48 protein-coding genes, 3 pseudogenes and 1 riboswitch (1 of these 52 cut by a window edge) are annotated in these 57,014 nt (G+C 73.9%); of the genes and pseudogenes, 27 read left to right on the forward strand and 24 right to left on the reverse strand.

The features are described from left to right. From ABZZ79_RS10760 to lanKC, 3 genes are all read right to left on the reverse strand, one after another. Positions 1–1,365, reverse strand: partial view of an ABC transporter ATP-binding protein gene (locus tag ABZZ79_RS10760; RefSeq protein WP_356688560.1) — the 5' portion only. Its footprint begins 315 nt before the window's first position; only the first 1,365 of its 1,680 coding nucleotides appear in the window; its start codon is at positions 1,363–1,365; its stop codon lies off the left edge, out of view. Positions 1,366–2,313: 948 nt separating this feature from the next. Then, positions 2,314–2,427, reverse strand: a complete 114-nt coding sequence (locus ABZZ79_RS10765) for a SapB/AmfS family lanthipeptide (protein WP_356688561.1) — start codon at positions 2,425–2,427, stop codon at positions 2,314–2,316. Between the two features lie 88 nt (positions 2,428–2,515). After that, entirely contained in the window at positions 2,516–5,089 is a 2,574-nt protein-coding gene (lanKC, locus tag ABZZ79_RS10770) for a class III lanthionine synthetase LanKC (protein WP_356688562.1), read from the reverse strand. Between the two features lie 246 nt (positions 5,090–5,335). Between lanKC and ABZZ79_RS10775 the strand changes: the two genes are divergently transcribed. The 8 genes from ABZZ79_RS10775 (at position 5,336) to ABZZ79_RS10810 (ending at position 17,188) form a co-directional block, all read left to right on the forward strand. Further along, positions 5,336–7,714 carry a SpoIIE family protein phosphatase gene (locus ABZZ79_RS10775; RefSeq protein ID WP_356688563.1) on the forward strand — a complete coding sequence of 793 codons (2,379 nt, stop codon included), beginning with the start codon at positions 5,336–5,338 and terminating at the stop codon, positions 7,712–7,714. Positions 7,715–7,884: 170 nt separating this feature from the next. Continuing rightward, positions 7,885–8,259: a hypothetical protein gene (locus ABZZ79_RS10780; protein WP_356688564.1), complete on the forward strand. Its 375-nt coding sequence runs from the start codon at positions 7,885–7,887 to the stop codon at positions 8,257–8,259. A 181-nt stretch (positions 8,260–8,440) separates the two neighbouring features. Further along, positions 8,441–12,322, forward strand: a complete 3,882-nt coding sequence (locus tag ABZZ79_RS10785) for a helix-turn-helix domain-containing protein (RefSeq protein ID WP_356688565.1) — start codon at positions 8,441–8,443, stop codon at positions 12,320–12,322. 152 nt (positions 12,323–12,474) lie between these two features. Next, positions 12,475–13,317 carry an NlpC/P60 family protein gene (locus ABZZ79_RS10790; protein WP_356688566.1) on the forward strand — a complete coding sequence of 281 codons (843 nt, stop codon included), beginning with the start codon at positions 12,475–12,477 and terminating at the stop codon, positions 13,315–13,317. A 103-nt stretch (positions 13,318–13,420) separates the two neighbouring features. Continuing rightward, positions 13,421–14,488: a glucose-1-phosphate thymidylyltransferase gene (locus ABZZ79_RS10795; protein WP_356688567.1), complete on the forward strand. Its 1,068-nt coding sequence runs from the start codon at positions 13,421–13,423 to the stop codon at positions 14,486–14,488. A 62-nt stretch (positions 14,489–14,550) separates the two neighbouring features. Beyond that, complete coding sequence (gene rfbB / locus ABZZ79_RS10800; protein WP_356688568.1) at positions 14,551–15,516, forward strand: dTDP-glucose 4,6-dehydratase; 966 nt, start codon at positions 14,551–14,553, stop codon at positions 15,514–15,516. Then, a complete protein-coding gene (gene rfbD, locus ABZZ79_RS10805) occupies positions 15,513–16,388 on the forward strand; it encodes a dTDP-4-dehydrorhamnose reductase (protein WP_356688569.1) in 876 nt (291 codons plus the stop codon). The genes rfbB and rfbD overlap by 4 nt, the downstream gene beginning before the upstream one ends. Then, positions 16,385–17,188 carry a class I SAM-dependent methyltransferase gene (locus ABZZ79_RS10810; protein WP_356688570.1) on the forward strand — a complete coding sequence of 268 codons (804 nt, stop codon included), beginning with the start codon at positions 16,385–16,387 and terminating at the stop codon, positions 17,186–17,188. The genes rfbD and ABZZ79_RS10810 overlap by 4 nt, the downstream gene beginning before the upstream one ends. A 97-nt stretch (positions 17,189–17,285) precedes the next feature. On the opposite strand, the gene rfbC is transcribed toward ABZZ79_RS10810, so the two are convergent. Continuing rightward, on the reverse strand, positions 17,286–17,900 hold the full coding sequence (gene rfbC, locus ABZZ79_RS10815; RefSeq protein WP_356688571.1) for a dTDP-4-dehydrorhamnose 3,5-epimerase: 615 nt from the start codon (positions 17,898–17,900) through the stop codon (positions 17,286–17,288). Positions 17,901–17,902: 2 nt separating this feature from the next. Then, positions 17,903–19,819: a glycosyltransferase family 2 protein gene (locus tag ABZZ79_RS10820; protein WP_356688572.1), complete on the reverse strand. Its 1,917-nt coding sequence runs from the start codon at positions 19,817–19,819 to the stop codon at positions 17,903–17,905. A gap of 110 nt (positions 19,820–19,929) precedes the next feature. Here ABZZ79_RS10820 and ABZZ79_RS10825 point away from each other — a divergent pair, with 110 nt between their 5' ends. Next, positions 19,930–20,430, forward strand: a complete 501-nt coding sequence (locus ABZZ79_RS10825) for a metallophosphoesterase (protein WP_356688573.1) — start codon at positions 19,930–19,932, stop codon at positions 20,428–20,430. Positions 20,431–20,589: 159 nt separating this feature from the next. Here ABZZ79_RS10825 and ABZZ79_RS10830 read toward each other — a convergent pair whose 3' ends face one another. Next, positions 20,590–21,720, reverse strand: a complete 1,131-nt coding sequence (locus ABZZ79_RS10830) for an XdhC family protein (protein ID WP_356688574.1) — start codon at positions 21,718–21,720, stop codon at positions 20,590–20,592. A 147-nt stretch (positions 21,721–21,867) separates the two neighbouring features. Here ABZZ79_RS10830 and ABZZ79_RS10835 point away from each other — a divergent pair. Further along, positions 21,868–22,459 (forward strand): annotated as a pseudogene (locus tag ABZZ79_RS10835) (GTP-binding protein); the annotation flags it as partial. Positions 22,460–22,469: 10 nt separating this feature from the next. Next, complete coding sequence (locus ABZZ79_RS10840) at positions 22,470–23,015, forward strand: TetR family transcriptional regulator (protein ID WP_356688575.1); 546 nt, start codon at positions 22,470–22,472, stop codon at positions 23,013–23,015. A 73-nt stretch (positions 23,016–23,088) separates the two neighbouring features. Here the strand turns inward: ABZZ79_RS10840 and ABZZ79_RS10845 are convergent. The 4 genes and pseudogenes from ABZZ79_RS10845 to ABZZ79_RS10860 all read right to left on the reverse strand — a co-directional run bounded on the left by ABZZ79_RS10845 (position 23,089) and on the right by ABZZ79_RS10860 (position 25,906). Next, positions 23,089–24,223 (reverse strand): annotated as a pseudogene (locus tag ABZZ79_RS10845) (glycosyltransferase). 88 nt (positions 24,224–24,311) lie between these two features. Beyond that, the gene (locus ABZZ79_RS10850) at positions 24,312–25,166 is read right to left on the reverse strand and encodes a bifunctional 5,10-methylenetetrahydrofolate dehydrogenase/5,10-methenyltetrahydrofolate cyclohydrolase (RefSeq protein ID WP_356688576.1); all 855 of its coding nucleotides are present in this window, start codon (positions 25,164–25,166) and stop codon (positions 24,312–24,314) included. A gap of 22 nt (positions 25,167–25,188) precedes the next feature. After that, positions 25,189–25,274: riboswitch (ZMP/ZTP riboswitch) on the reverse strand. 42 nt (positions 25,275–25,316) lie between these two features. Beyond that, entirely contained in the window at positions 25,317–25,553 is a 237-nt protein-coding gene (locus ABZZ79_RS10855) for a hypothetical protein (RefSeq protein WP_356688577.1), read from the reverse strand. Continuing rightward, positions 25,541–25,906: a nuclear transport factor 2 family protein gene (locus ABZZ79_RS10860; RefSeq protein WP_356688578.1), complete on the reverse strand. Its 366-nt coding sequence runs from the start codon at positions 25,904–25,906 to the stop codon at positions 25,541–25,543. The genes ABZZ79_RS10855 and ABZZ79_RS10860 overlap by 13 nt, the downstream gene beginning before the upstream one ends. A gap of 208 nt (positions 25,907–26,114) precedes the next feature. Between ABZZ79_RS10860 and ABZZ79_RS10865 the strand changes: the two genes are divergently transcribed. The 7 genes from ABZZ79_RS10865 to ABZZ79_RS10895 all read left to right on the forward strand — a co-directional run bounded on the left by ABZZ79_RS10865 (position 26,115) and on the right by ABZZ79_RS10895 (position 32,484). Next, a complete protein-coding gene (locus tag ABZZ79_RS10865) occupies positions 26,115–26,411 on the forward strand; it encodes a hypothetical protein (protein WP_356688579.1) in 297 nt (98 codons plus the stop codon). A gap of 185 nt (positions 26,412–26,596) precedes the next feature. After that, positions 26,597–27,682, forward strand: a complete 1,086-nt coding sequence (locus ABZZ79_RS10870; protein ID WP_356688580.1) for an S-(hydroxymethyl)mycothiol dehydrogenase — start codon at positions 26,597–26,599, stop codon at positions 27,680–27,682. Then, entirely contained in the window at positions 27,679–28,311 is a 633-nt protein-coding gene (locus tag ABZZ79_RS10875) for an MBL fold metallo-hydrolase (RefSeq protein WP_356688581.1), read from the forward strand. The genes ABZZ79_RS10870 and ABZZ79_RS10875 overlap by 4 nt, the downstream gene beginning before the upstream one ends. A gap of 161 nt (positions 28,312–28,472) precedes the next feature. Then, a complete protein-coding gene (locus ABZZ79_RS10880) occupies positions 28,473–29,387 on the forward strand; it encodes an SDR family oxidoreductase (protein ID WP_356688652.1) in 915 nt (304 codons plus the stop codon). A gap of 513 nt (positions 29,388–29,900) precedes the next feature. After that, entirely contained in the window at positions 29,901–31,202 is a 1,302-nt protein-coding gene (locus ABZZ79_RS10885; protein WP_356688582.1) for an MFS transporter, read from the forward strand. A gap of 168 nt (positions 31,203–31,370) precedes the next feature. Continuing rightward, on the forward strand, positions 31,371–32,066 hold the full coding sequence (locus ABZZ79_RS10890; protein WP_356688583.1) for a L,D-transpeptidase: 696 nt from the start codon (positions 31,371–31,373) through the stop codon (positions 32,064–32,066). A gap of 232 nt (positions 32,067–32,298) precedes the next feature. Next, positions 32,299–32,484: a hypothetical protein gene (locus tag ABZZ79_RS10895; protein ID WP_356688584.1), complete on the forward strand. Its 186-nt coding sequence runs from the start codon at positions 32,299–32,301 to the stop codon at positions 32,482–32,484. Between the two features lie 7 nt (positions 32,485–32,491). On the opposite strand, the gene ABZZ79_RS10900 is transcribed toward ABZZ79_RS10895, so the two are convergent. The 3 genes from ABZZ79_RS10900 to ABZZ79_RS10910 form a co-directional block, all read right to left on the reverse strand. After that, positions 32,492–33,847 (reverse strand): S1 family peptidase, encoded by a 1,356-nt coding sequence (locus tag ABZZ79_RS10900; RefSeq protein WP_356688585.1) that lies wholly within the window; start codon positions 33,845–33,847, stop codon positions 32,492–32,494. A 103-nt stretch (positions 33,848–33,950) separates the two neighbouring features. Beyond that, a complete protein-coding gene (locus tag ABZZ79_RS10905; protein WP_356688653.1) occupies positions 33,951–34,748 on the reverse strand; it encodes an SAM-dependent methyltransferase in 798 nt (265 codons plus the stop codon). Between the two features lie 91 nt (positions 34,749–34,839). Continuing rightward, positions 34,840–35,916: a DUF3800 domain-containing protein gene (locus ABZZ79_RS10910; protein WP_356688586.1), complete on the reverse strand. Its 1,077-nt coding sequence runs from the start codon at positions 35,914–35,916 to the stop codon at positions 34,840–34,842. A gap of 89 nt (positions 35,917–36,005) precedes the next feature. Here ABZZ79_RS10910 and ABZZ79_RS10915 point away from each other — a divergent pair, with 89 nt between their 5' ends. Then, positions 36,006–36,395, forward strand: coding sequence for a PPOX class F420-dependent oxidoreductase (locus ABZZ79_RS10915; protein WP_356688587.1), 390 nt, complete (start codon positions 36,006–36,008; stop codon positions 36,393–36,395). A gap of 14 nt (positions 36,396–36,409) precedes the next feature. Here the strand turns inward: ABZZ79_RS10915 and ABZZ79_RS10920 are convergent, their stop codons facing one another. Together ABZZ79_RS10920 and ABZZ79_RS10925 are read right to left on the reverse strand one after the other, a co-directional pair. After that, on the reverse strand, positions 36,410–36,841 hold the full coding sequence (locus tag ABZZ79_RS10920) for a zinc ribbon domain-containing protein (protein WP_356688588.1): 432 nt from the start codon (positions 36,839–36,841) through the stop codon (positions 36,410–36,412). A 173-nt stretch (positions 36,842–37,014) separates the two neighbouring features. After that, positions 37,015–37,752, reverse strand: a complete 738-nt coding sequence (locus ABZZ79_RS10925; protein ID WP_356688589.1) for a TetR family transcriptional regulator — start codon at positions 37,750–37,752, stop codon at positions 37,015–37,017. Positions 37,753–37,929: 177 nt separating this feature from the next. Between ABZZ79_RS10925 and ABZZ79_RS10930 the strand changes: the two genes are divergently transcribed. Then, positions 37,930–38,760, forward strand: a complete 831-nt coding sequence (locus tag ABZZ79_RS10930) for a hypothetical protein (protein WP_356688590.1) — start codon at positions 37,930–37,932, stop codon at positions 38,758–38,760. Between the two features lie 260 nt (positions 38,761–39,020). Here the strand turns inward: ABZZ79_RS10930 and ABZZ79_RS10935 are convergent, their stop codons facing one another. The 4 genes from ABZZ79_RS10935 to ABZZ79_RS10950 all read right to left on the reverse strand — a co-directional run bounded on the left by ABZZ79_RS10935 (position 39,021) and on the right by ABZZ79_RS10950 (position 43,210). Then, entirely contained in the window at positions 39,021–39,404 is a 384-nt protein-coding gene (locus ABZZ79_RS10935) for a hypothetical protein (protein ID WP_356688591.1), read from the reverse strand. A gap of 257 nt (positions 39,405–39,661) precedes the next feature. Beyond that, positions 39,662–40,588 (reverse strand): MurR/RpiR family transcriptional regulator, encoded by a 927-nt coding sequence (locus ABZZ79_RS10940; RefSeq protein ID WP_356688592.1) that lies wholly within the window; start codon positions 40,586–40,588, stop codon positions 39,662–39,664. A gap of 238 nt (positions 40,589–40,826) precedes the next feature. Beyond that, positions 40,827–42,443 (reverse strand): glycosyltransferase family 39 protein, encoded by a 1,617-nt coding sequence (locus ABZZ79_RS10945; RefSeq protein ID WP_356688593.1) that lies wholly within the window; start codon positions 42,441–42,443, stop codon positions 40,827–40,829. Positions 42,444–42,556: 113 nt separating this feature from the next. Next, a complete protein-coding gene (locus ABZZ79_RS10950; protein ID WP_356688594.1) occupies positions 42,557–43,210 on the reverse strand; it encodes a nucleoside/nucleotide kinase family protein in 654 nt (217 codons plus the stop codon). Between the two features lie 100 nt (positions 43,211–43,310). Here ABZZ79_RS10950 and ABZZ79_RS10955 point away from each other — a divergent pair, with 100 nt between their 5' ends. The 4 genes from ABZZ79_RS10955 to ABZZ79_RS10970 all read left to right on the forward strand — a co-directional run bounded on the left by ABZZ79_RS10955 (position 43,311) and on the right by ABZZ79_RS10970 (position 49,102). Continuing rightward, a complete protein-coding gene (locus ABZZ79_RS10955) occupies positions 43,311–44,051 on the forward strand; it encodes a beta-phosphoglucomutase family hydrolase (RefSeq protein ID WP_356688595.1) in 741 nt (246 codons plus the stop codon). After that, a complete protein-coding gene (locus tag ABZZ79_RS10960; RefSeq protein ID WP_356688596.1) occupies positions 44,048–46,390 on the forward strand; it encodes a glycosyl hydrolase family 65 protein in 2,343 nt (780 codons plus the stop codon). The genes ABZZ79_RS10955 and ABZZ79_RS10960 overlap by 4 nt, the downstream gene beginning before the upstream one ends. Positions 46,391–46,609: 219 nt before the next feature. Continuing rightward, positions 46,610–48,070 carry a hypothetical protein gene (locus ABZZ79_RS10965; RefSeq protein ID WP_356688597.1) on the forward strand — a complete coding sequence of 487 codons (1,461 nt, stop codon included), beginning with the start codon at positions 46,610–46,612 and terminating at the stop codon, positions 48,068–48,070. A gap of 84 nt (positions 48,071–48,154) precedes the next feature. Further along, positions 48,155–49,102 (forward strand): lysylphosphatidylglycerol synthase domain-containing protein, encoded by a 948-nt coding sequence (locus tag ABZZ79_RS10970; protein ID WP_356688598.1) that lies wholly within the window; start codon positions 48,155–48,157, stop codon positions 49,100–49,102. A 70-nt stretch (positions 49,103–49,172) separates the two neighbouring features. On the opposite strand, the gene ABZZ79_RS10975 is transcribed toward ABZZ79_RS10970, so the two are convergent. The 3 genes from ABZZ79_RS10975 to ABZZ79_RS10985 form a co-directional block, all read right to left on the reverse strand. Then, a complete protein-coding gene (locus ABZZ79_RS10975; RefSeq protein ID WP_356688599.1) occupies positions 49,173–50,126 on the reverse strand; it encodes a hypothetical protein in 954 nt (317 codons plus the stop codon). A gap of 11 nt (positions 50,127–50,137) precedes the next feature. Beyond that, entirely contained in the window at positions 50,138–51,610 is a 1,473-nt protein-coding gene (locus tag ABZZ79_RS10980) for an APC family permease (RefSeq protein WP_356688600.1), read from the reverse strand. A 363-nt stretch (positions 51,611–51,973) separates the two neighbouring features. Beyond that, complete coding sequence (locus ABZZ79_RS10985; protein ID WP_356688601.1) at positions 51,974–52,192, reverse strand: hypothetical protein; 219 nt, start codon at positions 52,190–52,192, stop codon at positions 51,974–51,976. Between the two features lie 149 nt (positions 52,193–52,341). On the opposite strand from ABZZ79_RS10985, the gene ABZZ79_RS10990 reads away from it, so the two are divergent. Then, positions 52,342–52,671, forward strand: coding sequence for a hypothetical protein (locus ABZZ79_RS10990; RefSeq protein ID WP_356688602.1), 330 nt, complete (start codon positions 52,342–52,344; stop codon positions 52,669–52,671). 88 nt (positions 52,672–52,759) lie between these two features. Here the strand turns inward: ABZZ79_RS10990 and cpt are convergent, their stop codons facing one another. Both cpt and ABZZ79_RS11000 read right to left on the reverse strand, forming a co-directional pair. Next, positions 52,760–53,293, reverse strand: coding sequence for a chloramphenicol phosphotransferase CPT (cpt, locus tag ABZZ79_RS10995; RefSeq protein ID WP_356688603.1), 534 nt, complete (start codon positions 53,291–53,293; stop codon positions 52,760–52,762). Between the two features lie 290 nt (positions 53,294–53,583). Next, entirely contained in the window at positions 53,584–54,474 is an 891-nt protein-coding gene (locus ABZZ79_RS11000; protein WP_356688604.1) for a Gfo/Idh/MocA family oxidoreductase, read from the reverse strand. Between the two features lie 231 nt (positions 54,475–54,705). On the opposite strand from ABZZ79_RS11000, the pseudogene ABZZ79_RS11005 reads away from it, so the two are divergent. Both ABZZ79_RS11005 and ABZZ79_RS11010 read left to right on the forward strand, forming a co-directional pair. Beyond that, positions 54,706–54,873 (forward strand): annotated as a pseudogene (locus tag ABZZ79_RS11005) (helix-turn-helix transcriptional regulator); the annotation flags it as partial. A 368-nt stretch (positions 54,874–55,241) separates the two neighbouring features. Continuing rightward, entirely contained in the window at positions 55,242–56,510 is a 1,269-nt protein-coding gene (locus ABZZ79_RS11010; protein WP_356688605.1) for a helix-turn-helix domain-containing protein, read from the forward strand. Positions 56,511–57,014 lie beyond the last annotated feature (504 nt).

The following is a 57,014-nucleotide window of genomic DNA, read 5'->3' on the forward strand; positions in this document are numbered from 1 at the left end:
GAGAGCGGTGGCGTAGCCGAGGGGGAGCCGGCGGACGAAGGCGTCGGCCTGCGCGGTGCGGGCCGCCTGCCGCAGCCGGGCGGGGGAGGGGCCGGGCAAGCCGAGGCCGATCGTGTCCTCGACGGTCGTGCCGAGGAGCGCGGGCCGGTCGAAGGCGTGCGCGACGGCGCCGCGCAGCTCGTCGTGCGTGAGCTCGCGCAGCGGTACGCCGTCCAGGAGCACTTCCCCGGCGTCCGGTTCGGCCAGTCGCCCGGCGAGCGCGGCCAGCAGCGACTTGCCCGCGCCCGAGCGGCCCACGACGGCGAGCGTCGTCCCGCCGGGCACGTCGAGGTCCACGCCGTCGAGGACCACCCGCTCGCCCCGCCGGGCGGTCACCCCGCGCAGCTCCAGCCTGCCCGGCCCGGCCGGCAGCCGGCGCGTGCCGTGCACGGGGGCCGGCTGGGCGAGCACCTCGTCGAGACGCCCGGCGGACGCACGGGCGCGAGCCAGCGCGGACAGCTGCCCGACCAGGACACCCACACCGGTCGCGAGGACCGCGTACCGGGCCGCGGCGAGTACGTCCCCCACCGACAGCCGGTGCCGGGCGAGCAGCGCCCCGGCCGTGGCGAGGACGCCCAGGTGCAGCAGCGGGGCCACGGTGACCGCCTGGGCGGCGGCCCGGCCCTGCACCCGCCACATCCGGTGGCCCGCGCGGGACAGCTCGGGTAGCGGCCGCAGGATCCGCGCCGCCTCCGCCCGCTCGACGCCCGCCGCGCGGATGGTGCGATGCCCGCCCACGGCCTCGGCCAGGGCCGTCGCGATCCGCCCCTGCACCCGCTGGTAGTCCGTCACGCACGCCGAGGTGTCCCGGGCGAGGACGCGCAGCAGCAGCACCAGCACGGGCATCCCGGCGAGGAACACGGCCGCGAGCCGGAGGTCGAGCAGGGCGAGGGCCACTACCGCGCCGACGGGTCCGGCGAGCGCGGCGAGCAGCGCGGCGCGGGCGGCGGGCGCGGTCCCGGCCTGGGCCGCGTTGCCCACCAGCCGCGCGACGAGGTCGCCGGAGCCGAGGCGCGCGGCGGCCCGCGGGCCCACGGCCAGCACATGTCCCAGCGTTCTGTGTCGCAGCGAGGCCGCCGCGCGGGCGTCGACGGTACCGGTGAGCACGCTCTGCGCGGCGTCGAGCACCGCCAGCAGCGCGATCAGCCCCGCGCAGGCCGGCACCCACCGGCTCGCGGAGCCGTGCGCCAGCAGCGCGTCCAGTGCCCGCCCCAGTACGGCGGGGAGCACCAGCCCGGCCCCGGCGGCGGCGACACTCACCAGACAGAGCGCGACCGCCCGGACCCCGCCGACCCGGCTCGCGCTCCCCGGCGAAGCCGATTTCACGAGGCACCGCCGATGCGTGGTGCGTCCGCCTCCCGGACTCGCACGGGACGCCCGCCGCGCGGCGCACCCGCCCGGCCCGGCGCCGCGCCTTCGGTTGCGCCTGCGCCTGCGGCGGCGGCGACGGGAGGCTCGATCCGTGCCGAGTCCGCGTCTCGGTGCCGGGTGGCTCGTGCGTCTGGCGGGTCGGCCGAGGGCGCCGCGCTGTCCCGGTGCCGGGTGGGTTGTGGCGGGTGTGCCGCGCTGGCTCTGTGCCGGGTGGGGGTGGGTTGTGGGGCGTGTGGTGGGTCCGTGGGGGGTGGCGCGCTGTCCGGATGTCCGGTGGGTTTTGCGCCGTGTGGTGGGTCGGCCGAGGGTGCCGCGCTGTCCCGGTGCCGGGTGGGCTGCGGCGGGTGTGCCGCGCTGTCCCGGCGTCCGGTGGGTTGCGGCGGGTGTGCCGCGCTGGCTCTGTGCCGGGTGGGGGTGGGTTGTGGGGCGTGTGGTGGGTCCGTGGGGGGTGGCGCGCTGTCCCGGAGTCCGGAGGGTTGTGCGGCGCGTGACGCATCCGCCGAGGACCGCGCGCTGTCCAGGAGCCCCGTCCGAAGCCCTGCGCGCAGCGCGTCCCTCCGGGGCGACGCCCCGTCCCGGACGTCGGCCGGACGCCCGGCTCGCAGCGCCTCCGCCCAGGCCGGCGCACCGCGCCCGACCCCGGTGGGACGCCCGGCTCGCAGCGCCTCCGCCCGGGTCGGCGCACCGCGCCCGACCCCGGTGGGACGCCCGGGCCGGGTCGCGTCCGCGCAGGGCTGTCGGGACGGTTCCCGCCCCGGTCGTCCGCCCCCGGTCGCCCGTGCACGTCCCGCACCCGCCCGTGACCTCATCCCGCCCGCCTCGCCTTCTCACCGCCGGAAAAGGACCCCGGGCGGCCCCTCCCCTGGGGGAGCCGGCCGCCCGGAGCCATGCGTGCCTCGTCGGTCAGAGACAGAGCAGGATGCTCGCGGCGCTGACGCAGGACAGCAGGCTGAGCGTGCTCGCGTCGCCGGTGGTGCGCTCCTCGGATTCCATCGTCTGCAGGTCCAGAAGTGCCATGTCGGTTCTTCCCTCCGTGTCGTGTCCCGTGTCGTGCCGGTGGGGACGGGGTGGTGGTGTCACGGCTCCGTCGTCGCGGAGCCGCGTCTCAGTGGGTCCGCCGCAGCGGCGGCAGGAACGGCAGGTGGGCGTCGGGCAGCCCGCCGAGGGCGGCGCCGAGCGCGAGCAGGCACCCTGCCGTTCCGGTGGCCAGGTCCATGGACAGGCGCATCATCTGGTGTCCGGGGAAGGCCAGTTGGCCCTGGTAGGACATCGCCGACCAGCCGAGCCCCGCGACCTGCGCGCCGAGCGTCTCTCCGGTCGCCTCGGGGGCGTTGGTGCGGGCGAGGTGCAGGATCATGCCGGCGCGCCCCTGGAACAGGCCGGGCTGGGCGTAGAAGCGACAGGTGGCCGCCGTGACGATCCCGGCGCGGACCGGGCCCAACTCCTCGGCGGCACCCGGCACATGGGTCAGGTAGTCGTCCAGGACGAGCCCGATGCCCGCGCTGCCGTCGCCGACGTACGGCATGGTGCGCCAGCCCTCGTCCACCTCCAGGGCGCCGCCCTCGCGCACGGTGCAGCACTCCAGGTCCCGGCGTAAGGCCGCGCCGGCGGCCGCCATCAGCGCCGGGTCGCCGGTCTTCTCGTGGTGCCGCAGGAGGAACAGGGCCGCACCGCTCGCGCCGCGCAGCAGTCCGGCACGCGGCCGCGGCGTGGCCGGCCGGGGCTCGGCCAGCCGCCGTACGAGGAGGGCGGCGGCCTCGTCGGCCCGCTCGTGCAGTTCCTTCTCGCCGGTCGCCTCGGCCAACTGCCCCAGGACCAGGCCGAGTCCGGCCAGGCCGCCGTACAGGTCGGACGACAGGTTCTGCCAGCGCTCGCGCAGGATGCCGCAGACCAGGTCCAGGGCCCGCTGCCGGTGGCCCAGCCGGTCGAGGACCAGGGCGACGCCCGCGAGGCCGTCGTACAGCCCGAGCGGTGTGCCCGCGGGCGGCGGCGCGGTCCGGGCCAGCAGCCAGCGCTCGCCCTCCTCGTATCGCTCGGCGCCCACACGGTCCAGCGCGTCGAGCACACCGGCCGCGCCATGGGCGAGGCCGAGGCCGCCGCCGTCGGAGAACTGGGCTATGTCGCCCGGAAAGAGGCGGTCGGCGCGGTCGGGGGTGGCCGAGGCGAGGATCGCCTTGACCATCGAGTCACGGCTGTGCGGCCAGTCTGCGGGGTCGACGAGCGGCGCGGGGGCGCGTCCAGCCGGCTCCCGGGTGATCTCCGCGACCGCCTCGGCGAGGAACTCATCCGGGACGTCGGGGAACTGGCGGGATATCACCTGAGCCAGGTGGGCCGCCTTGCCGCGGTCGATCACGAACAGCGTGGTGACCGGCAGGAACAGGGCCAGCCGCAGACAGGCCAGCGCGTAGCGGTCCACGTCGGCGCCCCGCCGGTCCGGCGGCGCGAAGAACCCGGGGTGGGCCACGACCTGCCGCCCGTGCTCGGCCGCCGGGGCGGCCGCCTCGAAGTCGACGAGGCACACCGACTGCTCGTCCGGGGCGACCAGGATGTTGAACACGTGCAGGTCGTTGAAGACGATCCCGCGTGCGTGCACCCGCCCGACGGCGTCCTCCACCGCCGCGTGGATGCGCAGCGCCCACCGTGTGTACGCCGCGACGGCCTCCGGGTCGGGGTCCGCGGTGAGCAGCGGATGCCGCTGGGCGAAGAAGGAGTTCAGCGGGCGTCCCTCGACGAAGTCCATGACCAGGAACCGGTGGTCGCCCAGGGCGAACCAGTCACGGACCCCGGGCGCCGCGCCCGTGCCCGCGACCTGCTCCAGTGCCTGCCGCTCGCGTTCCAGCCGGGCGACCGCGTCCGCGCCGTCCGAGGCCAGCCCCGCGTACGGACGGGCCTCCTTGAGCACCACCCGGCGCCCGTCACGTGTGTCGGTGCCCGAGTAGACCCCGCCGCCGTTGGAGAAGTGCAGCGCCTTGTCGATGCGGTACGGCAGCTCGCCCACGGTCGTGGTGTTCCGGGCGTCGAGGTGCGGCTGGAGGAAGGCCGGCAGCGTCACCCACTCCGGCACCCGGAAGGACGGCGTGCGCACGTCGGGCACCAGCCGGCCCGACCCGTCGCGCACCGCGGGCACCAGCGTGCCGCGCTCGTCCACCGTGAAGGTGCGCGCGAACGCGCCGTAGCGGACGTAGAGCGGACCCTCGTGCCAGCGCAGATCGGTGAGGATGTACGGCCCCTCGAAGCCCTCCAGGAGCCTGCCCAGCTCGCGCAGCACCTCGTGCAGCCGGGCCTCGCCGTCCGGGTAGACGGTGACGAACTTGCCGCTGCCGTCGCGGGCCGCGTACTTGGCGTTGCGCAGGTGCAGCAGGTGCGGGCCGGGCACGAACTTGAACGGGATGCGCCGGGGCACGCAGTAGTCCCACACGATCGCCGCGATCCGCTCGGCGTTCTCCCGCGTGGCCGAGGCGTGGATCTTCCAGCCCTGAGAAGGCCCGGCCGCCGGGCGGCCGGCGTCGTCCAGCGGCGTCAGGGTCAGCCAGTCGCCGATCCGCGCCGCGTCCCAGCCGTCCGGGACCTCCCGGCGCGCCGCCTCGTACACCGGTGCCGGCCCGCTCGCCGACAGTCGGTCGGGCGTGTCGTAGAAATGGCCGTCTGCCAGCGCGTACACCTCGTACCGCTTGTCCATGCGCCCCCCTCGGTCGCCGCACTCCGAACCCTTCCAGCCGGGTCACGGGCCCGGACAGTCGCACCTGTCACGAGACCGCCGTGCGGAACGCACGAGTCAAGATCTGTTCGGCTGTTTTCGAGCCGCTGCCGGGTGAGGCTCCCTGGAACGCCCGCAGGGGCTGCGCGGGCGCGTCATCCGCGCTGTAATACGGACGTGGTCAGTGCGGGCGCCGAGGGACGGGGAGGCAGGGCTCAGCGTGTCGAGATGGCGCTGAAAGCGGTGACCGCCGACCCGGATTCGCCCGAACGACTCCGCCGTGTGCTCGAACAGGCACTCGTTTTCACCGCCGCCACGTTCGCCGCCGTCTACGCCACCTCCGCGGACGCGCTGCGGCTCGTCGACTCCGTCGGCGTCCCCCGCACGCTGTACGGGCTGCGCGACGCCTACCCGCTCGCCGGCCACTTCCCGGCGGCGGACGCCCACCGCATCGCCCGCCCCGTGTGGTGCGGCCCGGAGGAGACCGCCGACGGCGCGGCGGCCCCCAGCACCCCCGAGGGCGGCTTCTGGACGGCGGCGCTGCCCACCGAGCGGGACCGTGCGGGCGGCTGCCTGGTCGCGGTCACCGAGCACCCCGGCGGCTTCGGCGCCGACGACCGCGCCTGCCTGGAACTGATCGCCGACGCCGTCGCCTGCCCCGTGCCCGCCGAGGCCGGGGCACCCGGTCCCGCGGGCTTCGTCCTCGCCGTGGACACCGGACGGGTCGAGGTCGGCGACGAACTCCTGGAGCTGTTCGGCTTCGGCCGCGAGCAGTTCGACGGCAACGTCGAGACGCTGCTGCGCCGCACCGTCCCCGAGGACCTGCCGGCACTGATGAGCGTCACCGAGGCCGACCACATGTCCATCGGCGAGCGCGAACTGGAGTTCCGGGTGCTCCAGCCCACCGGCCCGCCCCGCTGGCTGCGGCTGCGCGGCCGGCTGCTGCCCGCCGGGGAGGACCGCCCCGCCCGGCTCGTCGGCACCGTCGCCGACGCCTCCACGCTGCGGGCCGACGTCACGGACGTCGCCCGCGTCCAGCGGCTGGCCGCGGCCCTCGCCACCGCCGGCACCGTCCGTGACGTCAGCCAGGCCGTCGTCACCGCGCTGCGCGCCCCGCTGCGCGCCGACCGCCTCGCCCTCGCCGAGCTGGAGGGCGACCGGCTCGTGGTCACCGTCCTCGACCCGCCCGACCCGGAGATCTGGCCCGAGCTGTGGCGCCTGGAGTGGCGCACCGAGTGGCCCGACGCACCCGTACGGGCGATGCCCAGTCTGGCCGCCGCCCTCGACGACGGCCGGGCCCGCATCTGGCCCGCCGGCACCGACCTGGAACCGGCCCTCGCCGACGTCGGCCCCGGCGGCCTGGCCGTGCTCCCGCTGCCCGCGGGCAACCGCATGGCCGGTGCCTGTCTGATCGGCTGGGACAGCCCGCACGAGTTCGGCCCCGACGAACGCGCCCTGCTCACCGCCTCGGCCGGTCTCGCCGGACAGGCCCTGATGCGGGCCCGCGCCTTCGACGCCGAGCACGAACTCGTCGGTATGCTCCAGCGCCAGCTACTGCCCCGCCGCCTGCCCAAGCTGCCCGGCGCCGAGGCGGTCGCCCGCTATCTGCCCACCACCGCCGGACTGGAGGTCGGCGGCGACTGGTACGACGTGATCCCGCTGCCCGACAACCACGTCGCCCTCGTCATCGGCGACGTCCAGGGCCACAGCGCGGCCGCCGCCACCCTGATGGGCCAGATGCGCACCGCCCTGCGGGCCTACGCCGCCGAGGGCCATCCGCCCGACGTCGTCGTCTCGCACGCCAACCGCCTCCTCGTCGACCTGGAGACCGAGCTCTTCGTCACCTGCTGCTACGTGGACGTCGACATGGAGGAGGGTTCCGCCTGGAGCGTGCGTGCCGGACACGTGCCGCCGGTGCTGCGCCACCCGGACGGCCGTACCGAGATCGCCGAGGCGGAGGGCGGCCTTCCGCTCGGCGTGGAACGCCAGGCCGACTTCCCCATGAGCCCGCTGCGCCTCCAGCCCGGCACCGTGCTCGCCCTGACCACCGACGGCCTGGTGGAGTCCACCGAGGCCGACATCGACGCCGGCATCGCCCGGTTCGCCGCCGAGCTCGGCGCGGGCGATCCCGCCCACCTCGGCCTCGTGGCCGACACCCTGCTCGGCAGCGCCCAGCGCAGCGACGACGTGGCCCTGCTGCTGATGCGCTACGACGGCATGGCCGTACGGCCGCGCCGCGAGAGCTGGACGGTGTGGCGGGTGCCCGAGGCGGTCCGGCAGGCCCGCCGCTTCACCCGGCGCACCCTGCGCTTCTGGGACGTGACCGAGGAGATCGACGCCGTCCTGCTGATCGTCTCCGAGCTGGTCACCAACGCCCTCGTCCACACCGACGGCCGGGTCCGCCTCGACCTCACCCTCGTCAACAGCCGGCTGCGCATCGCCGTCGCCGACTCCTCGCCGCGTACGCCCGTGAAGCCGACCAGCATCGGCTGGGAAGCCACCGGCGGGCGGGGCCTGCTGCTGGTGGAGGCATCCTCGGCGGCCTGGGGGACCTTGCCGGTCAGCGGCGGGAAGCAGGTCTGGAGCGAGATCACCCTCCACCTGTGACCGGCCCGCGTTGCCTACGTCTCGCGGAAGTCCCAGGTCAGCGGGGGTTTCCCGGACGTCCCGCAGGCGGGCGACGGGCAACCCGTCGACCCCGAGCCGCCGCCGGGACAGGCTGTTGCCGACCGAGAAGCACGGCCTGCGACCCAGCAGGCGACCCGCAAGGGGGAAACATGCGCAAGAAGATCCGCGGCGCCGCCGCGCTCGCCACCGCCGCGGCGGCCGTCCTCACCCTCGCCGGCGCGGCCGAGGCCCGGCCCGCCGACTGGGACCGCTGCCCGGACGGCGCCGTCTGCATCTATCCCGAGGGCCAGGACCCCGAGACCAACCCCAGCGTCAACCCCACGCACGTCTTCTGGAGCTACGGCTCCCACAACCTGAGCAACCAGTTCGGATGGCACTGGGTCTACAACAACCAGACCGGCGGAGCCGGCGCCAACCTCTGCACCCAGTCCAACGGCGGCGGCTGCGGCGACGAGCTCGCCGCCGGCACGGCCGTCTACGCCGACCTCACGCCCATCAACTCGGTGCGGCTGAACCGTCCCTGACCCCTTCGGCACGGGGGAGCAGGGCGTGCGCGGCCGTCACTGACGGCCGCGCACGCCCGCCCGCGTGCTTCCGCGTCTTTTCGCCACTACGGGTGAAAGACATGTCGGTCCGTCAGGTCCCCGCAGTAGCCTGGCCGTCCACCGTCTCACGATGTGGGCGCGCCATGCCATGGGGGACGTCTTGGGGGACCAGCAGCACCACCCGGCGGACGGGGAGCACGGCACGTGCGAGCCCTCCGCGCAGACCACCGCCTCCTTCCCCGCACAGCTCAGACGACTGCGCCGGGAACGCGGCCTGTCCCTCGCGGACCTGGCCCGCCACACGCACTACAGCAAGGGCTACCTCAGCAAGATCGAGACCGGGGCCAAGCCCGCCACCGTCGACGTGGCCCGGCGCTGCGACCAGATCCTGCGCGCGCGGGGCGAGCTGCTCCGCCTCGTGACCCGGCCGCGCCCGGCCGGCGACAGCGAGGAACCCGCCTGCCCCTACCGGGGCCTCACCGCGTTCACCCAGGACGACACGGACCGCTTCTTCGGCCGTGACCGGGCCACGGCCGCCCTCGTCGAGCGGGCCTTCCAACGCGTGGGCACCGGCCCGCTGATGCTTCTCGCCCCGTCCGGCGCGGGCAAGTCCTCCCTGCTCAACGCCGGTCTGGCGGCCGCCCTCGCGCGGCCCGGAGGATTCCCCATGCCGGGCGCGGACCGCTGGCCGCAGGTGACGCTCACCCCGACCGCCCACCCGGTGCAGGAGCTGCTCGAACGCACCGCCAAGGCCCTCGGCGCCGATCTCGACCTCACCCCCGGGGAGCTGACCCGGCACCCCCACCGGCTGCTCGCCGCCGTACGGGCCGCCGCGCCTCCCGCACCGCGCGGCGAGCGCGAACCGCCGCCCGTGCGGCCGGTGCTGATCGTCGACCAGTTCGAGGAACTCTTCACCCTGTGCGCCCGTGAGCCGGAGCGCCGCGCCTTCGTCCGGCTCCTCACGGCGCTCGCCGCGCCGCCCGACGAGGGGGCGCTCGTGGTGCTCGGCGTACGCGCCGACTTCTCCGGCAACTGCCTCGAACTGCCCGAACTGGCGGAGGTGTTCACCGACGGCCTGTTCGTCCTGCCCCCGATGACCCCCGACGAGCTGCGCGCGTCGATCACCCGCCCGGCGGAACTGGCGGGCCTCCCCCTCGAACCCGGCCTCGTCCCCCTGCTGCTGCGCGACGCCGGCCGGCCCGCGCACATCCCCGCCGCCCTGCCCCTCGTCTCGCACGCCCTGCTCGCCACCTGGCAGCAGCGCGAGGGGGACGCCCTCACCGTCGCCGGGTACGAGCGCACGGGCGGCATTCAGGGCGCGGTCGCCCGCACCGCCGAGAGCGTGTTCGCCCGGCTCTACCCGGCCGAGCAGCGCACGGTACGCCGACTGCTGTCCCGTCTCGTGCAGGTCTCCGACGAGGCCGCGCCGACCCGCCGCAGGGCCCGGCGCGCCGATCTGACGGCCCACCTGGCCGACGCGGAGGGCGCCGACAGCGCCCTGGACGCGTTCGTCCGGGCCCGGCTGATCACCGTCGGCCACGACACGGTCGAGATCGCCCACGAGGCCCTGCTGCACGCCTGGCCCCGGCTGCGCGAATGGATCGACGCCGACCGGGCAGGGCTCCTCGTCCACCAGCAGTTCGCCCACGCCGCCGCCGAGTGGGAGCGCGAGGGCCGCGACCCGTCCGCCCTGTACCGCGGCAGCCGCCTGGAGACGGCCCGCGCCTGGGCCGAGGACGCCGAAGGACTCAGCCCGCTGGAGGAGGCGTTCCTGGCGGCGGCGCTCGCCGAGGAGGACGCCGGGAAACGGCTCGCCCGGCGGCGCACCCGGTTGCGGCAGGCCACGCTGGCCACCCTCGCGGTGCTTCTCGGCCTCGCACTGACCGCCGGCGCCCTCGCCGCGCACCAGCGCTCCGCCGCGCTCTCGGAGGAACGCACCGCCCGCTCCCAGGCCCTCGCCGTACGGTCCACCTCCCTGGCCGGGGGCCGCCCCGAGGCGTCGATGCTGCTCGCCGAGGAGGCCTACCGCGCCGACGCCACCGCCGAGGCGCGCGGCGCCCTGCTCAGCACCCAGGCCCAGCCGTTCTCCGCCCGCGTCACCGGGCATCGCGGCCCCGTCAACACGGTCGCCTTCGCCCCCGACGGCCGCCTCCTGGCCACCGGCAGCTCCGACGGCACGGTCCGGCTCCGCCGCACGGCCGACCGCGCCCCCGTCGCCACCCTGCGGCTTCCCGGCCGGGTCCGCGCCATCGCGTTCTCACCGGACGGATCGACCCTCGCGGCCACGTCGACCGAGGGCCCGGTGCGGCTGTTCGGGGTCGAGGGGTACGCGCGGGCCGCGACCGCGGGCGACGCCTCGCACACCCCCTCGGCCGGCGCCGCGCGGCCGGGTGCCGCGCACCCGTCCCGTCCCCTGTCCGCCGCCACCACCGGCGCCCGCGCCCTCGCCTTCCACCCCCGCGGCACGCGCCTGGCGGTGGCCGCCGCCGACGGGACCGTCCAGGTGTGGAGCACCGGCCGGCACAACCGCCCGGACGCAGTCCTCACCGGCCACTCGGGCACGGTCGACGCGCTCGCCTACACCCCCGACGGACACCGGCTGCTCTCCGGCGGCGCCGACGGCACGGTGCGCGTCTGGGACCCCGACCCGGACGCAGACACCCCCGCCGACTCCCGGGACCGGTCGCCGGGCGTCCTGCGCGGGCACAGCGGCGAGGTGCTCGGCCTCGCCGTCGCACCGGACGGGCGCGCGGTCGCCTCGGGCGGCACCGACCGCACGGTACGGCTGTGGGACCTGGAGTCGGGACGGGTCACGGCGACCCTGTCCGGGCACGGCGACGACGTCAACGCCGTGGCCTACACCCCCGACGGCACCACCGTGGTAAGTGCGGGCGGGGACGGCACGACCCGGCTGTGGGACGTGCGCGGCGCCCGGCCCGTGGCCACCCTCGCCGGACACACCGACTATGTGCTCGCGGTGGCCGTGGACCCCGCCGGGCGCACCCTGGCCACCGCCGGGTTCGACCAGAGCGCGGTGCTGTGGGACCTGCGCGGCCGGGCGCTCACCGCGCGCCCGTTCACCGAGTTGGCCCACGTCGTGCACAGCCCCGACGGACGGCTGCTGGCGGCGGCCGGGACCGATCACACCGTACGGCTGTGGGACGTCACCACCCGCCGTCCGGCGGGGACGCTGCGCGGGCACCGGCGCAGCGTGCTCGCGGTCGCCTTCGCCCCCGGCGGCCGCTCCCTCGCCTCGGCGGGCGCCGACGGCGACATCCGGCTGTGGGACGCGCCCACCGGGCGCCCCGTGGCCGCACTGCGCGGCCACCGTCAGAGCGTGTTCGCGGTGGCCTTCGCCCCCGACGGCCGCACCCTCGCCTCGGCCTCCGCCGACCGCACCGTCCGGCTCTGGGACCTCGCCGGACACCGCCCGCCCGCCGTGCTGCGCGGGCACACCGACTTCGTCAACGACCTCGCCTTCAGCCCCGACGGCCGCACCCTGGCCAGCGCGGGCGACGACCTCGCCGTACGGCTCTGGGACACCGCCTCGCACCGCCCACGCGAGACCCTCACCGGCCACACCGGGGCCGTACGCGCAATCGCCTTCGGCCCCGGCGGACGCACGCTCGCCAGCGGCGGGAACGACGGCACCGTCCGCCTGTGGGACCTGCGACGGCACCGCCGTACGGCATCGCTCACCGGGCACGCGGGATCCGTCCGGGGCGTCGCCTTCGCACCGGACGGCCGCACGCTCGCCAGCAGTGGCGGCGACGGCACGGTCCGGCTGTGGGACATGACGGCCCGGCGGCTGTGGGCCACGCTCACCGGACACACGGGCGCGGTGTGGGGCATCGACTTCGCACCCGGGGGCCGGACGGTGGCCAGCGCCGGCAACGACGGCACCGTACGCCTGTGGGAACTCGACCCTGCGGCCCGGCTCGCACAGGTCTGCCGGCTGCGCCGCACGCTCGACGCGCACGCCCACGGACCGCTGCTGTCGCAGGTCCCGGCCGCTCGGGACCACCCCTGCGCCCGCCCCTGACACCCGGCATTCACCCTCCCGGGCGAGGGTTTCCCGACCGTTTCCCGTTGCCTCTTTCGAGTGGGCCGCGCGCCGGGCGGGACGGGCCGGGAGCCGGCTCGGCAGGCTGGCCGCGACCAGTCGCCCCACCTCGACGAAACGGGGACCCGCCCATGCTCCGCCGCATCCTCGCCGGCAGCCTGCTCGCCGCCCTGCTCGCCCTCCTCCCGGGCACCCCGGCGCCCGCCGCGGCCGCCCCCGCGGACGACTGCCGCCCCCTCGCCGCTGGGGCCTCCCCGGCCGCCGAGCGGGCCGTCGCGGCCGCCTGCGAGCAGGTCGCCGCGGGCACCTGGTACACGTGGGGCGGTGGCCACGGCGCCACACCCGGCCCGACGTACGGGCAGGTCGACCCCGACGACCCGGCCAGCGAGCACGACCCCGAACGGCTCGGCTTCGACTGCTCGGGACTGGTCCGCCACGCCTACGCCCGCGCCACCGGCGAGGACATCCTGAACGGCCTGGCGAGCGCCCAGTACTACACGCACCGGGCCGCCGAGCGCTTCACCCCGGACCAGGGCCTCGCCCCGCTGCTCCCCGGCGACCTGCTGGCCTGGGGCACCGCCGACCACCTCAAGCACATCGCGATCTACCTCGGCGCGGGCCGGATGGTCGAGGCCCGGCAGTCCGGCACCCGGCTGACGGTCAGTGACGTCCGCCTGACCGGCGCCTACTTCGGCGCCCTGCGCGTGCAGACGGGCCCGGTGGCCGGCCCCGTCTTCCACACCTGGGGCAGCGGCGTGTGGACCAAGGCGGAGCCGTCCACCGCGGCCGCCCGCGTGTACGCCTTCCCCGGACCGACCACCGTCCGGATCCGCTGCCAGAAGCACGCCGAGCGTGTCACCTCCGAGGGCTACACCAACGACGTGTGGTCCCACCTGCCCGACTACCGCGCCTGGATGACCAACATCTACCTCCAGGGACCCGCCTGGCTGGAGGGGGTCCCCGCCTGCCCGTGACACCTGGGGCGGCCGAAAGGCGAACAACCGGGTGGACGGGGGAGTACGGGGGAAGTACGGCAAGCGACAGCCGCTCCGGAAGATCCCCGCTAAGGTGAAGCAGATGAAGGCACTCGTGCTGTCCGGAGGCGCCGGAACAAGGTTGAGGCCGATCACGCACACCTCGGCCAAGCAACTCGTTCCGGTGGCGAACAAAGCCGTGCTGTTCTACGGCCTGGAGTCGATCGCCGCGGCGGGGATCACCGAAGTGGGAGTCGTCGTGGGCGACACCGCCGAGGAGATCCAGGAGGCGGTGGGTGACGGCTCCAAGTTCGGCCTCGACATCACCTACATCCCCCAGGAACGCCCCCTCGGTCTCGCCCACGCGGTGCTGATCGCCCGCGACTACCTCGGCGACGACGACTTCGTGATGTACCTCGGCGACAACTTCATCGTCGGCGGCATCACGGACCTCGTCGACGAGTTCCGGCGCAGCCGGCCCGACGCGCAGATCCTGCTCACCCACGTCCCCGACCCGCGCGCCTTCGGCGTCGCCGAGCTCGGCGACGACGGGCACGTCGTCGGACTGGAGGAGAAGCCGGAGAAACCCAAGAGCGATCTCGCCCTGGTCGGCGTGTACCTGTTCACCCCGGCCATCCACGAGGCCGTGCGCGCCATCGGCCCGTCCTGGCGCGGCGAACTGGAGATCACCCACGCCATCCAGCACCTGCTCGACGACGGCGCCGACGTCCGTTCCACCGTGATCCACGGCTACTGGAAGGACACCGGCAACGTCGTCGACATGCTGGAGGTCAACCGCACGGTCCTGGAAGGCATGGAGCGGCGGATCGACGGCGAGGTCGACGACACCTCCGAGACCATCGGCCGGGTCGTGATCGAGGAGGGCGCCCGCGTGGTCGGCTCCCGCATCGTCGGCCCCGTCGTGATCGGCGCTGGCACGGTCGTCACCGACTCCTACGTCGGCCCGTTCACCTCCGTCGCCGAGAACTGCCGCATCACGGACAGCGAGCTGGAGTTCTCGATCGTGCTGCGCGAGTCCTCCATCGACGGCGTCGGCCGCATCGAGAACTCCCTGATCGGGCGCCATGTAGAGGTCACACCGGCGCCCAGCGTGCCCAGCGCCCACCGCCTCGTCCTGGGCGACCACAGCAAGGTCCAGATCCATACCTGAGCAGGTGCGCCACGCCGTACCGAGCAAGGTGCACACCCCTTGAGCAAGGTGCAGATCCGTTCATGAACCTCCTTGTCACCGGCGCCGCCGGGTTCATCGGCTCGACGTACGTCCGCACGCTCCTGGCGGACGACGGGCCGGACGCCCCGCACATCACGGTGCTGGACAAACTCACCTACGCGGGCACACTCACCAACCTGCCGCCCGAACACCCCCGGCTCAGGTTCGTGCGCGGCGACATCTGCGACGCCGCGCTCGTCGACAAGCTGGTCGGCGAGAGCGACCAGGTCGTGCACTTCGCGGCCGAGTCCCATGTGGACCGCTCCATCGACGGCGCCGCCGAGTTCGTGCGTACCAACGTGCTGGGCACCCAGACCCTGCTGGACGCGGCCCTGCGGCACGGCGTCGGCCCGTTCGTGCACGTCTCCACCGACGAGGTGTACGGCTCCATCGACACGGGTTCCTGGCCCGAGACCCACCCGCTGAGCCCCAACTCCCCGTACTCCGCCTCCAAGGCATCCTCCGACCTGCTCGCCCTGGCCTACCACCGCACCCACGGCCTGGACGTGCGCGTGACCCGGTGCTCCAACAACTACGGCCCGCACCAGTTCCCCGAGAAGGTCGTCCCGCTGTTCGTCACCAACCTGCTCGACGGCAGGAAGGTGCCGCTGTACGGCGAGGGCCTCAACGTCCGCGACTGGCTGCACGTCGAGGACCACTGCCTCGGCGTGGACCTCGTGCGCACGGCCGGCCGCCCCGGCGAGGTCTACAACATCGGCGGCGGCACCGAGCTCACCAACAAGCAGCTCACCGGCCTGCTCCTTCAGGCCTGCGGGGCCGACTGGGACATGGTCGAGCACGTCACCGACCGCAAGGGCCACGACCTGCGCTACTCGGTCGACTGGACCAAGGCCCGCACCGAACTCGGCTACCGCCCCCGCCACGACTTCACCAGCGGCCTCGCCGCCACCGTCGACTGGTACCGCGACCACCGCGCCTGGTGGGAGCCGCTCAAGGAGCGCCGATGAACTGGCTGGTCACCGGCGCGAGCGGGATGCTCGGCAGGGACACCGTCGCCGCCCTCACCCGGCGTGGCGAAGAGGTCACCGGCCTCGACCACACCGCCCTCGACATCACCCGCCCCGAGTCGGTCGAGGAGGCGTTCGCCGCCCACCGCCCCGACCTGGTGGTCAACTGCGCCGCCTACACCGCCGTCGACGACGCCGAGAGCCACGAGGCACAGGCCCTGCGCGTCAACGGCGACGGCCCGCGCCACCTGGCCCGCGCCTGCGCGGCCACCGGCGCCCGGCTGCTGCACGTCTCCACCGACTACGTCTTCTCCGGCGATGCCCGTACCGCCCCGTACACGGAGGACCACCCGCCCGCCCCGCGCACGGCGTACGGCCGCACCAAGCTCGCGGGCGAGGAGGCCGTCCTCGCCGAACTGCCCGAGGCCTCAGCGATCGTGCGCACCGCCTGGCTGTACGGCGTCCACGGCCGCAGCTTCGTGCGGACGATGCTCGGCCTGGAGGCATCCCGCGACACCGTCGACGTCGTCGACGACCAGCGCGGCCAGCCCACCTGGAGCGCCGACGTGGCCGAGAGCCTCGCCGCGCTCGGCCCCCTGATCGGCCCCGGCCTGCACGGCGTCTTCCACGCCACCTCGGCCGGCGAGGCCACCTGGTACGACCTGGCCCGCGCGGTCTTCGACGGCGTCGGTGCCGACCCCGACCGGGTGCGCCCCACCAGCAGCGCGACCTACCCCCGGCCCGCGCCGCGCCCCGCGTACAGCGTCCTCGCGCACGACAGATGGCAGGAGGCAGGCCTGCCCCCGCCGCGTGCCTGGCGCGACGCCCTGCACGAGGCACTACCCCTCATCCGCAAGGAGTCCCCTTCGTGAAACGCCATGAGTTCCTGCGCGACCTGCACAAGGTCACCGCGAACCGCAACTACCTGGAGATCGGCGTCAACGACGGCCGAAGCCTGAAGCTGTCGCGCGTGCCCAGCATCGCGATCGACCCCGCCTTCAAGGTCGTCACGGAAATCAAGTGCGACGTCCACCTGGTGAAGGCCACCAGCGACGACTTCTTCGCCCGCGAGAACCCCCTCGCGCACCTCAGGGGCGGACGCCATCCGCTGCGCAACCTCGCCCGCGGCCGCAGCCCCATCGGCTACTGGAAGCGCACCACGCTCGACCTGTCCTTCATCGACGGCATGCACCTGTTCGAGTACGCCCTGCGCGACTTCATCAACGTCGAGAAGCACTCGGACTGGGCGAGCGTCATCGTCTTCGACGACATGCTGCCCCGCAGCATCGACGAGGCCGCCCGCGACCGGCACACCAACGCCTGGACCGGGGACGTCTACAAGCTGGTCGAGATCCTCAACCGGCACCGGCCCGACCTGGTGACCGTCCTGGTCGACACCGAGCCGACCGGACAGCTGGTCGTCTTCGGCGCGGACCCGTCGAACACCGTCCTGAAGGACAAGTACGACGAGATCATCGCCGAGTTCGAGGTGCCCGACCCGCAGAAGGTGCCCGAGGCGATCCTGGAGCGGGTGCCGGCGGTACGGCCCGAGACGCTGCTGTCGGCCGGCTTCTGGCGCCCGCTGGTGCGGGCCCGCAACATCGGCGCGGGACGCTCGCGGGGCCTGCCTCCGCTGCGCCGCGCGCTGGCGGAGTTCGCGGTCGGCGGCTGAGGCGGACACGACGGAACGGGCCGTCAGCCCCAGGGCTGACGGCCCGTTCCGCTGCGCGGACGGCCGTCCGTCCGTCGAGCGTCCGGCCGGCGGTCGGTCAGTCGCCGAGCGGGCGGCCGCCCGCTCGCAGCCGCTCGTAGTGGGCGCGGCAGGCCTCATACTCCGGGAGGAGCCCGGTCCGCCGCGCCTCGGCCAGGGACGGCGCCTCCGCGTCCTTCGGCGACAGCAGCGGCTCGATGCCCTGCGGCCACTCGATGGCCAGGTCGGCGTCCAGCGGGTGCACCCCGTGCTCGCGCTCCGGGGCGTAGCCCGTCGAGCACAGGTAGATGACCGTCGCGTCGTCGGTGAGCGCCATGAAGGCGTGCCCGAGGCCCTCGGAGAGATACAGCGCGTGCCGGGTGTCCTCGTCCAGCCGTGCCGCCTCCCAGCGCCCGAACGAGGGTGAGCCGACCCGCAGGTCGACGACCACGTCCAGTACCGCGCCGCGCACACACGTGACGTACTTGGCCTGGCCGGGCGGCGTGTCGGCGAAGTGCACACCGCGCAGGACGCCCCGCCGCGAGACCGAGCAGTTGGCCTGGGCGAGGGACATCTCGTGGCCGGTGGCCTCGCCGAAATCCGTGCCCCGGAACCACTCGTGGAAGCTGCCCCGGTCGTCCGGGAACACCTTTGGCTCCAGGATCCAGGCGCCCTCGATACCGAGAGATCGCATCTCTACCTCCCCGCCCCGAACAGCCCGCGAACCTTGCGGGCCACCTGCCCCGCGAGACCCGGCCGGGCCGCGCGCACCAGCTCGATCTGTCCGGACCGGGCCCGCAGTTCGAGCGGCAGCCCGTGCCGTGCGGGGGTGCCCGGCGCCGGGACGAACGCGGCGCGCCAGACGCCCTCGGCCAGCCGCTCGACGGGCAGCGCGGCCGTCAGCAGCGAGCCGGTGCCGGACGGGGCGGGCGCCAGGGTGCCGGGCACCTCGACGGGGGTCGCCGACGCCGGGGACGTCAGCCGCAGCGCCACCTCGGTCGCCGCGGGCACGTACAGCGGCAGCGGCGCGCTCAACCGGCCGTCCACGACGGTGACCTGGTCCCTCGCGATCCCGGCGAGCCCGAGCCGCTTGCCGGCCTTGTCCACGTCCAGCGAGAGGTTGCGGTGCGGCTCGGTCCAGTACGGCAGCACCACATGGCCCGCGACCACCCCGGCGGGCGGCAGGGAGCGGTCGCCCTTCGGCGCGGGGCCGAGCCGCACCTCCTTGGTCCAGCCGCCCAGCTTCAGCCGCGCCACCGCATCCCACAGCCCGGCCGTCGGCGGGGTGTCCCCGGCCGCGGCCGCGGGGTCGACGACGGCCGTCGAACGCAGCACCAGCCGCACCCGGCCCTCGCCCGCCGGGACCCTCTCGTGGTCGACCTGGACGGGCTGGAAGTGCGGGGCGGCGCTGGAGCGTTCCTTGAACACCAGGTCCAGCGTGCTCTTGCCGAACCGGGCCGCCGTCTCCGCGCCCAGCCAGTCGATCGCGTCCCGCACGCCGTCCGGCGGCTCGGCCCCGGGGGCCTCGGCGCCGGCCGGGAAGGTCATGGGCTCGCCGTGCAGGGCGAGCTGGGCGGAGAAGACGATCCGCAGGGCTCCGTCGTGCCACTCGACCCGCTCGGGGACGGACCTGACCCCGATGGCCGCCTCCCACTCGGCGAAGGCCAGCGTGTCCTCGTACCGGCCCTGCTCCGCCAGCTTGGCGACGTACCGCTGGGTGGACGGGAGTCCGGCCGCGACCTCGGGGCCGAACCGCTCGACGACGACCTTGTGGATCTCCTGGAAGAGGTCCTTGCGGAAGTCCTCGGGGGCGGTCAGGAGCCGCTTGCCGCGCAGCCGTTCGACCATCTCGTTGCGCAGCCAGCGCCGGTACAGCCGGTCGCGCAGCGGGCCCGGCTCGGTGTACCGCTCGACGACGTCGAGCGCCTCGCGCAGATTGCCGAAGTACCCCGCCGGGTCGAAGCGCTGGAAGCCCGCGTTGGAGGCGTCGTCCCGGCGTACGTGATAGTAGCAGACGTAGTCGCTGAGCACCGAGACGTTCTCCGCGCGCAAGTACGCCTCGGTGACGAAGACATGGTCCTCCAGGCGGCGCCGGCCCTCGGGGAAGCGCAGGCCGGTGCGGTCCAGGAAGCCCTTGCGGACCATCTTGTGCGGGGTGAGGCTGTCGATCAGCGGGGCGTTCGCGACGGTGGCGCGCGGGTGGTTGCGGCGGAACAGCTCCACCGGCACCCCGCGGTTCTTGCCGGCCATCTTGCCGACCACCACGTCCGCCGCGTTGGCGACGCCGTACTCGTACATCCGCTCCAGCGCCTGGTCGCCGAGGTAGTCGTCGTTGTCGACGAACATCACGTACTCGCCCTTGGCGGCGTCGATGCCGACGTTGCGGGGCTTGCCCGACCAGCCGGAGTTCTCCTGGTGGAAGACGTGCACATGGGGATGCTCCACGGCGAGCGCGTCGAGCCGGGCCGGCGTGTCGTCGGTGGAGCCGTCGTCGACGAAGATCACTTCGTATTCGTCGTCGGGGAGCGACTGGCGCAGAAGAGAGTCGACGCAGTCGTCGATGTAGCGTCCGGGGTTGTAGACCGGAACGATGACACTGACCTTCACCGGCATGGCCTCCTGGCCCCCTGGGTCGTCTGCCGTTCGCGTCGAGGATTGCCACGCGTTGCCCGATCTTATCCCGCTCGTCGCCTCGACGATCGACGCGCGCCTACCCTGACCGTATGCGTCTGCTCCTGATGTCGGACACCCACATCCCGCGCCGGGCAAGGGAGTTGCCCGAACAGTTGCTCGCAGAACTACCGCACGCGGACGTCGTGCTGCACGCCGGCGACTGGGTGGACACGGCCACTCTGGATCTGCTGGAGCGCCGCAGCCGCCGTCTGATCGGCGTCCACGGGAACAACGACGGAGACGGCCTCAGGTCGCGGTTGCCCGAGATCGCGTACGCCGAGCTGGGCGGTCTGCGCTTCGGGGTGATCCACGAGACGGGCCCGGCGCAGGGCAGGGAGGCGCGCTGCGCGGCCCGGTTCCCCGAGCTGGACGTGCTGGTCTTCGGACACAGCCACATCCCCTGGGACAGCACCGCCGCCACCGGCCTGCGGCTGCTCAACCCGGGCTCGCCCACGGACCGGCGCAGACAGCCGTACCGCACCTATCTGACCGCGTCGGTGGCGGACGGGCTGCTGACGGATGTGGTGCTGCACAGGCTGCCGCCGCGCTGAGCCTTCGGGGCACTCAGGGAAGGCGGGCCGCCCCGGTCGGTCGGGAACGGCCCGCGCGCTGCGAGTGTGGGCTGGTCTGTCACGGACCTCCTTCCCGTTGGGACACGCCAGGGACGCGTTCGTCCCCGCTGGGGCGCCGCCTACCCTGTTCGTCCTGATTCACACCTTCGGGGGAGCGGAATCTTCCGACGGTGACGGAGGGTGCACGGCACCCGACGTGTCGGTCAGCGGGGCGCCGCTGCCGCCCCACCGCAGGGCCACGATCTCCGCCGCCACGGACACCGCCACCTCCTCGGGCGTACGGGCGCCCAGATCGAGCCCGACCGGAGAGCGCAGCCGGGCCAGCTCGCGCCCGCCGAGCCCGGCCCTGACCAGGTGTTCCCGGCGTTCGTCGTGGGTACGGCGGCTGCCCATCGCGCCGATGTAGGCGGCGGGCCGGCGCAGCGCCTCCTGAAGCAGGGGCACGTCGAACTTGGGGTCATGGGTGAGCACGCAGATCACCGTGCGCTCGTCGGTGTCCGTGCGCGACAGATAGCGGTGCGGCCAGTCCACGACGACCTCCGTGCCCGGCGGGAAGCGGCGCGGTGTGGCGAACACCGGGCGGGCGTCGCAGACGGTCACCCGGTAGCCGAGGAAATCACCGATACGGGCGACAGCGGCCGCGTAGTCGATGGCCCCGAACACCAGCATGCGCGGCGGCGGCGCGAAGGAGTGCAGGAACACCGAGACCGCGTCCTCACGGCGCTCGCCGTGCGGACCGTAGTGCCGTACGCCCGTGGCGCCGAGGGCCAGTTCACCGCGCGCGTCGGCGGTGACGGCCGCGTCCAGGCCGGGCGCGCCGAGGGTGCCCCCGACCTCGTCCGGCCACACGGCGAGCACCGCCGCGCGCGCCACGGGGCCGTCGGTCACCGTGGCCGTCGTGACCGGGCGGCCCGCCGCCACCGACGCGGCGACCGCGCCGAAGGCCGGGTCCAGCTCGGGCGTCACCGCGCGCACCAGCACGGTGATCTCGCCGCCGCAGGTCAGCCCCACGGCGAAGGCGTCCTCGTCGCTGTAGCCGAAGGTCTCCAGCCGGGCCCGCCCGTCGGCCAGGGCCTCCTGGGCCAGTTCGAGGACCGCGCCCTCGACACAGCCGCCCGACACACTGCCGACGACCTCGTCGCCCGGACCGACCGCCATCGAGGCGCCCGGATCGCGGGGCGCGCTGCGGCTGACCGCCACCACCGTGGCCAGACCGAACGGGCTGCCGGCCGACCACCAGCCGCTCAGCACCGGGAGAATCTCACGCACCGGGGGCTCCTTTAATCCGTTGCCGCCGCCCCCCACGTCTGTTGCACTGCTGGGGTCCCTGCGTCCAGCCGAGGAGAACAGCGATGCGCGCTTCGCTCATGTCCGCCCAGAAAGGAACGACTCTCTCCCCGAAGGACATGACGCTACGTGCACATGCTCAATCTTGGCATCCTCGCTCACGTCGACGCAGGTAAGACCAGTCTGACCGAACGGCTGCTGCACACGGCCGGGGTCATCGAGGAGATCGGCAGCGTCGACGCCGGGAGCACCCGGACCGACACGCTGGAACTGGAGCGCCGGCGCGGTATCACCATCAAGTCGGCCGTCGTCTCGTTCCCGATCGGCGACCTCACCGTCAATCTGATCGACACCCCGGGGCACCCCGACTTCATCGCCGAGGTGGAGCGGGTGCTCGGCGTGGGCGGTGGAGGACACCGTGCTGGAATCGCTCGGCCAGGGCCTGCATGGCTGGCGGGTCACCGACTGCACGGTCACGATGACCCATTCGGGTTACTCGCCGCGGCAGAGCCACGCCCACCAGGGCTTCGACAAGAGCATGTCCAGCACCGGGTACGACTTCCGGGGCCTGACCCCGCTGGTCCTGGCCGAGGCGCTGCGGCGGGCGGGCACGCGGGTGCACGAGCCCCTGCACAGGTTCCGTCTCCAGGCCCCGCCGGACACGCTCGGTGCCCTGCTGCCGGTGCTGGCCGCCCTGCGGGCGGTACCGCGCGCCACCGAGACGCTCGACGGTGTCTGCGTCCGGCTACCGCGCCACGACCGTCGCCGCGCTCAGCGAGGCCGCGGGACTGTCGACCCGCCAGTTCTACGAGGAGTTCCGCACCCTGGAGGACGTCCTGGCCGACCTGCATCTCCAGGTCAACGGCTGGGCGGAGGAGGCGGTGCTGGCGGCGGCCGCGGCGACGGAGGGCAGGCCCCTGCGGGACCGCGCCGACGCGATCTTCCGCGCCTACGCCCGGAACGTCACCGCCGACCCGCGCCGCATCCGCATCACCTTCGTCGAGATCATCGGAGTGAGCCCTCGCCTGGAGGAGCAGCGGCTGGCCCGCCGCTCGCTCTGGGTCGACCTCATCTGCGACGAGGCGGTCGCCGCGGTCGCCCGGGGCGAGGCCGCCCGGCGGGACCATCGCCTCGCCGCCGCCGCGTTCATCGGCAGTGTCAACGGGCTTCTCCACGACTGGAGCGCGGGCTGGGTGGACGCCACCCTGGACGAGGTGGTCGACGAACTCGTCCGCCAACTGCTGTCCATACTGAGGCCGTTGGAGGGGCACCCCTGACCTGCTGCCGCGCTGGGCATGGCCCGGCCCCGGAGGCGGCCGCCGCCATCAGGGCCTTCCGCGGCCGTGTCGCTCAACGACCGAGCCGGCCGACCGCCGCCACCACCGGCGCCACCCCGTCCTCCTCGCGCAGCCGCTCCCCGAGCACCGCCGCCCGCGTGCGGTACGCCGGGAGCGACACGGCCCGGCCGAGCGCCACGGCGAGGGCGTCCTCCGTCATCCGGCGCAGGGGCAGCGCGCACGGGGCCACGCCCAGGGCGACCAGCCGGGCCGCCCAGAAGGACTCGTCGAACTGCACCGGAACCGGCACGGCCGGCACCCCGGCCCGCAGCCCGGCCGCGGTGGTGCCCGCACCCGCGTGATGCACGACCGCGGCCAGGTGCGGGAAGAGCAGGGAGTGCGCGATCTCCCCGACGGTCAGCATGTCCTCGCCGTCCGCCCTGAGCCCTCCCCAGCCCCGCTGGATCACCCCGCGCAGCCCCGCCCGGCGCAGCGCCCGCACGATCAGCGCGCTCAGCCCGACCGTCGTACGGCCACCAGTACCCGGCGACATCGAGGCCGGGCCGCCAGTCGTGCGGACGGGGCACCACCAGCGGGCTGTAGCCGTGCTGCACCGGCCAGCCCTGCCGCTCCCGGTCGCGGCGCAGGGCACCGGTCCGGGCGGCGGGCAGCCCCAGCCGGGCCCGCACACCGGGGACCACGCTCGCGAAGACCTGCTCCACGGCGGCGTTCACCCCGTGCCCGGCGACCCGGTTGGCGATGCCGCCCAGGGAACGGTCCCCCAGCAGAGGCGGCCCGAACTCCCGGGTGGGGGCGATGGGCTGGAGGTTCAGGCCCAGGCTCGGCAGCCTGAGGCCCTCGGCCACGGCCAGCCCCAGCGGGGCGACCGACGCGGCCAGCAGCAGCACGTCGCTCGCGCGCGCGGCGGCCACCAGGTCCTCCGTCATCCGGCCCATCACGGCCCGCGCCATCGACGCCACCCGCAGCAGCTTGCCCGCGCCCGTCGTGCTGCGGTGCAGGCCACGCCCCCGCGGGGACTCCAGCTCGTCCTTCGGATCGACCGGCAGTGCGTGGAAGCGCACTCCGGACCCGGCCACCAGCGGTTCGAACCTCGCGTGTGTCACCAGGGTCACCTCGTGACCCGCGCCCACCAGACCGTGCCCGAGACCGGTGAACGGGGCCACGTCGCCCCGGGAACCCGCCGTCATGATCGCGACTCGCACGGGGGAGAGTATGCCCACAGCCCGGCCCCGCCCAACGGCAGCGGGGCCCGCGGCCTGGATGTGTCGGGTGCGGCTACCGCGCCACGCTGAGCTGCCGGGCGGCCGCGTCCACCGTCTGCTCCAGCAGCGTGGCGATGGTCATCGGACCGACACCGCCGGGCACGGGCGTGATCAGCGAGGCCCGCTCGACGGCCGAGTCGAAGTCGACGTCACCGACGTTGCCCGCGTTGTAGCCCGCGTCGATCACGACCGCGCCGGGCTTGATGTCCTGGCCCTTGATCAGCCGTGCCCGGCCCACCGCGGCGACCACGATGTCCGCCTCGCGCACGGCCGCCGACAGATCCCGGGTCCGGGAGTGGCAGTAGGTCACCGTGGCGTCCCGGGCGAGCAGCAGCATGCCGGCCGGCTTGCCGAGGATGGCGCTGCGGCCCACCACCACGGCGCGCTTGCCGGACGGGTCGACGTCGTACGCGTCGAGCAGCCGCATGATGCCGCCGGGCGTGCAGGACACGAAGCCCGGCAGGCCGAAGCTCATCGTGGCGAAGGAGGCGAAGGTGACGCCGTCGACGTCCTTCTCCGGCGCGATGGCCTCGAACGCGGCCCGCTCGTCTATGTGTTCGCCCATCGGATGCTGGAGCAGGATGCCGTGCACGGCCGGATCGGCGGACAGCTCCCGCAGCGTGCCGACCAGTTCCTCGGTGGTGGTCGACGCGGGCAGCTCCACGTGCCGCGAGGCGATCCCGGCCGTACGGCAGCGGTTCTGCTTCATCCGGACGTAGGTGACGGAGGCGGGGTCCGCGCCGACGAGCACGGTCGCCAGGCACGGGGCGGTGCCGGTGCGGTCGGTGAGGGCGGCGGCGCGCTCGGCGGTCTCCTCGACGAGGGTGCGGGCGAGCGCGGTGCCGTCCATGAGCCGGGCCTGGGTCATGATCCACTCCTGAGCTGATCGATCTCGTCGCCCAGGCGCACGGCATGTCTGTGGATGAGGGCCGCTCCCCGGTGGTGCTCCACCTCAGCGCCAGTCACGGCCCACGGTCAGCGTAACCGAGGCCGTGGAGCCCCCGGCGCCGGGCCCCGGTCACCTCGACCGGGCGCGGCGCCGGGAGGGCCGGGCCGCGGCGAGCGGATGCGGCCGGGCCCGGCGCAGCAGCGTCCGCAGCGCGGCCACGGCCATCTGCTGGCGCGCCACGGCGGCCGGACCCGACCGCCTCGCCCGGCGCGCCGGAGCCGGTGCCAGCCCCGCTCGCGCCGAGAAGGTCCAGCTCATCCGGGTGCTGAACCGGATGAGCGGCAGGTGGCGCGCTATTCGTCCCATGCCTGGATCATGATCTGCTCGACGATCTTGCCGTCCCGCAGCCTGATCATCGACTCGGAGAGCACCCGGACACCGTCCGGGTACAGACACGACTCGCTGTAGGCGGCGCGGTCGCCCTGGACGATGCACTCCTCCATCTTGTGCGTCATGTCCCGGCTGTAGACGTCGTTGAGCATCGATTGGATCTGGTCGCGGCCGTTCATGACCATGGGATGGCTGGGCTGGGTGTTGCGGTCGATGATCCGCACCTCCGCGTCGTCGGCGTAGAGCGACATCAGACCGTCCGCCGACTGTCCTTCCAGGCCCCGGCGCAGGGTGTCGGCGTTGAAGGCGGGGCTCGTGCTGGTACCCATGATGACCTCCTCCGAGGCGCGCGCGGCCCGGCGGGCGACGGGACGTCGCGGTCTCAGTACGAGCGTCCTCCGTCCCGCGGGGACCGGCAAGCGCGGCAGGGATCCGGCACCGTACGGGTGAGCGAGGGGCCGGGGGCCGATCTCCGCCTGACGGGTGAGCGGCGACCGCGGGCCGTGTCCGGAGCAGGCGGTACGCGTTGCTGAGGACATGATCTCAACTCGTCGTATCCTCGCCGCCGCGTGCCTCGCCGCCGGGGTCACCGCCATCGTCGCGCCCGCGGCGAGCGCCGCGGACGCGGTCGCCCAGCCCGACGGCAAGCTGAGCCCGCTCAGCACCCTGGACTCGCTCGCCGTCAGCGACATCCCCGAGCAGCACAAGGGCACACTCCCGCGGCCGTCGGACCAGCTGCGGCAGCTGAGCCGGCTGAACGACCTCAGCCAGCTGCGGCAGCTCACCGACCTGGCCGCCCCGGTCACCGGGCTGCTCCCCGGCATCGACTACTGATCCTGGGCATCGAGTACTGATGCCCGGCACCGCACGCCCAGTGCCGCGCCCACCCGCCCGGCCGCGTCCCCGACCCGGACGCGGCCGGGCGTGTTGCGTCCGCCGTCCGCTCCCGCCATGGTGATCGACGCGTAGGGTCGGGCGCAGGGACACAACGCCCGCCGACGGAAGGGGACCCAGCAGCCATGGCGCAGGAAGTACGCGGCGTGATCGCACCCGGCAAGGACGAGCCGGTCCGAGTGGAGACGATCGTCGTGCCCGACCCGGGCCCCGGCGAGGCGGTGGTGCGGATCCAGGCCTGCGGCGTCTGCCACACGGACCTGCACTACAAACAGGGCGGCATCAGCGACGAGTTCCCCTTCCTGCTCGGCCATGAGGCCGCGGGCGTCGTCGAGTCGGTGGGCGACGGCGTCGAGGACGTGGCGCCCGGGGACTTCGTGATCCTCAACTGGCGTGCGGTGTGCGGGCGTTGCAGGGCCTGTCTGCGCGGCAGACCCTGGTACTGCTTCGACACCCACAACGCCGGGCAGCGCATGACCCTCACCGACGGCCGGGAACTCTCCCCGGCGCTCGGCATCGGCGCGTTCGCCGAGAAGACCCTGGTCGCCGCGGGCCAGTGCACCAAGGTCGACCCGGACGTCTCGCCGGCCGTCGCCGGACTGCTGGGCTGCGGGGTCATGGCGGGCATCGGCGCCGCCCTCAACACCGGGAACGTCGGCCGGGGCGACTCGGTCGCCGTGATCGGCTGCGGCGGCGTCGGCTGCGCCGCCGTCGCGGGATCGAACCTGGCCGGGGCGGCGACGATCATCGCCGTCGACATCGACGACCGAAAACTGGACAAGGCCCGCTCGCTGGGCGCCACCCACACCGTCAACTCCAAGGACACCGACCCCGTCGAGGCGATCCGGGAACTCACCGGCGGCTTCGGCGCCGATGTCGTCATCGAGGCGGTCGGCCGCCCGGAGACCTACCGGCAGGCCTTCTACGCCCGCGACCTGGCCGGCACCGTCGTCCTGGTCGGCGTGCCCACCCCGGAGATGAAGCTCGAACTGCCCCTGCTGGACGTCTTCGGACGCGGCGGGTCCCTCAAGTCCTCCTGGTACGGCGACTGTCTGCCCTCGCGCGACTTCCCCATGCTGATCGACCTGCACCGGCAGGGCCGCCTGGACCTGGGCGCGTTCGTCACGGAGACCATCCGGCTCGACGAGGTGGAGATGGCGTTCGAGCGGATGCACCAGGGCGACGTGCTGCGCTCGGTGGTGGTGCTGTGACCACCCCGCGCATCGAACGCCTGGTGACCTCGGGCCAGTTCACGCTCGACGGCGGCACCTGGGACGTCGACAACAACGTCTGGCTGGTCGGCGACGACCACGAGGTCGTCGTCATCGACGCCGCCCATGACGTCGACGCCATCGCAGCGGCCGTCGGCACCCGGAGGCTGACGGCCATCGTGTGCACCCACGCCCACAACGACCACATCGGCGCCGCACCCGCCCTCGCCGAGCGCACCGGGGCCACCATCTGGCTGCACGCCGACGACCTGCCGCTGTGGCGGCAGACCCACCCGGAGCGCGAGCCGGACGCCTGGTTGCACGACGGCCAGGTCATCGAGGCCGCGGGCGCCGACCTCCGGATCCTGCACACACCGGGGCACGCTCCGGGCGCGGTGTGCCTGTACGACCCCGGCCTGGGCGCGGTGTTCACCGGAGACACCCTCTTCCGGGGCGGACCGGGCGCGACCGGCCGCTCCTGGTCGCACTTCCCGACGATCATCGACTCCATCCGCGACCGCCTGCTGACCCTGCCGCCCGAGACGAAGGTGCTCACCGGCCACGGCGACGCCACGACCATCGGCGCCGAGGCCCCGCACCTCAAGGAGTGGATCGACCGCGGCCACTGATCCGGCGCCCCGCACGGCAGCACCGGCATGACGACGCCGGACGGGCCGACCTGCCGCGCCGCCGGGTGAACCCGCGGTAAAAGGTGACAGAAGATGTCCGGATGACGGGGCAGTCTCGAAGGCACGTGAGAGAGCACGAGCGCGAGAGGCTGCTGAAGGACATGGACAAGCCGTTGCAGGGCAAGGTGGCGCTCGTCGCCGGGGCGACCCGGGGCGCGGGCCGTGGGATCGCCGTCGAACTGGGAGCGGCGGGCGCCACCGTGTACGTCACCGGACGCACCACCCGCGAGCGCCGCTCCGAGTACGACCGTCCCGAGACCATCGAGGACACCGCGGACCTGGTCACCGAGGCGGGCGGCGAGGGCATCGCCGTGCCCACCGACCACCTGGAGGCCGGTCAGGTGCGCGCCCTCGTCGAACGGATCGACACCGAGCAGGGGCGTCTGGACGTCCTGGTGAACGACATCTGGGGCGGCGAGAACCTCTTCGAGTGGGAGTCGCCCGTCTGGGAGCACGACCTCGACAACGGACTGCGGCTGCTCCGGCTGGCCGTGGACACGCACGCGATCACGAGCCATCACGCGCTGCCGCTGCTCCTGCGCCACCCCGGCGGCCTGGTCGTGGAGATGACCGACGGCACCGCCGAGTACAACGGGAAGAACTACCGCAACTCCTTCTTCTACGACCTCGCCAAGACGGCCGTGCTGCGGATGGGCTTCGCCCTCGGCGAGGAACTCGGCCCGCGCGGGGCGAGCGCGCTCGCGCTCACGCCTGGCTGGCTGCGGTCGGAGATCATGCTGGAGCACTTCGGCGTCCGCGAGGACAACTGGCGCGACGCACTGGAGCGGGTGCCCCACTTCGCCATCTCCGAGACCCCGCGTTACGTCGGCCGCGCGGTCGTGGCGCTCGCCGCCGACCCGGCGGTCGCCCGCTTCAACGGCCAGTCCCTGTCCAGCGGCGGGCTCGCCCAGATCTACGGCTTCACCGACCTCGACGGCAGCCGCCCGGACGCCTGGCGCTACCTGGTGGAGGTCTCCGACGCGGGCAAGAAGGCGGACACGACCGGCTACCGCTGACCCCCCGGCTCACCCGACCGCCCCCGACCGCCCGGGGCCGCTGACCCCGGACACCACCGGCCCGTGCGCCGCCTCTGGGCCGCGGACATCACCGGCTGCGTGCGCCCCTGGGCCGCGGACATCACCGGCCCGTTGCGCCGCCGCTGGGCCGCGGACATCACCGGCCCGTGCGCCCCTGGGCCGCGAACGCCAGTGGCACGTCCGCCCCCGGGGCCGCGGGACATCACCGGCCCGTGCACGCGTACACGGACAGCCGCCGTTCCTCCCACCGGGCGTCCCGCTCCCGCCGGAAGCGGGCGGTGTCGCTGCGCGCGATCGCCGGACAGGAGCCGAGAGCGCCGATCACGACACCGAGGAGCGCGGGGAGTCGCTGAAGGAAGGAGCGGGCATGGCCGCACGCTGTCCGGCGAGTCGGTCCTGTGGTGACCGACCCTCAACTCCTCAGAATCGCTTAAGTGTTGGTGTAGATCCTTTCACTTGTCCTGCGACGGAGAGGTGCGGCAGCGTGCTGATGTGACCGACATCCGCTCCGACTCATCCCGGCGCACCCGCCCCGACTCACCCTGGCACGTCCGCGACTTCCGTACGCTCTTCACCGCCACGACGCTCAGCCAACTCGGCACGAACGTCGGCTATGTGGCCGTCCCGCTGGTCGCCGTGGCCGCGCTCGACGCGAGCCCCGGCGCGGTGGGGGCACTGGCCGCCCTCAGCACCCTGGCGTTCCTGCTGATCGGCCTGCCCGCCGGGGCCTGGGTGGACCGGATGCGCCACCGCCGTGTCCTGATCGGCGCCGATCTGATCCGCGCCGCCCTCAACGCCTCGGTGCCGCTGGCCTGGTGGCTGGACGCCCTCACCCTCGGACATCTCTTCGCGGTCGTGCTGCTGACCGGCTGCGCGACCGTGTTCTTCGACATCGGCTCGCAGAGCACCCTGCCCGGCCTGGTCGGGCGGGAGGCCCTCGTGGGGGCCAACTCGGCCGTGGTCAGCCTCCAGGCGGTGAGCAACATCGCCGGCCGCGGGGCGGGCGGTGGCCTGGTCCAGGCGCTGACCGCGCCCGTCGCCGTCCTGTTCACGGCCCTCGCCCACCTCGCCTCCGCGCTGAGGCTCATCGCCCTCGACGGACGGCAGGCGCCGTCCCGTGCCGCGCCGCAGGCGCCGCTGCGCGCGCAGATCGCCGAGGGCCTGCGCCATGTCCTCGGCAACCCCGAACTGCGTGCCCTCGCGCTCACCGCCGCCCTCACCAACCTCGGCGTCCAGATCGTCAACACCATGCTCCCGGTGCTGTTCGTCCGCGAACTCGGCCTGTCGGCAAGCGCCCTGGGCCTGTTCTGGGCGGCGGGCGGCCTCGGCCTGCTGCTCGGCGCCCGGTGCGCCCGCCCGCTGGCCGCGCGCCTCGGCCACGGCCGCGCCCTCGCCCTCGTCGGGCCGCTCCTCGCGCCCGCCGCGCTGCTGGTGCCGCTCGTCGGACGCGGGTCCTGGCTGTGGGCCGCCGGAGCGGGCTGGGTGCTGGCCATGGCGAAGATCGGCACGGAGAACGTCCTCGGGGTGAGCCTGCGCCAGCGGATGACACCGGACGATCTGCTCGGCCGTATGAATGCCACCTTCCGGTTCATGCTCACCGGCGCGCTCGCGGTCGGTGCCGCGCTGTCGGGGCTGCTCGGCGAACTGGCGGGGGTGCGCGTGACGCTGTGGGCGGGTGCCGCGGTGGCGGCGGTCTCGTTCCTGCCCGTGCTCCTGTCGCCGGTGCGTGTCCGCCGGGCCCTCCCGCCGCGGCAGCCGGAGCCCGCCGCCGGCCGGGCGGCGCGGACGGCGTGAGAAGGTCTCCCGCGGCCGCCCGGGACTTCGGGGGACGGCGGCGCGGGTGGCTCATGTCACCGTTTCGTCGCGAAACGCCCGGGGATGCAACCCTGACCCGGCGGAGCCGGTCTAGGACACAGAGTCGCACGGCACACGTGCGGCCGTACGGGAAGGTCGGGACCACCCATGGGGGACATACACAGACGAGGAGCCGCCGTCGTCGGGGCGGGCGCGCTGATGGCGCCGCTCGCCCTCGGTCTCGGCGCGACTCCCGCCCAGGCCGCGAGCTGCACCACGCAGACCGGGCCCTACCAGAAGAAGGTCGAGAAGTTCCTCGGCCTGCCGGTCGACGGCGTGCAGTCGCCCACCGACTGCCAGAAGATCAAGGCCTTCCAGGACAAGCACGGCATCAAGCCGAACATCGGCTACGCCGGCCCCGTCACCTGGGGCGTCATGGACCTCATGCTCAAGCAGCGGGCCGTGGGGAACAACCCCAACAAGGACGGCAAGTGCCCGACGAACAAGGGCCGCATCGCCTGTGTGAACCTCACGCTGCAGATCAGCTGGATCCAGGACGGCAGCCGGCTGGTGTACGGCCCGGTGCCGGTGCGCACGGGCCGCGACGGCTACGAGACCCGGACCGGGCTGAAGAAGATCTACTGGCGTGACATCGACCACGTCTCGACGATCTACGACGTCCCCATGCCCTACAGCCAGTTCTTCGACGGCGGCCAGGCCTTTCACTCGGTGCAGCTGAGCATGTGGAACCCGCCGGGCTCGCACGGCTGCGTCAATATGACGACCGCCACAGCCAAGAAGTACTGGGGACTGCTGAAGAAGGGCGACGACGTCTTCGTGTACGGCCGCAAGCCGGGCACCTGAGCCGCGCGCGGGGCATCCGAGCCGCACGCCGGGCACCTGAGCCGCACGCCGGGCATCCGATCTGCAAGCGGGGCAGGTCGGGGCCGCGAACCGGGCGTCGGTCGGGCCCCGTCCACCCTCTGGACGCTTGAATTCCGCTTGAGCTCCGGACTGGTGGGACGTGATCAGCGACACGGTCCCATATGTCCGCTTTGCACGTCCTTACTCACACGGCCTTCACTCCTGGCGCCGTATGCTTCACAGCATGTCCACCAGTGTTGAACCCGTTTCCGAGCGATCGGCCGCGGAGGTCAACGAGGAGATCCGGGCGCTGTGGCGCCGGGCGGGCGGGACACTGACCATCGAGCAGCGCGAGGAATACCAGCGGCTCGTGATGGAGTGGGCCGCCGTGGCCCCGCAGCAGACGCGGGCGGCGTGAGCGCCGCTCACCCCCAGGTCGCCGAGTAGTACCTGCGATAGGCCTGGCGGTCCTGTTCCGCGCGGATGAACCGCGTGGCGACCAGGGCCACCAGGCTGCCGGCGATGATCAACAGCCCCGGCCCCACGTTCCTGGGGTCGGCCAGCCTCGACAGCAGTGTCGACGCCTGGACCCCGTTCACCGGCGCCGACGACCCCGGCGTGGTGTCACCGGGCGCGACCGCGCCCGCGGGGTCCGAACCGGCCGCCTGCCCAGGCGCGCCACCCGGCTGCTGTCCCGCACCGATCAGCCGGACGCCCAGCACCTTCATGGCCTCGGTCACCGGCTGGAAGAACGTCGTACCGCCCACCGCGCAGTCGCCGCTGCCGCCCGAGGTGATGCCCAGCGCGATGCCCTCGGAGAACAACGGCCCTCCGCTGTCCCCGGGTTCGGCGCACACATCCGTCTCGATGAGCCCGCTCACGCTGCCCTCGGGGTAGTTGACGGTCACATCGAGATTGCGGACCACCCCGTCGTGCAGTCCGCTGGTGCTGCCGCTGCGGAACACCCGCTGCCCGACCGAGGGTTCGGCCGCGCCCGTGATCCGCAACCCCTGTCCGCCGCCGACGTCCACCACGTCGGCGCCCTCGCCCGCCCGGCCCCCGGCATAGGTCACCAGCGAGTAGTCGTCGCCGGGGAAGCTGTTGCGCACGGTCCGGCCCACCTCCTGACTGCCCCGGGTGTCGGAGAACCACACCGAGCCGGTGGGCCCGCAGTGCCCGGCCGTCAGGATGAAGTCCGCGCGGCCGTCCGTGACGTTGAAACCGGCCGAACAGCGCCCCGCCGTGGACAGGATCGGCCGCGCCCCGTTCAGCCGGGTGGTGAAGACGCTCTCCGTGCGCTCCATGCGCACCGGGGCACCGAGGCCCTCCGCCAGGTCCTGCAACCGGGCCCAGTCGGCCGCGGAGACCGTGGGGTCGGCCCGCAGCACCACCTCGTTGGCGCGGTAGTCCACCGCCCAGGCCGTGCCCGCCACCACCGGCGTCGCGCTCAGGGCCGCGGTGGCCGACCTCAGCTCGCCCAGACTGTGCGGGACGACCTTCGCCGTGACCCCCGCCCTCCGTACCTCGGCGGCCGCACGGGTGTCGGTGACCGCGACCACCGGACGTCCGTCGGCGCCGATCCAGCTGCCCGCCGCACGGGAGTCACCGAGCCGGGCCACCAGATCGGCCCCGGCGGCGCCGGGCGCCGCCGGGGCCGAGGCGCGTGGCGGGGCGGGCTCGCTCGCGACCGCCTGTCCGACCATGGTGCCTCCCAGAAGAAGGCCGCCGACGGCCGCCAGCCGCGTCACTCGCCGGACGATCCGTCGTCGTGCGTGCCCCATGCATGGCTCCCGAACCCCTCAAGGACGCGGCACCGACACCGCGGAGGCGCTCCCGCAGTCGAGCGCCCACCCTCCATACGCACCGCGTCCCCGGGGTGTTCAGTCACGCCTTGCGAGCCACCCCGCCGAACATCGCGACCTCCTCCGGCTCCGCTCCGGCCGCGTGCTCGGGCCGCCAGCGCGAGCAGGACACCACGCCCGGCTCCAGCAGGTCGAGCCCGTCGAAGAAGCGGGTCACGGCCTCGGGCGTGCGCTGGGTCAGCTTCGGAGTGCCGTGCTCGTTCCAGAACTTCACGGCCTCGTCCACGTCCGGCATCGACGGGCTGGTGATGGTGTGCGAGAGCACCAGGTGGCTGCCCGAGGGCAGCGCGTCCGTCAGCCGCTTCACCAGGCCGTACGGGTCCTCGTCCTCACCGATGAAGATGACCACGCCGAGCAGGATCAGCGCCACCGGCCGGCTGAAGTCCAGTGTCCTGGAGGCGTGTTCGAGGATCGCGTCGACGTTGCGCAGGTCCTCGTCGAGGTAGTCGGTCTGGCCCTCCTCGGTACTGGTGAGCAGGGCGCGGGCGTGGGCCAGGACCAGCGGGTCGTTGTCGACGTACACGATCCGCGACTCGGGGGCGATCCGCTGGGCCACCTCATGGGTGTTGTCGGCGGTGGGCAGGCCCGTGCCGATGTCCAGGAACTGGCGGATGCCCTGGTCGGCGACCAGATGACGCACGGCCCGGCCCAGGAACAGCCGGTCGGCGCGGGCGTACTCGCCGATCCCCGGGTGGAGTTGGCGTATCTGGTCACCGGCGGCGCGGTCGACCTCGTAGTTGTCCTTGCCGCCGAGCCAGTAGTTCCAGATCCGCGCGGTGTGCGGCTGCGAGGTGTTGATCCGGGCGCGCAGCTCCTCCATGGTGGGTTCTGCGGACGCCGGGTTCTCGGTCACGGGATTCAGCTCCTGGGGTGCCGGGTCGAAACAGGGGGCAACGAGCAATCTAGACACCTCAGTTGATCTCCGCCACATCCATGCCCAGCCGGGATCGGCTCCGCACGTCTCCCCACACCGAATCGGCGCCGACGTACGGCCGCAGCAGCGCGGTGAGCCGGGGGTCGGGGTCGCCGTGTCCGCCGAGCTCGTCGGAGGCGATCTTGCGGGCGATCCCCGCGAGGAAGTCGGCGAGTTGGACGCGTGCGTCGTCGCGCGAGTCGACGCGGCGGACCGAGTCGAGGGCGACACCGGTGCGCCGGGCCCGCGCCACGATCAGGGCGACGCGCTCCGGGGTGAGCATGTTCTGCTCGTCGTGCACGAGCCGCACCCGGTGCCCTCCGGCGCTCCAGTGGGCGGCCGTCCGGACGACGGCCTGCGGCAAGGGGTCGAGCAGCGGGATCGGCACCGGCCCGGCCAGGACCCGCGCCCGATAGGCGTCCGCGCGTCCGCGGGTTCCCGCCAGCGCGTCGAGCACGTTCGCCGCCGGGCCGCCGGGATGCGCCAGGCGCAGCGCGTCGAGCGTGGCGTAGAACGCGTCGACGGGGGCGTCCGGTTCGCTGTCGGCGCGGACGCGCAGCAACTGGTTGGCGGACTCCAGGAACTGTCTGCGCTCCTCGGGTCCGAACTCGTGGCGGGCGGCCCGGAACAGCGCGGGGGCGGGGGCGGGGTCGCCGAGCAGCAGTCCGACGGCCCGGTCGACGACGAAGTAGGCCTTCTCCACCAGATGCACATGGGCCCGCCCGTGCAGCGGGCCCGAAGGGGCCAGCAGCCACTCCAGGACCGGGCGGTTCCTCTCCCGCAGCAGATGGCCGGCCTTGTACTCCTCGGCGGGCGAGCCGATGCGGTCGCGGATGTGCTGTACGTGTCCGGCGGCCGTGGCGGTCGGCAGCAGCACACTGGCGTGCGCGAAGACGTCCGTGTTGCCGGTGGTGAGGTTCTCGCCGTCGGAGCCGGACTCGTCGCAGGCGACCTCCCGGGTGTCGGCGGAGTCCGGTGCCTCGCGGGCGCGGTGGGCGCTCGGGGTGTGGCAGGCGGTGTCCCGGCCGGTGTCCGCCGGCCCGGCCCGTGCGCCGCTCTCCCGGTTCCCGGTCACACCACGGCTCCCTGTCCTGTGCCCTGGAGCCATGGTCCCGCACCGGCCGCCGAAGGGGGACAGGGCCGCCGACACCTACACTGCCGGGCATGGACACCACCACACTGGACCGGCTCGCCGCGGGCAAGTACCTCCTGGTCACCAGCTACCGCAAGAACGGCACGACGGTCGCGACCCCGGTGTGGGTCGTGCGCGACGGCGACGCGCTGGGGGTCTGGACGGCCGCCGACTCCTGGAAGGTCAAGCGGATCCGCAACCGGGCCGACGTCCTGGTCGGCCCCTGCGACCTGCGCGGCAACCCGACCGGCGAGCAGGTCCCGGGCACGGCCGAGATCTGCGACGAGGCGACAAGTGCCCGCTACCGCACGCTCGTCGCCCGCAAGTACGGCATCCTCGGCCGGCTCACGCTGCTCGGCAGCCGGCTGCGCCGCGGGACCAGGGGCACCCTCGGCATCCGGGTCGTGCTCACCTCCGGCTGACGCGGAGCTCCCGGTCAGGTCCAGGCGCGGTACGGCTCGTCGACGAGCTGGAAGACGGGCTCGCCGCGCACCGGGTCCTTGGCCGTGGAGAGCCGGACGCGGTCGCCGCTGTGGATGCCGATCGGCGGGCCCATCACCCGGCCGCGGATCACAAAGCCCTCGGCCATCTCGATCAGCGACACATTGCGCGCGGCGGGGGTGTTGCGGTGCACCACCGTGGAGTGGCGGACCGTGCCGACGCCCTCGCTGCGCTCGGTGCGCAGCTCGCTGCCCTGACACACCGGACACAGCAGCCGGTGGTACATCGCGGTGCCGCACCAGGTGCAGCGCTGGAAGTGGATCGTCTCCGGGGCGGCTTCCGCGGCGCGGCCGGTGGGACGGTGGTCGAGTACGCCCGCGGCGGAGCCGACCGCCTGCTGAGCGACGCTTCCTGAGTGGTGGTACACGCTGGCAACTCCCTGCACTCGGCCGGAATCCCGCACGCGGCAGGCCGCGCACGGCTGTGCGCGGTTGGCCGTGCCACCGTGCACGGCCACAGCGTATGGCACTGAGTGCCAGCCGTAAAGGTACTCGGTCCCCGGATTTTCGGTACTGGGTCCCAGGTGTTTCCCCGGCGGGCTCAGTCGCGGGCCAGCGTCGTCTCCAGTTCCTGGACCACGCGCCACAGCGGCGCACCCCGCCGCGAGACCACGACCACGACGTCCTCGGGCTCCTCGGGCCGTACGACGGGCAGCGCCGGGCCCGCGCCGAACGCGGACCGCACCAGACCCAGCGCGTGGTCCACCGCCGCCTCCGGGTCGCTCGCGCCGTCGGAACGCAGCCAGGAGCGCAGCGCGTTGTTGTGCGCAGCGACCACCGCGGCCGCGATCACATCGGCCCGCAGGGTCCCGTCCGGCCGGTGGCGCAGCCGTCGGCGCAGATAGTCGCCGAGTGCCCGCTCGTAGCGCCACACCACCGACAGTTCGTACGCCCGCAGGCCCGGCACCTTCCTGGTGAGCCGGTAGCGCTGGGCCGAGAAGTCCGGGTTCTCGGCGTACATCAGCAGCACCAGCCGGGCCGCGTCGCACGCCCGTCGCACGGGGTCCTCGGTGCCGTCGCCCGCGGCCAGGAACGCCGTCATGTCGGCCAGGCAGCGCTCGTGATCGGGGAAGACCACGTCCTCCTTGGAGGGGAAGTACCGGAAGAACGACCGCCGTCCGACACCGGCCAGCGCCACGATGTCGTCCACGGTGGTCTGTTCGTACCCCCGCTGTGTGAACAGCCGGAACGCCGCCTCGACCAGGGCGTCCCGCATGGGCGGCTTCCCGGCCGTGCCGGACTTCTCGTCGCGCCGGGGCGCGGTGCTGGGGGAGGTCATGGACGGGAAACGTAGCAGCCGCGGGGGTCCGATGGCACTCAGTGCAGTCCCGAGAGGGAACTGAGTGCTCTTGATCACTCGGAAGGGCCCCCACCTGCGCGAATACCGTCGGAGTCGGCCGAGTAGCCTGACCGGGTCCGGTGACGCCCCCGGGCGCGCACCCGCGAGGAGTCCCGTATGCCCGAGGCCCGGCACCGCCTGCTGTACGTCACCGACCTGGCCTACCCGGCGCGCGGGCGGCGCTACTGCGACGAGGACATCCGGCTCACCGCACGGCTGCGGGAGGACTTCGACCTCGCGCTGTGCCATCCGCGCGACGCGGCGGCGCTGATGCACGCCTTCGACGCCGTGGTCGTGCGCAACAGCGGCCCCGTCCTCGGACACCTGGACGCCCACGACGACTTCCGCGCCCGCGCCCGGCGCGCGGGGACACGGGTCTACAACCCGCTCACCGGCAAGGCGGACATGGCGGGCAAGCAGTATCTGCCGGACCTCAGCGCGGCCGGGTACCCGGTGATCCCCACCGTCGACCGGGCGGCCGACCTGCACCGGCTGCCGTCGGCCGAGCGGTACGTGATCAAGCCCAAGCTCGGCGCGGACTCCATAGGCCTGCGGATCGTGTCCACCGTCGATGCGGGCGACATGACCGACGGCGAGGTCCTGGTCCAGCCGCACATCGACTTCGCCTACGAGGTGTCCTTCTACTTCGTCGACCACGACTTCCAGTACGCGCTCCACGCTCCCGACCCCGACCGGCGCTGGGAACTGCGGCCGTACGAACCCACCGCCGCGGACCTGGAGTTCGCCCGATCCTTCATCGTCTGGAACGGTCTCGAACACGGCATCCAGCGCGTCGACGCCTGCCGGGCGCCCGGCGGTGAACTGCTGCTGGTGGAGCTGGAGGACCTCAACCCGTATCTGTCGCTCGACGCCCTGCCGCAGGAGCGCCAGGACGACTTCGTGGCGGCGATGTCCGCGTCCCTGCGGCGCTTCCTGGCCGGCGCCTGACGCGCCGGTCCCGCCCGCGCGGGACGTGCGGGCAGCCGACAGGCCCGGGCCTCAAGGGGAGTCGGCCCGGGCGTCGGCCCGGCTGAGCCCGGACCCGTGGGATGGGGAGCGGGTCCGAGCGGGGACCCAGCCGGCGTACAAGGGGTGCGATCGGGGCGGTCGGCGCCCCGGGTGTGGTCGGTGGTTTTGGCGGGGGTCAGCGCCCCGCGGTCGGTCGGGGCGGTCGGCGCCCCGGGTGTGGTCGGTGGCCTTGGCGGGGGTCAGCGCCCCGCGGTCGTGCGGTCGGCCAGTGCCTCGCTCACCGCACGCACACTGCGCGCGATGTGCTGCAACTGCATGACCTCGGCGGCGTACATCTTGATGGTGTGCTCGATGACCGACTCCGGCATGCCGAGCCGCGGCAGGTCGGCGCGGGCGGTCTGGAGCGCGGTACGGGCGACCCGGACCTCCTGCTGGACCTGGATCTGCGCGTGCCGGGCCAGCAGGACCGGATGACGCATCAGCGCGGGATAGCTGGCATAGCGCGCCGGCACGAGCTCGCGCAGCCACCTGGCGGCCGAGCGCTCCCAGTCATAACTGCCGGGAGTCTTGACCTGGCACGGCCAGTCCGGGCCTGTGCGCATCGTCATTATGGTCATGATCATCGCTTCCGGGTCGTGCGGCGTCGTGGGGATCTCCACGGGGTCGTGGGCGGCCCCGGCCTAGGGGATGACCGGGGCCGTCCACGGGGGCTCGCGCAAGCGATGCCCGACCGGACACCCAGCTGCCGACGCGGGTAGGTGACGGCGGGGCCGGGTGTGTCCGCGACAGTATTTATATATACCGCTGGGTATGCAATAAGCATGAAAAAATTCATGCCGCTTTTGCGGTGATGCGAACCGAAGAGCGGCCCTCGACGACCTCAGTCCTTGAGGAAGAATTGATGCTGCTCGGAGATCTGCTCGTACTCCTCCAGCCGCGCGTGGGTGCGCTCGGGGTCCGCGTCGGTCATGGCCTGGAGCAGTGCGGAGGCCATCAGACCGGGTGCGGCATAGGAGTCGAACACCAGCCGGGACCCGGTCCCGGTGGCGAAGGTGACATCGGCCTCGTCGGCCAGCGGCCCGAGCGCCAGGTCGGTGATCAGCGCCACCCGCAGCCCCGCCCCGCGCGCCACCCGTACCGCCGTCAGCGTCTCCTGCGCGTGCCGCGGCATGGAGAACGCCAGCACCCAGGTGCCGCCCGCCTCGTGCGACTGGAGCAGCGCGTCGTAGGCGACACTGCCGCCGCGCGTCACCAGCCGTACGTCCGGATGGATGCGGCGCGCCGCGTAGGCGAAGTACTCGGCGAGGGAGGCCGAGATGCGCAGACCGAGGACCGTCAGCGGGGTCGACCGCGACAGCTTGCGGCCGATGTCGATCAGCCGGCCGGGGGCGGCGAAGTCGCGGCGCAGGTTCTCCAGGTTCTCGATCTCCGCGTCCACCGCGGCCTGGAGCTCGTTGCCCGTCTCCTCGGAGACCGACGGCCCGCCGATCGAGCCGAGGGCGATGGCCTGCAACTTCTCGCGCAGCGCGGGGTAGCCGCTGAAACCGACCGCCGCCGCGAACCGGGTCACCGACGGCTGGCTCACCCCGACCCGGTCCGCGAGGTCGGTGATCGACAGGAACGCGGCCTCGGTGAGGTGGTCGATCAGGTACTGGGCGATGCGACGCTGGCCGGGCGAGAGCCGCGGCCTGTCGAAGAGCGTCCTGAGCTGGGAGGCCGGCGCGGCCGGCGCGGCCTCATCCTCGGCGGCCGCGCTGCCCGAGCTGATCGCCGACGCCTGTGCGCGTGCCTGCTGCTGCGATGGCACCGGTGTGCCTCCTTCATTGCCCACAGACGTTCAACATAGCTCACCCCAGCCTTCTGACCAGCGCTAAGCGCCCCAACAGGCAGCGTTCGCCCCGTCGCGACGCCCGGCACGCCCGCTCGCCGCACCGGGCGCGAACCCGAGTACATCCAGTACGGGGGCCCGCACCCGGCACTCCCCCGGAGCACGCACCGGACGCCACGCCGCTCCTTGACGGGCCAGACGTTGCCCGCCGGGGCCGCTAGCGCCGGTAGACCGTGATGGAGTGCCCGACGTCCTCCACCGCCCGGCTGCTGCCCAGCAACTCGGCCAGCCGCCCCCGGGCCTTCGCCGCCGCGGAGTCGGACACGACCAGCAGTCCGCGCACCCGGTCCGCGGGGACGCGGCGTGGATCGGCCGCCAGGATGCCGTAGTAGGAGGGCACACCGCTGCCCTTGTAGACGAGCCACACGCGCTGTCCGGGCCAGCGCTCGCGCAGCCGCTCGGCGAGCCGGCCGAGATCCTGGCCCCAGTCCACGTTGGAGTCGTGCAGCCGCAGCCGGGTGGCGGCCGGACCGCCGAACGCCTCGTTGGAGTACGGGAGATAGAAGGGGTACGCCCGCGCCGAGCTGACCGCGACGAACAGCGCGAGCGCCGCCGCCGCGGCCGGCGCCCACCGCCGACGCAGCGCCGGCACCCCGGCCGCCGCCACCGCGAGGAACATCGGCAGGAACACCGCGTACCGCGTCCCGAAGTCCCGCGAGCCCCACATCGCCGCCGCCAGCAGCACGGCGGCGGGCGCCAGCAGATAGGGCGCGGCCGGCCGCAGTCGCCGTACGGCCGTCAGCGACACCGCCCCGGCCGTCCACAGGGCGAGCATGCCCAGCGGGGTCTTCACCAGCAGCGCGGCCGGCAGGTAGTACCAGAGCGAGCCGGTGTAGAGGCGGCCGAACAGGAAGCCCTTCCAGGGCCGGTTCTCCAGGGCGAACTGGAGCCGCATCCCGTCCCGGAACGGCTCCGGCAGCGGCAGCAGACCGACCAGCACCCCGCGCAGCCCCCGTACGTCCGGCACCCGCACCGGCGCCCAGCGCAGCCGCGGATCCACCGTCAGATACGCCCCCCAGACGACGGCCAGGGCGACCAGCGCCACAACCCCCGCCCCCGCCAGCGCCCTTGCCCGGGCGCCCGGCCGCGCGTGCCGCACGGACAGCGCGGCCAGGGCCGCCAGCACGGGCAGCGCCGCCAGCGCGTTCATCCGGGTGGCCACCGCCGCCCCGAGCGCGGCTCCCGCGAGCGGCAGGTACAGTCCCGGCCGACGACGTGCCCGCCAGGCCAGCCACACCGACGTCAGCAGAAACCCGGCCGCGGGCACGTCCAGCGTGGCCAGCGAGCCGTGCGCGATGACATCGGGGGAGAAGGCGTACAGCGCCAGCGCCACCGACCCGCCCGCGGGGCCGGTCAGTTCACCGGCGAAGGCGAAGACGACCAGGCCGAACAGCAGGGTCAGCGCGATCACCGGGAGCCGCGCGCAGAGCATCAACCGCCACGGGTCGTTGCCCGACTCGTACAACAGCCGCCGCCCCAGCAGCCCTTGGTCCGCGGGCAGCGGCGGCTCCAGCCGGGGACCGGCGAACGCCGCCCCGGCGCCGATCAGCAGCTTGCCCAGCGGCGGGTGTTCGGGGTTGTGGCGCAGGCTGTGCTCGCGCCACTGGACGACGGCCGCGCCCACGTACACGGGTTCGTCGATGGTGGGGGTCTGCCGTACGGCCGTGGTCACCATGGCGACCGCCATCTGCCCGAGCAGCACCGCCACGGCCAGGCGGACCGCCCAGCGCGACCGCAGGACCCGCCGGAGCCCGGTGAGCAGTGAACGCCGCATTACCCCACCTTCGCACCGGTCGTCGGGAGAAGACCGGAACCACCCTGTACTTCGCCCCCGACAAGGGGTACGGGCCTCGGCTTCCGGACACTCAAACGCGTGTGCACCCAGGGCTACGGCACCGGCACCGCCGCCCCCGGCACCACCAGATCCGCCCGGTGCCGGGTCGTCGCGATCAGGTCCGCGTTGTGCTGGTCGGTGCCCAGCACCCAGGCCACCGCCTCCTCATGGGCCTTGCCGAACTCCTTGTGCCGGGCGACCAGCCGTCCGATCCGCTCGGTCTCCTCCAGCTCGCAGAACCACACCTCGTCCAGCTCGGCCCGCACCCGCGCCCAGGCGCCCGTCCCCAGCAGCAGATAGTTGCCCTCCGTCACCACCAGCCGCGCCGACGGCGGCACCGGCACCGCGCCCGCCAGCGGCTGCTCCAGGACCCGCTCGAAACCCGGCGCGTAGACCGTGTCCGGGCCGTCCGCCTCCACCCGCAGCCGGCGCAGCAGCGCGGCGTACCCGGCCGCGTCGAAGGTGTCCGGGGCGCCCTTGCGGTCCCGTCTGCCCAGCCGGTCCAGCTCCCCGTCGGCGAGATGGAAGCCGTCCATCGGCACATGCGCCACCCACGGCTCGCCCCCGGTGTCGAGAGCGCGGACCAGATGCTCGGCCAGGGTCGTCTTGCCCGCGCCCGGAGCGCCCGCGATGCCCAGCAGGGCACGGCCGCCGCCCGCGGCGAGGGCACGGGCACGGACGAGGAGGTCGTCGAAGGTCACAGCCACACCCAGGAGTGTGGCAGCCCGCCCCAGGACGTCTTGAACCAGACCCACCCGCACACGAGTCGGTCATAAGAAGGCCGCCGAGCGGGCAGGCGTGACCTCTATGACGGAACTCGGTCTCCCCGAAGGAATCCAGGCCTGCCTGTTCGACCTCGACGGCGTCGTGACGAAGACGGCCGTGGTGCACGCGGCCGCCTGGAAGGAGATGTTCGACGCGTTCCTGCGTGAGCGCGAGGGCCCCGGCTACCGGCCGTTCGACGCGGTCGGCGAATACGGCGAGTACGTCGACGGCCGCCCCCGCGCGGACGGCGTACGCACCTTCCTCGCCTCGCGCGGCATCGAACTGCCCGAGGGCGGCCCGGACGACCCGCCCCGGGCGGACACCGTGCACGGCCTCGGCAACCGCAAGAACGAACTGCTGCTGGAGAAGATCCGCACCGGCGGTGTCCAGGCGTACGAGGGCACGCTGCGCTACATCGAGGCGGTGCGCGCCGCGGGGATGCGCACCGCGGTCGTCTCGGCCAGCGCCAACTGCCGTGACGTGCTGCGCGCGGTCCACGCCGAGGACCTGTTCGACGTCCGGATCGACGGGATCGTGGCCGCCGAGCGCGGCCTGCCCGGCAAGCCGCGCCCTGACACGTTCCTCGCCGCCGCCCGGGACCTGGGCCTGGCCGCCGGGCAGGCGGCGGTGTTCGAGGACGCGCTGGCCGGCATGGACGCCGCGCGCTCCGGCGGCTTCGGCTACGTCGTCGGCCTCGACCGCACCGGACAGACCGACGCGCTGTACGCGCACGGCGCCGACATCGTCGTGAAGGACCTCGCCGAACTGGGGGGCAACGCGTGATCGCCGGCCGCTCCTACACCGTCGAGCCGTGGACCGTGCGCGAGACATCGCTCGGCCTCGACGTCCTCGCGCAGAGCGAGTCGGTGTTCGCCCTGTCCAACGGCCATGTCGGCTGGCGCGGAAACCTCGACGAGGGCGAACCGCACGGCCTGCCCGGCTCCTACCTGGGCGGCGTCCACGAGGTGCACCCGCTGCCGTACGCCGAGGCGGGCTACGGCTACCCCGACCGCGGGCAGACCGTCATCAACGTCACCAACGGCAAGGTGCTGCGGCTCCTCGTCGACGACGAACCCTTCGACCTGCGCTACGGCCGCCTGGTCTGCCACGAGCGCACCCTGGACCTGCGCCGGGGCGTCCTGGAACGGGTCTGCGAGTGGACATCCCCGGCGGGCACCACCGTGCGGGTGCGCTCCACCCGGCTGGTCTCCCTCACCCAGCGGGCGATCGCCGCCGTCGCCTACGAGGTGGAGCCCGTGGACGGCCGCACCCGGGTGGTCGTCCAGTCCGAACTGGTCGCCAACGAGTCGCTGCCCGACGCCGTCGGCGACCCGCGCGCCGCCGCCGGCCTGAAGTCGCCCCTGGAACCGGAGGAGTCCTTCGCCTCCGGCAGCCGGCTGCGCCTGGTCCACCACACCCGCAACAGCGGCCTGAGGGTCGCCGTCGCCGCCGACCACACCGTCACCGGCCCCGAGGGCACCCGGACCGGCGCCGAGAGCGACCCGGACGTGGCCCGGCTGACCGTCACCTCCGTACTGGAGCCCGGACAGCGGCTGCGGGTGGAGAAGTTCGTCGCGCACGGCTGGTCCGGCACCCGGTCCCGGCCCGCGATGAGCGACCAGGTCGACGCGGCCCTCGCCGCCGCCGCGCACAGCGGCTGGGCCGGACTCCTCGCGGAGCAGCGGGCCCACCTCGACGACTTCTGGACCCGCGCCGACGTCGAGGTGGACGGCGACGAGGAGATCCAGCAGGCCGTACGCTTCGCCCTCTTCCACGTCCTGCAGGCCGGCGCCCGCGCCGAGGGGCGCGCCATTCCCGCCAAGGGCCTGACCGGCTCCGGCTACGACGGACACGCCTTCTGGGACACCGAGACCTTCGTGCTGCCGCTGCTCACCTACACCTCGCCCGACGCGGTCGCCGAGGCCCTGCGCTGGCGGCAGAGCACCCTGCCCGCCGCCCGCGAGCGCGCCGCCCAGCTCGGCCTGCGCGGCGCCGCGTTCCCCTGGCGCACCATCGAGGGCTCCGAGGGCTCGGCGTACTGGCCGGCGGGCACCGCCGCCTTCCACGTCAACGCCGCCATAGCCGACGCCGTCGTCCGGTACGTCTCCGCCACCGGCGACACCGCCTTCGAGCGCGGGACCGGCGTCGAACTGCTGGTGGAGACGGCCCGGCTGTGGCGCTCGCTGGGCCACCACGACCCGCACGGCACGTTCCACATCGACGGCGTCACCGGCCCCGACGAGTACAGCGCGGTCGTCGACGACAACACGTACACCAACCTCATGGCCCGCGCGAACCTGCTCGCCGCGGCCGACGCCGTCGCACGCCACCCCGAACAGGCCGCGCGGCTCGGCGTCGACGAGGAGGAGAGCGCCGCCTGGCGGGACGCCGCCGAGGCCGTGCACCTCCCCTACAACCGCGAACTCGGCGTCCACGAGCAGCACGCGGGCTTCACCCGCCACCAGCGCTGGGACTTCGAGGGCACCCGCCCCGACCAGTACCCCCTGCTGCTGAACTTCCCCTACTACGACCTCTACCGCAAACAGGTCGTCAAACAGGCCGACCTGGTCCTGGCGATGTACACCTGCCCCGACCACTTCGACGAGGAGCACATCGCCCGCAACTTCGCCTACTACGAGGCGCTCACCGTGCGGGACTCCTCCCTCTCGGCGTGCTGCCAGGCCGTCATCGCCGCCCAGGCGGGACACCTCGGCCTCGCCTACGACTACACCGCCGAGGCCGCGCTGATGGACCTCGCCGACCTGGAGCACAACACCCGCGACGGCCTGCACATCGCCTCGCTGGCCGGTACCTGGATGGCCCTGGTCGCCGGGTTCGGCGGCATGCGCCGGGACGCCCACGGGCTGCGCTTCGCCCCGCGTCTGCCCGAGCGCCTCGGCCGCCTCGCCTTCAACCTCCAGCTCCTCGGCCGCCGCCTGCGCGTGGAGATCTACCAGGACAAGGCCACGTACACGCTGCTCTGCGGGGAACCGCTGCGCATCCGCCACCACGGCGAGGTCCTGACCGTCACCCCCGACGGACCGGCCGTCCGCTCCGTCCCGGCCCCGGCGGCGCTCCCGGCGCCGCGACAGCCCGCGCACCGCCGCCCGGACAGCCGCTGACGGCACCGGCCTCCCCGCCGGGGCCGCGCAGGCCCCGGCAGAGGTCCCGCGGGACCCTCCCCAGAAGGACCGCGGGACCTCGCCCGGCCCGGCCCGGGTCATGCGGTCGGCCGTACGGCGCTCGGCACGCGCGCACGAAGTGGGTTAGTTTTTGCTTGTTTTCCCTGACAAAAGCTGGCCGTCCGGCGAGCCGTGCGAGCCGTGGGGGAGGGGCAGGCGATGGCCGACAGCGCGAGCGCCACCCGCGCCGGAACCCCGCGCCTGGCCCGCCCCGGCCCCACCACCCTCGTCGCGGCAGCCTTCGTCCTGGTCCAACTCCTGCTGATCTCCCCGCGCTTGGGCCTCGGCTGGGACGAGATCGTCTACGTCAGCCAGGTCGACGACCGCGCCCCCGCGGCCTTCTTCAGCGCACCGCGCGCCCGCGGGGTCACCCTGCTGGTGGCACCGGTCACCTCCTGGTCGGACTCCGTCGCAACTCTGCGCGTCTACCTGGCGGTCCTCGCCGGTCTCGGTCTCTACCTGGCCCTGCGCGCCTGGCGCGGCCTGTTCCCCGAACGCGTTCTCGCCACCGCGGGCGCGCTGTTCGCCTCCCTGTGGGTGACCCTCTTCTACGGCCCGCAGGCCATGCCCAACCACTGGGTCGCGATCGGCGCCCTGAGCTGCACCGGCTGCCTGCTGCGGGTCCGCGCCGACCGCCACGACCGGGCGGCCCTTTGGGGCGTCGCCGCGAGCGCCGCGCTGATGGCGCTGATGCGGCCCGCCGACGCGGTCTGGGCGACCCTTCCGCTGCTCGTCCTCGTCCTCGCGGTACGGCACCTGCGGCTGCTCGCCGCTCTCCTCGGGGGCCTGGTCGCCGGGGCGGCCGAGTGGGTGATCGAGGCCCGGATCAGCCACGGTGGCCTCACCGAGCGGCTGGACGAGGCCTCCCGCATCCAGGGCGGCCTCGGCTGGAACGTCGCGGTCGGGGACCAGCTGCGCGGCCTGGCCGGCCGCACCCTGTGCCGGCCCTGCACCGGCGACCTGCCCAACCCGGTGATCACCCTGTGGTGGCTCGCGCTGCCGCTGCTGGCCGGGCTCGGCCTGTGGATCGCCGTCCGGGCCGGGCGCACCGAACGCACCCTCGTCCCCCTGGCCTGCTCCTGCACCGCCGCCTTCCCCTACCTGTTCATGATCGGCTACACGGCACCGCGCTTCCTGCTGCCCGCCTATGCCCTGCTCTCGATCCCCGTCGCGGACGCGCTGTGGCATCCGGTGCGGCGGCCGCGCGGCACCCTGCGACCCCTCGTCACGGCCCTCGTCGCCGTCGCGGTCGCCGGGCATCTCGCCGGACAGTTCCTCGTCGCCCGGCACGTGGCCGAGCGCAGCCTCGGCGAACGCCGCGACTGGGCGCGCACGGCGGGCGAACTCCACCGGCTGGGCGTCCGCCCGCCCTGCCTGATCACCGGCCACCTGGCCATCCCGCTCGCCCACTACACGGGCTGCGCCTCCGCGAACACCCACGGCCACAACGCCAACACCACCGACGCGGACGTCCTGCGCACCGCCCGCGCCATGCCGGTCGCCGCCCTGAGCAGGTCCGGCGGACCTTCGCCCGGCTACGCCCGCTCCTGGGCGTCGTACCGCTTCGACGGGTTCGACGTGCGCGTCGCACCGGCGCTCCGGGAGGGCGGGAACGGATGAGAAGGCGGCAGTACTTGGTGATCCGAGAGAGCGGATCCGTATGAGGGGGCAGCCGTGGAGGGTCGTCCCGGAGGGCGGAACCGTATGACGTCTCAGCAGTGCACCACCGTCGCCCCGGCCCGCGGGCGCGCCTACTGGCACACGGCGGGCTCGCTCGCCGTCGTGGCGACCGCCGCGTTCCTCGCCCACCGGCACTGGCAGGTGCTGGAGAGCGGGGCGCTGCGGCTGGCCGTCGCCGACCAGGGGTGGCTGCTGGTGGGCGCGGCCGCGACGCTGCTGACCTGGATGTGCTCGGCGCTGGCCCAGCAGGGCGCCATCGCGCGGCCGTTGCCGCCGCGGCGGCTGGTGGCCGCGCAGTTCGCCGCCTCGGCCGCCAACCATCTGCTGCCCGCGGGCCTCGGCGCGGGCGCGGTGAACCTGCGCTTCCTGACGCGCTGCGGGATTCCCTGCGCGCGCGCCGCGACCGCGCTCGGCGTGAAGGCCGCGGCGAGCGCCCTGGTGCGCGGTGTGCTCATCGTCGCGCTGGCGCTCGCCTGTCCGGGCGTGCTCCAGGTGCCGCGCATCCCGCCGGCGGGCCTCGCCGCCGTCCTCGCGGTGGCCGTCGCCGTGGCCCTGCTGCTGGCCAGCCCGCTCGCGCCCCGCTGCCGACGGGCGCTGGTGGGGGTGCGCGCCGACATCAGGGCGGTGCACAGCCGCCCGTCGCGGGCGGCCGCCCTGTGGGGCGGCTCGCTGGCCTTCGCGCTGCTGCACGTGGCGGTCCTGGTCGCCGTCACCCAGGCCGTCGCCCTGCCGCTGGCGCCCGCCCGGGTCGCGCTGCTCTACCTCGCCGCGAGCAGCGCGGCGGCCCTGCTGCCCACGCCGGGCGGCCTCGGCTCCCTGGACGCCGTGCTCGCCCTGGCGCTGACGGCGGCCGGAGCCCCCGTCGAGGCGGCGGCCTCCGCCGTCATGGGCTACCGCCTGCTCACCGTCTGGCTGCCGCTGCTCCCGGGCCTGCTGGTGCTGGGACTGCTGATGCGCCGCCGGGCGCTGTGAACCCCGCCGCCCCGAACCGTCACGGGGGCGGGGCCGTGCGACGGACGGGGCCGCTCGCCGCGGTCCTCCGTCACCGCAGCACCTGGCCGCGCCAGCGCGTGAACTCCTTCACCGGATCGCCGGTGCAGACCCACGGCGTGCGCGTGGCCCGGCGGCCCAGCATCCCGAGCAGCGCGGCGGCGATGTCCGGGGTGTCCGCGTAACAGGCCGCGTGCGCCAGATGGTTGAGGTCACGCAGCTCCCACGGCTCGATCGCCTCCCACGGCCGCCCGGAGATCCAGCGCTGCCAGGTCCGGCGTACGTCGCTGACGGCGGCGTCGTGGCTCCAGTGCTGGCCCAGCCGGACCCGGGCCTGCTCGCCCCGGGCGGCGTCCAGGGCGTAGCGGTACTCCTCGACGCGGGCGTACTGCACCAGCACCGGCAGCGCGCAGCCGAACGGTGCCGCTCCGGCCGCGTCCCGGGCGAAGTCGTACATCTGGCCGTGCGTGCCGTGCCAGCGCGCCGAGTAGTAGTGCAGCACCTGGAGACGGCCCTCGACGCTGTAGGGGTCGCGCCGGTGCAACTCGTCCCACCAGCGGGCCAGTTCGCGACGCCGGGCACCCGAGGAGTACAGCCGGGCGACGCTGATCAGGGAGATCCACGGCGTCGGGTCGGCCGGGTCCGCCTCAGTCGCCGCCAGACACGCCCGCACCGCGGTGTCGACGCGGTCCTGGTCGATGGGCACGCCCCGGCCCGCCGCGATGGCCAGATGGAAGGCGCGGGCCGTCTCGGTGGCCGCCCGCAGCACCAGGGCGTCGGCGCTGTGCGGCTCGGCCGCCAGCCAGGACTCCACGGTGGAGCGGCCCGCGCAGGCCTGTGCCAGCAGCCGGACGCGATGGCCGCGCGCGGCCAAGTGCGGGCCGGTCGCCCGCAGCAGTTCCCGCAGGCCCTGCCAGCGGCCGATGAGGATGTCCTGCCGGGCGGCGGTGAGTGCGCTGTCGCCGCAGTCCGGGTCGAAGTCGGGGGAGAAACGGTCGCGTGCCATCGAGGGTCCCCTCAGAAGTCGGTGGGGAGGCCCTCGTGGACGCGGGCGGCCTCGGCCGCGCGGCGGTCCGGCACGTACTCCGTCGCGATGACCCGGGCGGCGTCCAGCCGGGCGGGGCGGTAGTAGTCGCTGCCCCGCCGCCGGTACCAGAACATCGGCACCAGCCCCACCGCCAGCCCGCCGACACCGATCGCGATCGAGGCGCCGCTCATCTCGCCGAGCGACTCCACGAAGATCAAGAACATGAACAGCGAGCCGAACAGCGGCCACACCCCGCCGAGCAGGAAACGCTTCGGCGAACTGAGCAGGACCCCGCGGTAGGCGACCACGACCGCGATCCCGGCCAGCCCGTAGTAGACGGCGATCTGCAGGCCCATCGCCCTGATCGCCTCGGCGAGGATGTCGCCCACCGAGCCCAGCGCGTTCGCGGCGAGGAACATCGCCAGCGCCACCGTGCCGACCACGGTGATCGCCACCCACGGGGTGTTCCACCGCCGGTGCATCCGGCCGAGCGCCGAGGGCATGGTCCGGTCCCGGCCCATCGCGAACAGCGACCGGGTCACCTGGATCAGCGTGGCCTCCAGGGTGGCGACGGTGGACAGCATCACCGCCAGCATCAGCAGCCGGCCGCCCCAGCCCGGCCAGATCTCCTCGCCCAGCACCGCCAGGACGTCCGCTCCGCTCTCCTGGATCTGCCGCGGGGTGAGGATCATGTTCACCGCGATCACGAACGCCTCGTACAGCAGGAAGACGATCGCGATCCCGATCAGCGCCGCCCGTCCCGTCGTACGACGGCTCTCGCGGGTCTCCTCGCTCAGATTGCCGGTGACGTCCCAGCCCCAGTAGCAGAACGCGGCGACCAGCGCGCCCGAGGCGAAGCCCGAGACGCCGTCGAAGTGGCCGAAGCCGAGCCAGGACCAGTCGAAGGGGCGGGCGCTGTCGGAGCGGAGCAGGGCCAGCCCCACGAACAGGACCAGGATGATCAGTTCCACTCCGGACATGAGCAGTTGGGCGCGCACGGTCAGCCGGGCGCCGCCGAGCACCACGGCCAGCATCACCAGGAACCACAGCGCGCCGACCGCCGTCGCGGCCCCCGTGCCGCCCGCGAGGTCCTCGTCGAACAGGGCCAGCGTCATCGCCCCGGCGGGCAGCGATCCGGCCAACATGAAGATGGTCGCCGACACCACCAGCGCCCAGCCGCTGATGAAGCCCAGAAAGGGGTGGAGCGTACGGCCCACCCAGGAGTAGCCGGCGCCCGCGTTCACGTCGATCCGGCCGAGGTGGCCGAACGCGAGCGCGATGCCGATCATGGGTATCGCGCAGTACAGCAGCGCCGCGGGGCTCGCCACGCCCACCACCGAGACGAGCACGGCCGTGGTCGCCGCCAGTGAGTACGCCGGGGCGCTGCCCGCGACGGCCATCACCACGGTGTCGAACAGGCCCAGCGCGCCGCCCTGAAGCCCTCGACCCCTGCTGTTGCTCATGGTGCGCTGCTTTCCGTCGTGCACGACGCGAGGGCGGCCGGCCCGGCGGCGTTGATGCTGTGGGGGGTGAACCCGCCGTGAACCGAGGAGGGTTGGCCTCGGGGTGGCGGGCGTCGCGTGGGGTGGTGGACACCGGCCGTCCCGCCCCGGCGACGGACGGTCACGGCCCTTGTGTGCGTGTGATGATAGCCCCACCGGTCGGGCCCTTGAGAAGGGCAACGGCCGTTGTCGCCCGTCCCGTTCCGCTTACGGCCGTCCAGCACCGTCTGCCGGGCGGTCCGCGGGGAGCGGGAGCAGCTCATGCCTTGGACCCGGGTGGCGCCCCTCGGCACGTCCCGGGTCCGTCAGTCGTACGGCCACGCCCTAGGGCAGCAGCTTGTCGAGGGCCGCGGGACCCTCTTGCGCCAGCTTCCGCTTTGCCCACTCCAGGGTGTTCGGAGTGAGGTCCTTGCCCGAGGCGAGGACGATGTCTTCCGGCGACACGTCGGCGCCGGTACGGGTGTGGAGGAGGTTGTCCGGAGTGGCGCGGTCCGGACGCCAGTGCGCCTCGGGCGGGGAAGCTTCGGGCTGTGAATTGGACATGATCGGTGCTCCTCCGGTGAGGGAGTGTGCCGCGGCCCCGGATGTCATCGGGTCCACTAACACCATTCAACGGCTCGGCGCGGAGTGCATCCGGAGGGCGGCGGGCCGAACCCGCGCGATACTCGACCGACCGGTGGAACGGAGGCGCGGTGGGGTTCGACGGCGAGGTCTGGCGGGTGCTGAGGGGCACGGAGCTCGTGGGTGACATCGTCATCGACGACGCGGACTTCCCCTGGCTGTCGGGACGCTTCGAGCCGGGTCCCGCCTACGACGGGGTCCGGGAGCTGTTCGCCCGCGAACTGGCGCTGGTCTCCGTGGAGGGCGACCTCGACGTGGAGGCCTGGGAGGCGGCGTACGACGAGATCCTTCGCCTTGTGTCCCTGGAGTCGCCGCGGGGGCCGGTGCCGGCGTTCCTGCTGCACATCGAGGGCGATGCAGCCTGGTTCCGGTGGAGCGACGAACCCGACGAGGATCCGTGACGGTGCCTGTGGTTCGGGGCGACTCGGGTCGCGTGGCGATGCCGTGGTGCCGCGCGGGCGCTCACCGGCCGTGGTGCCCAGCGGGCCCTCACCGCAGGTGCGCGGCGATTTCCCGCGCGCAGTCCACGGATTCGGTGCGGGCGGTGTCGATCTCCAGGTCGTAGGCCACGCCCCGGTGCACCAGCTCGGCCTGGGCCTCGGCCATGCCCACGACGCGGTCGCCGCGGGCCAGCTCACGCCCCGCGGCGACCGCGGGCGCGCAGCGCACCCCGACCCACAGCACGTCCAGGCCGTTCAGGGCCCGCAGCCAGCGCTTCTGGGACTCGGCGCCGCCGAGGAAGACGTCGTCGAGGACGATCCGGGCGCCCGCGCGGACCATCGCGGCCACGCCCGTCATCCAGGCCCCCTCCAGGTCCCGGAAGCCCGCGCCGACACCGATCGTGCCGTCCGGGGCGATGTCCAGGCCCTCCTCGGAGTCCCGCAGGGCGGCAGGCAGCGCGTCGACGAACGTGTCGACGCTCAGCGCGAGCCAGGGCTGAGGCAGCACGGCCTGGAGACAGCGCGCGATGCCGGTCTTGCCCGAGCTGGAGCCGCCGTTGAGGAAGATCACCTGAGTCGTCACCGCGCCACCCTAGGAGCGCGGCCATCGACGGCCAACCGCATTTCCCCGGCTGCCGCCGGGCTGCGTGGTCGCGTCGGCGTTCGTCGGTCGCCGGGCTGCGCTTCCGCCCGTTCTATTGGGTGTGTGGCTCTTGGGTGAGGGTGCGGGTGTGTGGTGGTTGTTCGCGCGGTTCCTCGCGCCCCTGGGGAGGTGCCCTGCTGGTTTCCGGGGTGCGTGGGACTGGGTTGTTCGGGGGCGCGGGGAGCTGCGCGAACGGCCGCTGGCGGGCTGCGGGTGAGGGCGCGTCCCCGTCATCCCTCGTCGGCGTTGAGCAGTGCCTCCGCCTCGGCGAGGATCTCCGTCACCCGCAGGCCGAACCCCGCGTCGCACGGATGCGGCCGGCCCGTGCGGACGGCGGTGAGCAGCGCGTCGGCCGCGCGGGACAGCGCGGGCACCGGGCCGTCGCCGCCGCGCGGCAGCCGGGCGACCCCGGCCGCGCCCCGCAGCTCCACGTCCGTGCCGGCCGCCGCGAGCGGGGCGGTGAGACTGAGGATGAGCGAGCTGAACGCGCCGCCCTCGTGCTCGACCACGAGGTGGGCCGTGTCCCCGGGGCCGTGCGCCGCGGACGCCACCCGCACCGCGTCGCCGAGCACCGGCAGCAGCACGGACAGCGCGTGCGGGCCGACGTCCCACAGCGCGCCCTTCTCCCGCCGCCACGGGGACTGCGCGAAGGGGCTGTCGCCGCCGCTGAAGACCGCCCCGAGCCACTGCGCCCGCGCGGTGAACCAGCCCTCCTCGGCGGCCTGTTCGGCGATCCACACCTCGGCCTCGGGCTGGAACCGGGTGGTGAAGAACACCACCGACGCGACCTGCGCCTCTCGCACGGCCTCGGCCACCGCCCGCGCCTGCGGGACCGTCGCGGCCAGCGGCTTGTCCAGCAGCAGATGACGTCCCGCGCGGGCGGCGCGTACCGCGAGGTCGGCCTGCACACCGGGCGGCAGCGCCACGGCGACGGCGTCCACGTCCTCCAGCAGCGCGTCGACATCGTCGTACGCGCGGGCCCCATGCAGGGTCGCCAGTTCCTTGGCGGCGTCCGGGCGGCGCCCCCACACCCCCGTGAGCTCCAGCTCCGGGTGGGCCTCCAGGGCGGGCGCGTGGGTCATCCGGGCCCACGGTCCGGTGCCGAGCAGTCCGATGCGCATACCGCCGCCTCTCCACGGTGCCGAACGTCGTGCCGACCGGCGGCCGGGCCACCGGTATGCAGGTGAGCGTCCCACAGGCCCCATGCCGCCGCGCAAGCCCCGTGACGCGGGCGCCCGGGGGGCGCAACGACGCACGACCGGTGATTTCGCCGGTGGCCACGGCCCGCGGGACCCCGACAGTGGCAGTCGCCCGCCGCTCCCCGGGCGGGTTCGCAACGGTTTACGACAGGCAGAGCCGCCCGCCATGTCGCCGACGGGGCGACGAACCGGGAGGTCGCCCGGATCCTCTCGGTGAGTACCCGGACCGTCGACTACCACCTGCGCAGGGTCTTCGCGGCCCTGGACGTACGGTCCCGCGTCGAGCTCGTGCGCCTCGTCGAGCAGGCCGAGCGGTCCTAGTTTCTAGTGCCTGTCGTCACCTTCCGTCCGCCTCGCGACGCCCGGCAACCTTCCCCTCTGCCCTGAGGGCGTGGGAGGTGCCCCCCACGCGCCGCACCGGGTGGAAGCCCGCATACGTCCGGTACGGCGACTACCGTCCGGCTCGGCGAGAGCACGCACCGGACGCCGCGAGACCGTCCTTCGGGCGACGACGGGAAGGTGACGACCGGCCCTACGGGAAGGTGCGGGGCGTGACGACCGGCCCTACGGGGAGGTGCGGGGCGTGCAGCGACGCCGGAAAGAGATGTCCGACCCCTGGGGACCGACCGGACGGTATGCCATCCTTCCGAAATGGACGAGTCAGGTCGCACACCTGGGGGAGGACCGTGATGCACCGAGCCCTGAGGCACCGCACGCCGCACCGCACCGGACCGGCCGTCGTACCACCGCCACCGCGGACGAGGCCCGTCCGGTCGCTGATCGACGCCGAGGCCATCACGGTCCTGCATCGCGCGGCCCGCGTGCTGCTGGACGACCTGGCCGAACTCACCGATCGCCTGCTGGCCACCGTGCAGGACCAGGAGCCCGCCTACCGGGCGGCCGTGGCCGACGACCCGGTCGCCGTGTGGCAGGAGGTGCACCGCTCGCTGCGGCACAGCGTCACCTCGCTGCTCGATCCGCGCGGCTCCCGGGACGCCGCCCGCCGCTGCTCGTGGAAGATCGGCGCCTCACGCGCCGAGCAGGGCGTGCCGCTGGACGCCCTGCTGCACGCCTTCCGGCTCGGCGGGTCCCTGGTGTGGCAGCGGCTGGTGGAGGAGACCTCGCGCACGGCGCCCGAGGACGTGCGGCTGCTGGTCCATGTCGCCTCCGACATCTGGAACTTCGTCGACGAGCACTGCACCCTCGTCGCGGACGCCTACCACCACGTCGAGCGGCAGCTGGCCTGGCAGCGCGAGAACCGGGTGCGCGTGCTGGTCGCGGCCCTCCTCGACGGCACCAGCCGGATCGCCGACCTCCCCGAGACCGCGCAGGCGCTGGAGCTGCCGGAGCAGGGGCGCTACGTCGTCCTCGCCGTGACCGGCGGGCGGGGGCCCGGGCCGGCCGGCGCTCGGGCCGCCGTAATCGTTTCGGGTGTGCGGGTGCACTGGCACGCGGGCGCGGACGTGGACTACGGCATAGTCCTGGCCGCCGACGGCGAGATCCCGGAGTTCGAGGGCGTCGAGGCGGGTACCGGGCTGCGGATCGGTGTGAGCGGCGCCGTCGCGGGGCTGGCCGCCGTGGGGGACGCCCGGACGCAGGCCGACCTCGCGCTGAGCCTGTGCCCGCCGCAGGGCGGTGTCGTCCGGCTCGCCGAGCAGCTGCCCGCGGCCCTCGTCGTCTCCAGCCCCGACCTCGCGGCCGCCCTCGCCGACCGGGCGCTCGGCCCCCTCGCGGGGCTCGACCCCGCCGACCGCGAGGTGCTGCTCGACACGGTCGCCGCCTGGCTGACCTGCGACGGCTCCGCGCAGCGGGCGGGCGAACGGCTTTACTGCCACCGCAACACCGTGCTGAATCGGCTGCGCCGGTTCGAGCAACTCACCGGACGCTCGTTGCAGCGGCCCCCGGACGTGGTGGAGGTGAGCCTGGCGCTGACGGTGCGACGGGTGCTGCGGGACTGACCCGGCTCGCGCCGCCGCGTCCTCGACGTCCGGAAGGGCGGATCGTCCGCGATCCGCCCCACCTCCGCCATGGCCTGCGATCTGCTGCGGTGCCGCCTCCGCTGTGGTGTGCGATCGGGTGCGGTGCCGTCTCGGCTGTGCTTGCGATCTGCCGGCATCCCGCTGCCGCCATGGCCTGTGACCTGCCGCGGTCCCGCCTCCGCCATGGTCTGCGACCTGCTGAGGTGTCGCCTCCGTGGTCTGCGATCTGCCGCGGTCCGGCTTCCGCCGTGGTTTGTGATCTGCCGCGGTCCGGCCTCCGCCATAGTCTCCGAGCTGCCGCGGTCCGGCTTCCACCATGGCCTGCCACCGGCCGAGGTCCCGCTTCCGCCACGGTCTCCGACCTGCTGCGACCCCTCCCCGCCACGGCCTGCCCCGCACCTGTCCGCGACGTCGCCTGGGCGTCGGCACAACGACCCGCCGCCCGCCTTGGGACCCCGCAGCCCTCCTGCTGATCGCTCTGTA

This window comes from Streptomyces sp. NPDC006458 (genome assembly GCF_040612135.1).
Classification (GTDB): Bacteria; Actinomycetota; Actinomycetes; order Streptomycetales; family Streptomycetaceae; genus Streptomyces.

Bases quoted from the DNA above. Each gene is read 5' to 3' on its own strand.
- ABZZ79_RS10765 (WP_356688561.1), bottom strand. From the start codon at position 2,427: ATGGCACTTCTGGACCTGCAGACGATGGAATCCGAGGAGCGCACCACC.
- lanKC (WP_356688562.1), bottom strand. From the start codon at position 5,089: ATGGACAAGCGGTACGAGGTGTACGCGCTGGCAGACGGCCATTTCTAC.
- ABZZ79_RS10775 (WP_356688563.1), top strand. From the start codon at position 5,336: ATGGCGCTGAAAGCGGTGACCGCCGACCCGGATTCGCCCGAACGACTC.
- ABZZ79_RS10780 (WP_356688564.1), top strand. From the start codon at position 7,885: ATGCGCAAGAAGATCCGCGGCGCCGCCGCGCTCGCCACCGCCGCGGCG.
- ABZZ79_RS10790 (WP_356688566.1), top strand. From the start codon at position 12,475: ATGCTCCGCCGCATCCTCGCCGGCAGCCTGCTCGCCGCCCTGCTCGCC.
- ABZZ79_RS10795 (WP_356688567.1), top strand. From the start codon at position 13,421: ATGAAGGCACTCGTGCTGTCCGGAGGCGCCGGAACAAGGTTGAGGCCG.
- rfbB (WP_356688568.1), top strand. From the start codon at position 14,551: ATGAACCTCCTTGTCACCGGCGCCGCCGGGTTCATCGGCTCGACGTAC.
- rfbD (WP_356688569.1), top strand. From the start codon at position 15,513: ATGAACTGGCTGGTCACCGGCGCGAGCGGGATGCTCGGCAGGGACACC.
- rfbC (WP_356688571.1), bottom strand. From the start codon at position 17,900: ATGCGATCTCTCGGTATCGAGGGCGCCTGGATCCTGGAGCCAAAGGTG.
- ABZZ79_RS10820 (WP_356688572.1), bottom strand. From the start codon at position 19,819: ATGCCGGTGAAGGTCAGTGTCATCGTTCCGGTCTACAACCCCGGACGC.
- ABZZ79_RS10825 (WP_356688573.1), top strand. From the start codon at position 19,930: ATGCGTCTGCTCCTGATGTCGGACACCCACATCCCGCGCCGGGCAAGG.
- ABZZ79_RS10850 (WP_356688576.1), bottom strand. From the start codon at position 25,166: ATGACCCAGGCCCGGCTCATGGACGGCACCGCGCTCGCCCGCACCCTC.
- ABZZ79_RS10855 (WP_356688577.1), bottom strand. From the start codon at position 25,553: ATGGGACGAATAGCGCGCCACCTGCCGCTCATCCGGTTCAGCACCCGG.
- ABZZ79_RS10860 (WP_356688578.1), bottom strand. From the start codon at position 25,906: ATGGGTACCAGCACGAGCCCCGCCTTCAACGCCGACACCCTGCGCCGG.
- ABZZ79_RS10865 (WP_356688579.1), top strand. From the start codon at position 26,115: ATGATCTCAACTCGTCGTATCCTCGCCGCCGCGTGCCTCGCCGCCGGG.
- ABZZ79_RS10870 (WP_356688580.1), top strand. From the start codon at position 26,597: ATGGCGCAGGAAGTACGCGGCGTGATCGCACCCGGCAAGGACGAGCCG.
- ABZZ79_RS10880 (WP_356688652.1), top strand. From the start codon at position 28,473: ATGGACAAGCCGTTGCAGGGCAAGGTGGCGCTCGTCGCCGGGGCGACC.
- ABZZ79_RS10890 (WP_356688583.1), top strand. From the start codon at position 31,371: ATGGGGGACATACACAGACGAGGAGCCGCCGTCGTCGGGGCGGGCGCG.
- ABZZ79_RS10895 (WP_356688584.1), top strand. From the start codon at position 32,299: ATGCTTCACAGCATGTCCACCAGTGTTGAACCCGTTTCCGAGCGATCG.
- ABZZ79_RS10900 (WP_356688585.1), bottom strand. From the start codon at position 33,847: ATGGGGCACGCACGACGACGGATCGTCCGGCGAGTGACGCGGCTGGCG.
- ABZZ79_RS10905 (WP_356688653.1), bottom strand. From the start codon at position 34,748: ATGGAGGAGCTGCGCGCCCGGATCAACACCTCGCAGCCGCACACCGCG.
- ABZZ79_RS10915 (WP_356688587.1), top strand. From the start codon at position 36,006: ATGGACACCACCACACTGGACCGGCTCGCCGCGGGCAAGTACCTCCTG.
- ABZZ79_RS10925 (WP_356688589.1), bottom strand. From the start codon at position 37,752: ATGACCTCCCCCAGCACCGCGCCCCGGCGCGACGAGAAGTCCGGCACG.
- ABZZ79_RS10930 (WP_356688590.1), top strand. From the start codon at position 37,930: ATGCCCGAGGCCCGGCACCGCCTGCTGTACGTCACCGACCTGGCCTAC.
- ABZZ79_RS10935 (WP_356688591.1), bottom strand. From the start codon at position 39,404: ATGATCATGACCATAATGACGATGCGCACAGGCCCGGACTGGCCGTGC.
- ABZZ79_RS10945 (WP_356688593.1), bottom strand. From the start codon at position 42,443: ATGCGGCGTTCACTGCTCACCGGGCTCCGGCGGGTCCTGCGGTCGCGC.
- ABZZ79_RS10955 (WP_356688595.1), top strand. From the start codon at position 43,311: ATGACGGAACTCGGTCTCCCCGAAGGAATCCAGGCCTGCCTGTTCGAC.
- ABZZ79_RS10965 (WP_356688597.1), top strand. From the start codon at position 46,610: ATGGCCGACAGCGCGAGCGCCACCCGCGCCGGAACCCCGCGCCTGGCC.
- ABZZ79_RS10970 (WP_356688598.1), top strand. From the start codon at position 48,155: ATGACGTCTCAGCAGTGCACCACCGTCGCCCCGGCCCGCGGGCGCGCC.
- ABZZ79_RS10975 (WP_356688599.1), bottom strand. From the start codon at position 50,126: ATGGCACGCGACCGTTTCTCCCCCGACTTCGACCCGGACTGCGGCGAC.
- ABZZ79_RS10980 (WP_356688600.1), bottom strand. From the start codon at position 51,610: ATGAGCAACAGCAGGGGTCGAGGGCTTCAGGGCGGCGCGCTGGGCCTG.
- ABZZ79_RS10985 (WP_356688601.1), bottom strand. From the start codon at position 52,192: ATGTCCAATTCACAGCCCGAAGCTTCCCCGCCCGAGGCGCACTGGCGT.
- ABZZ79_RS11000 (WP_356688604.1), bottom strand. From the start codon at position 54,474: ATGCGCATCGGACTGCTCGGCACCGGACCGTGGGCCCGGATGACCCAC.
- ABZZ79_RS11010 (WP_356688605.1), top strand. From the start codon at position 55,242: ATGCACCGAGCCCTGAGGCACCGCACGCCGCACCGCACCGGACCGGCC.